This is a genomic window from Gracilimonas sp., from assembly GCF_017641085.1.
In the GTDB taxonomy this organism is placed as follows: Bacteria; Bacteroidota; Rhodothermia; order Balneolales; family Balneolaceae; genus Gracilimonas.
In genome coordinates this window covers 799,251-856,921 of sequence record NZ_JAEPPI010000003.1, presented here as the reverse complement: position 1 = coordinate 856,921, position 57,671 = coordinate 799,251, and the positions used below count along the sequence as shown (strand labels likewise).

General features: G+C 44.2%; 51 protein-coding genes (2 of these 51 cut by a window edge). 24 read left to right on the top strand and 27 right to left on the bottom strand.

Going from position 1 to position 57,671, the window contains the following annotated elements; all coding sequences use genetic code 11:
* The 3 genes in view from JJ941_RS14750 to JJ941_RS14740 are tightly spaced (each overlapping or abutting the next) and all read left to right on the top strand, a layout consistent with a single transcriptional unit that may run on beyond the window.
* Positions 1-214, top strand: the 3' portion of a protein-coding gene (locus JJ941_RS14750; RefSeq protein ID WP_290966862.1) for a serine hydrolase. The gene continues 956 nt to the left of window position 1, outside the view; the window shows 214 of its 1,170 coding nt (coding positions 957-1,170); its start codon lies beyond the left edge, outside the window; the stop codon is at positions 212-214.
* Positions 204-689: a hypothetical protein gene (locus JJ941_RS14745; RefSeq protein ID WP_290966860.1), complete on the top strand. Its 486-nt coding sequence runs from the start codon at positions 204-206 to the stop codon at positions 687-689. Before JJ941_RS14750 ends, JJ941_RS14745 begins: the two co-directional genes overlap by 11 nt.
* A complete protein-coding gene (locus tag JJ941_RS14740; protein ID WP_290966857.1) occupies positions 689-1,405 on the top strand; it encodes an SAM-dependent methyltransferase in 717 nt (238 codons plus the stop codon). The genes JJ941_RS14745 and JJ941_RS14740 overlap by 1 nt, the downstream gene beginning before the upstream one ends.
* A gap of 64 nt (positions 1,406-1,469) precedes the next feature.
* Here JJ941_RS14740 and JJ941_RS14735 read toward each other — a convergent pair whose 3' ends face one another.
* The 8 genes from JJ941_RS14735 to JJ941_RS14700 form a co-directional block, all read right to left on the bottom strand.
* Positions 1,470-1,916, bottom strand: coding sequence for an ankyrin repeat domain-containing protein (locus JJ941_RS14735; protein WP_290966854.1), 447 nt, complete (start codon positions 1,914-1,916; stop codon positions 1,470-1,472).
* Positions 1,917-2,151: 235 nt separating this feature from the next.
* The gene (locus JJ941_RS14730) at positions 2,152-3,210 is read right to left on the bottom strand and encodes a PA0069 family radical SAM protein (protein ID WP_290966851.1); all 1,059 of its coding nucleotides are present in this window, start codon (positions 3,208-3,210) and stop codon (positions 2,152-2,154) included.
* A 132-nt stretch (positions 3,211-3,342) separates the two neighbouring features.
* Complete coding sequence (locus JJ941_RS14725) at positions 3,343-4,134, bottom strand: hypothetical protein (protein WP_290966849.1); 792 nt, start codon at positions 4,132-4,134, stop codon at positions 3,343-3,345.
* A gap of 65 nt (positions 4,135-4,199) precedes the next feature.
* A complete protein-coding gene (locus JJ941_RS14720) occupies positions 4,200-5,855 on the bottom strand; it encodes an amidohydrolase (RefSeq protein WP_290966847.1) in 1,656 nt (551 codons plus the stop codon).
* 120 nt (positions 5,856-5,975) lie between these two features.
* Positions 5,976-6,413, bottom strand: a complete 438-nt coding sequence (locus tag JJ941_RS14715; RefSeq protein WP_290966844.1) for an NUDIX hydrolase — start codon at positions 6,411-6,413, stop codon at positions 5,976-5,978.
* Positions 6,413-8,071 carry a CTP synthase gene (locus JJ941_RS14710; protein ID WP_290966841.1) on the bottom strand — a complete coding sequence of 553 codons (1,659 nt, stop codon included), beginning with the start codon at positions 8,069-8,071 and terminating at the stop codon, positions 6,413-6,415. Before JJ941_RS14710 ends, JJ941_RS14715 begins: the two co-directional genes overlap by 1 nt.
* Positions 8,072-8,149: 78 nt before the next feature.
* Entirely contained in the window at positions 8,150-8,929 is a 780-nt protein-coding gene (locus JJ941_RS14705; protein WP_290966838.1) for a glycerophosphodiester phosphodiesterase, read from the bottom strand.
* Positions 8,930-9,099: 170 nt separating this feature from the next.
* Positions 9,100-9,450 (bottom strand): hypothetical protein, encoded by a 351-nt coding sequence (locus JJ941_RS14700; protein WP_255134956.1) that lies wholly within the window; start codon positions 9,448-9,450, stop codon positions 9,100-9,102.
* Positions 9,451-9,526: 76 nt separating this feature from the next.
* Between JJ941_RS14700 and rlmB the strand changes: the two genes are divergently transcribed.
* Positions 9,527-10,282, top strand: a complete 756-nt coding sequence (gene rlmB / locus JJ941_RS14695; protein ID WP_290966834.1) for a 23S rRNA (guanosine(2251)-2'-O)-methyltransferase RlmB — start codon at positions 9,527-9,529, stop codon at positions 10,280-10,282.
* A 2-nt stretch (positions 10,283-10,284) separates the two neighbouring features.
* Here rlmB and JJ941_RS14690 read toward each other — a convergent pair whose 3' ends face one another.
* Both JJ941_RS14690 and ndk read right to left on the bottom strand, forming a co-directional pair.
* The gene (locus tag JJ941_RS14690; RefSeq protein ID WP_290966831.1) at positions 10,285-11,424 is read right to left on the bottom strand and encodes a DUF1343 domain-containing protein; all 1,140 of its coding nucleotides are present in this window, start codon (positions 11,422-11,424) and stop codon (positions 10,285-10,287) included.
* 159 nt (positions 11,425-11,583) lie between these two features.
* Entirely contained in the window at positions 11,584-12,015 is a 432-nt protein-coding gene (gene ndk / locus JJ941_RS14685; protein ID WP_290966828.1) for a nucleoside-diphosphate kinase, read from the bottom strand.
* A gap of 125 nt (positions 12,016-12,140) precedes the next feature.
* On the opposite strand from ndk, the gene JJ941_RS14680 reads away from it, so the two are divergent.
* The 9 genes from JJ941_RS14680 to JJ941_RS14640 all read left to right on the top strand — a co-directional run bounded on the left by JJ941_RS14680 (position 12,141) and on the right by JJ941_RS14640 (position 22,850).
* Positions 12,141-13,988, top strand: a complete 1,848-nt coding sequence (locus tag JJ941_RS14680) for an adenylate/guanylate cyclase domain-containing protein (RefSeq protein WP_290966825.1) — start codon at positions 12,141-12,143, stop codon at positions 13,986-13,988.
* Positions 13,989-14,179: 191 nt separating this feature from the next.
* On the top strand, positions 14,180-14,470 hold the full coding sequence (locus JJ941_RS14675) for a type II toxin-antitoxin system RelE/ParE family toxin (protein WP_290966822.1): 291 nt from the start codon (positions 14,180-14,182) through the stop codon (positions 14,468-14,470).
* A gap of 15 nt (positions 14,471-14,485) precedes the next feature.
* Entirely contained in the window at positions 14,486-14,776 is a 291-nt protein-coding gene (locus JJ941_RS14670; RefSeq protein ID WP_255134965.1) for a HigA family addiction module antitoxin, read from the top strand.
* A 344-nt stretch (positions 14,777-15,120) separates the two neighbouring features.
* Positions 15,121-15,564 carry a methylglyoxal synthase gene (locus JJ941_RS14665; protein ID WP_290966817.1) on the top strand — a complete coding sequence of 148 codons (444 nt, stop codon included), beginning with the start codon at positions 15,121-15,123 and terminating at the stop codon, positions 15,562-15,564.
* Positions 15,554-17,584, top strand: coding sequence for a thioredoxin domain-containing protein (locus tag JJ941_RS14660; protein WP_290966814.1), 2,031 nt, complete (start codon positions 15,554-15,556; stop codon positions 17,582-17,584). Before JJ941_RS14665 ends, JJ941_RS14660 begins: the two co-directional genes overlap by 11 nt.
* A 160-nt stretch (positions 17,585-17,744) precedes the next feature.
* The gene (locus JJ941_RS14655) at positions 17,745-18,293 is read left to right on the top strand and encodes a sigma-70 family RNA polymerase sigma factor (protein WP_290966811.1); all 549 of its coding nucleotides are present in this window, start codon (positions 17,745-17,747) and stop codon (positions 18,291-18,293) included.
* A complete protein-coding gene (locus JJ941_RS14650; protein WP_290966809.1) occupies positions 18,290-19,096 on the top strand; it encodes an anti-sigma factor in 807 nt (268 codons plus the stop codon). The genes JJ941_RS14655 and JJ941_RS14650 overlap by 4 nt, the downstream gene beginning before the upstream one ends.
* 172 nt (positions 19,097-19,268) lie before the next feature.
* Positions 19,269-21,554 (top strand): CHRD domain-containing protein, encoded by a 2,286-nt coding sequence (locus JJ941_RS14645; RefSeq protein ID WP_290966806.1) that lies wholly within the window; start codon positions 19,269-19,271, stop codon positions 21,552-21,554.
* Between the two features lie 210 nt (positions 21,555-21,764).
* A complete protein-coding gene (locus tag JJ941_RS14640) occupies positions 21,765-22,850 on the top strand; it encodes a hypothetical protein (protein WP_290966803.1) in 1,086 nt (361 codons plus the stop codon).
* A 131-nt stretch (positions 22,851-22,981) separates the two neighbouring features.
* Here the strand turns inward: JJ941_RS14640 and JJ941_RS14635 are convergent, their stop codons facing one another.
* From JJ941_RS14635 to JJ941_RS14620, 4 genes are all read right to left on the bottom strand, one after another.
* Positions 22,982-23,740, bottom strand: a complete 759-nt coding sequence (locus JJ941_RS14635; protein WP_290966800.1) for a DUF4412 domain-containing protein — start codon at positions 23,738-23,740, stop codon at positions 22,982-22,984.
* Positions 23,741-23,810: 70 nt separating this feature from the next.
* Positions 23,811-24,941, bottom strand: a complete 1,131-nt coding sequence (gene mnmA, locus JJ941_RS14630; RefSeq protein ID WP_290966797.1) for a tRNA 2-thiouridine(34) synthase MnmA — start codon at positions 24,939-24,941, stop codon at positions 23,811-23,813.
* A 160-nt stretch (positions 24,942-25,101) separates the two neighbouring features.
* Entirely contained in the window at positions 25,102-25,533 is a 432-nt protein-coding gene (locus JJ941_RS14625; RefSeq protein ID WP_255134975.1) for an HNH endonuclease, read from the bottom strand.
* Positions 25,534-25,735: 202 nt separating this feature from the next.
* On the bottom strand, positions 25,736-26,863 hold the full coding sequence (locus tag JJ941_RS14620) for a hypothetical protein (RefSeq protein WP_290966792.1): 1,128 nt from the start codon (positions 26,861-26,863) through the stop codon (positions 25,736-25,738).
* Between the two features lie 352 nt (positions 26,864-27,215).
* On the opposite strand from JJ941_RS14620, the gene JJ941_RS14615 reads away from it, so the two are divergent.
* Both JJ941_RS14615 and JJ941_RS14610 read left to right on the top strand, forming a co-directional pair.
* A complete protein-coding gene (locus JJ941_RS14615) occupies positions 27,216-28,520 on the top strand; it encodes a Glu/Leu/Phe/Val dehydrogenase (RefSeq protein WP_290966789.1) in 1,305 nt (434 codons plus the stop codon).
* A 3-nt stretch (positions 28,521-28,523) separates the two neighbouring features.
* Positions 28,524-28,931, top strand: coding sequence for an ATP-binding protein (locus JJ941_RS14610; RefSeq protein ID WP_290966787.1), 408 nt, complete (start codon positions 28,524-28,526; stop codon positions 28,929-28,931).
* A gap of 166 nt (positions 28,932-29,097) precedes the next feature.
* On the opposite strand, the gene JJ941_RS14605 is transcribed toward JJ941_RS14610, so the two are convergent.
* From JJ941_RS14605 to JJ941_RS14580, 6 genes are all read right to left on the bottom strand, one after another.
* A complete protein-coding gene (locus JJ941_RS14605) occupies positions 29,098-30,426 on the bottom strand; it encodes a TolC family protein (RefSeq protein WP_290966785.1) in 1,329 nt (442 codons plus the stop codon).
* A gap of 1 nt (position 30,427) precedes the next feature.
* A complete protein-coding gene (locus JJ941_RS14600) occupies positions 30,428-33,535 on the bottom strand; it encodes an efflux RND transporter permease subunit (RefSeq protein WP_290966782.1) in 3,108 nt (1,035 codons plus the stop codon).
* A 1-nt stretch (position 33,536) separates the two neighbouring features.
* Positions 33,537-34,601 carry an efflux RND transporter periplasmic adaptor subunit gene (locus tag JJ941_RS14595; protein ID WP_290966779.1) on the bottom strand — a complete coding sequence of 355 codons (1,065 nt, stop codon included), beginning with the start codon at positions 34,599-34,601 and terminating at the stop codon, positions 33,537-33,539.
* A gap of 186 nt (positions 34,602-34,787) precedes the next feature.
* Positions 34,788-35,114: a thioredoxin gene (gene trxA / locus JJ941_RS14590; RefSeq protein WP_255134982.1), complete on the bottom strand. Its 327-nt coding sequence runs from the start codon at positions 35,112-35,114 to the stop codon at positions 34,788-34,790.
* Positions 35,115-35,302: 188 nt separating this feature from the next.
* Positions 35,303-39,517 (bottom strand): DNA polymerase III subunit alpha, encoded by a 4,215-nt coding sequence (gene dnaE, locus JJ941_RS14585; protein WP_290966775.1) that lies wholly within the window; start codon positions 39,515-39,517, stop codon positions 35,303-35,305.
* 94 nt (positions 39,518-39,611) lie between these two features.
* Entirely contained in the window at positions 39,612-39,881 is a 270-nt protein-coding gene (locus JJ941_RS14580) for an acylphosphatase (RefSeq protein WP_290966772.1), read from the bottom strand.
* 94 nt (positions 39,882-39,975) lie between these two features.
* Here JJ941_RS14580 and JJ941_RS14575 point away from each other — a divergent pair, with 94 nt between their 5' ends.
* Positions 39,976-40,908, top strand: coding sequence for a hydrogen peroxide-inducible genes activator (locus tag JJ941_RS14575; protein WP_290966770.1), 933 nt, complete (start codon positions 39,976-39,978; stop codon positions 40,906-40,908).
* The gene (locus tag JJ941_RS14570; protein ID WP_290966767.1) at positions 40,908-41,852 is read left to right on the top strand and encodes a TerC family protein; all 945 of its coding nucleotides are present in this window, start codon (positions 40,908-40,910) and stop codon (positions 41,850-41,852) included. Before JJ941_RS14575 ends, JJ941_RS14570 begins: the two co-directional genes overlap by 1 nt.
* A 106-nt stretch (positions 41,853-41,958) precedes the next feature.
* On the opposite strand, the gene JJ941_RS14565 is transcribed toward JJ941_RS14570, so the two are convergent.
* The 5 genes from JJ941_RS14565 to JJ941_RS14545 form a co-directional block, all read right to left on the bottom strand.
* Entirely contained in the window at positions 41,959-42,921 is a 963-nt protein-coding gene (locus JJ941_RS14565) for an FAD/NAD(P)-binding oxidoreductase (protein ID WP_290966765.1), read from the bottom strand.
* A complete protein-coding gene (locus JJ941_RS14560) occupies positions 42,869-43,159 on the bottom strand; it encodes an FAD-dependent oxidoreductase (RefSeq protein WP_290966762.1) in 291 nt (96 codons plus the stop codon). Before JJ941_RS14560 ends, JJ941_RS14565 begins: the two co-directional genes overlap by 53 nt.
* Positions 43,160-43,256: 97 nt before the next feature.
* The gene (locus tag JJ941_RS14555) at positions 43,257-43,799 is read right to left on the bottom strand and encodes a hypothetical protein (RefSeq protein WP_290966759.1); all 543 of its coding nucleotides are present in this window, start codon (positions 43,797-43,799) and stop codon (positions 43,257-43,259) included.
* 172 nt (positions 43,800-43,971) lie between these two features.
* Positions 43,972-44,502, bottom strand: a complete 531-nt coding sequence (locus JJ941_RS14550; RefSeq protein WP_290966755.1) for an N-acetyltransferase — start codon at positions 44,500-44,502, stop codon at positions 43,972-43,974.
* A 234-nt stretch (positions 44,503-44,736) separates the two neighbouring features.
* Positions 44,737-44,934: a DUF3185 family protein gene (locus JJ941_RS14545; RefSeq protein WP_290966752.1), complete on the bottom strand. Its 198-nt coding sequence runs from the start codon at positions 44,932-44,934 to the stop codon at positions 44,737-44,739.
* 349 nt (positions 44,935-45,283) lie between these two features.
* Between JJ941_RS14545 and JJ941_RS14540 the strand changes: the two genes are divergently transcribed.
* Together JJ941_RS14540 and JJ941_RS14535 are read left to right on the top strand one after the other, a co-directional pair.
* Positions 45,284-46,276, top strand: coding sequence for a hypothetical protein (locus JJ941_RS14540; RefSeq protein WP_290966749.1), 993 nt, complete (start codon positions 45,284-45,286; stop codon positions 46,274-46,276).
* A gap of 152 nt (positions 46,277-46,428) precedes the next feature.
* Complete coding sequence (locus JJ941_RS14535; protein ID WP_290966746.1) at positions 46,429-48,153, top strand: ATP-dependent DNA ligase; 1,725 nt, start codon at positions 46,429-46,431, stop codon at positions 48,151-48,153.
* Here the strand turns inward: JJ941_RS14535 and JJ941_RS14530 are convergent.
* Positions 48,150-48,839, bottom strand: coding sequence for a hypothetical protein (locus JJ941_RS14530; protein ID WP_290966743.1), 690 nt, complete (start codon positions 48,837-48,839; stop codon positions 48,150-48,152). The genes JJ941_RS14535 and JJ941_RS14530 overlap by 4 nt on opposite strands.
* Before the next feature lie 81 nt (positions 48,840-48,920).
* The gene (locus JJ941_RS14525) at positions 48,921-49,481 is read right to left on the bottom strand and encodes an LPP20 family lipoprotein (RefSeq protein ID WP_290966740.1); all 561 of its coding nucleotides are present in this window, start codon (positions 49,479-49,481) and stop codon (positions 48,921-48,923) included.
* A 151-nt stretch (positions 49,482-49,632) separates the two neighbouring features.
* Here JJ941_RS14525 and JJ941_RS14520 point away from each other — a divergent pair, with 151 nt between their 5' ends.
* From JJ941_RS14520 to JJ941_RS14500, 5 genes are all read left to right on the top strand, one after another.
* A complete protein-coding gene (locus JJ941_RS14520) occupies positions 49,633-51,177 on the top strand; it encodes a hypothetical protein (protein WP_290966738.1) in 1,545 nt (514 codons plus the stop codon).
* Positions 51,178-51,182: 5 nt separating this feature from the next.
* Positions 51,183-53,102 (top strand): hypothetical protein, encoded by a 1,920-nt coding sequence (locus tag JJ941_RS14515; protein WP_290966735.1) that lies wholly within the window; start codon positions 51,183-51,185, stop codon positions 53,100-53,102.
* A gap of 240 nt (positions 53,103-53,342) precedes the next feature.
* Entirely contained in the window at positions 53,343-55,298 is a 1,956-nt protein-coding gene (locus tag JJ941_RS14510) for a PEGA domain-containing protein (RefSeq protein ID WP_290967004.1), read from the top strand.
* Between the two features lie 4 nt (positions 55,299-55,302).
* Positions 55,303-56,262 (top strand): hypothetical protein, encoded by a 960-nt coding sequence (locus JJ941_RS14505; RefSeq protein WP_290966732.1) that lies wholly within the window; start codon positions 55,303-55,305, stop codon positions 56,260-56,262.
* A gap of 73 nt (positions 56,263-56,335) precedes the next feature.
* Positions 56,336-57,671, top strand: partial view of an FG-GAP-like repeat-containing protein gene (locus JJ941_RS14500; protein WP_290966729.1) — the 5' portion only. Its footprint extends 9,305 nt past the window's final position; only the first 1,336 of its 10,641 coding nucleotides appear in the window; the start codon lies at positions 56,336-56,338; the stop codon falls past the right edge of the window.

Genomic DNA, 57,671 nt, shown 5'->3' with positions numbered 1-57,671 from the left:
CAACCGGATGGGCCTGCTGGGAGGTATCGATTTTGGAACTTCCATTTATGACGGACATACCTCGGTACAAGCGGTATTTTTTGATCAGCTACCTGTTGGATTCTGGGTACATATGTCGGCAAATCACATGCAGGAAGATTACCAGCAACGGCTGATTTGGGACCCTGCGCTCTACGAAACTACTCAAAATGAAATAGCTGCAAATGATGAATAATTACCGACTGCTGTACTTTTACTGGGCTATTCCGGCTTATCTTTTATTTCTGGTTATTCAGCAAGGGCTGGTTTACCAAAGCTCCATAGATACCTACGAAAATGGAACCACCTACCTTGCCGAAGTCACTGATTTTGACATCAAACAAATTGCGGCTCAAAGTAATGGTTATATTGATATCCGCTTCGAAACGGAGGATGAGTTGATTGAGCGCCGGCTTTCTCTGTCTGTGCAAATGGCGCAGGAACTCATGAAGTCCAATAACATCCCTATCCGTTATCAAAAAGGAGCCTTTCAGGAAATTGTACTTTACCCCACCTTCAATATTCAAAAAAGCACTTCCCTTTTTAATATGAGTGTTGCTTTCATCGGTTTGGTAGTGACGGTTATTTCCGGTTTTTTTGTAAACCGATATGTGCGCAGAAAAGTCGCAGACGAAAATGATGAGAAATTTGAAATCGAACGGGTAGATTAATGAATACCGGCACGCTTTATCTGATCCCTTCCACCTTAGGCAAAACTCCGGGAAACAATACCATCCCAGAGTACACGCTGGAGGTCTTAAGAAAACTCGATGTATTGATGGTGGAAAACCTGAAAACCGCCACTTCTTTCCTTCAATGGGTTGGAGATACCGTTCCGGAGTACGAAATAGATTTCTACCCGCTTAATAAGAATACCCCGGAGCAAGAAATTCACTCATTTCTTAAACCCTTGCTTAATGGTCGGGATGCAGGCATTCTTTCGGAAGCCGGAGCACCCGGAGTTGCTGATCCCGGAGCGCGATTGGTGAAGCTGGCACATCAATATCAGATAAATGTGGTTCCTCTTGTTGGGCCTTCTTCTATCCTGCTTGCCCTTATGGCTTCGGGATTCAACGGCCAGCAATTCTCCTTTCACGGTTACCTGCCAATGGACCAGAAGAAAAGGAAGTCGATGATTAACCAGCTGGAAGGTGAATCCAGGCGGCACGACCGCACCCAGATTTTTATGGAAGCTCCTTACCGAAATAACGAGCTGCTTAAAGATGCTATTTCCGTTTGTTCACCGGCCACCCGGCTTTGCACTGCCACTGATATCACACTGCCCTCGGAGGAAATTATTTCGAAGCATATTTCTGAGTGGGAATCTATGAAGGTACCGGATCTGGATAAGCGGCCAACTATCTTTTTGCTTTACGCTAAAGAATAAAATAAAAGCTCCAACGAATTTCGATGGAGCTTTTATAAATGATTATTCCTGATCGTTTTTCCGGTTAATGAGCTCCGGCTTCATTTAATAAATTTACAACGCCATCATGGTGATGCGTTATGGCTTGGTCTTTAGCTGACCATCCGCGGTCGTCGTGAACATCCACATCCCCGCTGTTCTCAATTAATAATTGTACAATATCATAATGTCCGTTCGTCGAAGCCCAATACAAAGCCGACGTTCCCCTGTTGTCACGGTGATCGATTTCAGCACCGTTCTTAATTAAAAGCTCAACTACATTCATATGCCCGTGCTTGGCGGCTTTCAACAGGGCGGTTCGTTCATGGTTGTCTTTAGTGTTCACGTTTATACCATCTTGAAGAAGTGATCGGATGGTTTTAATATCGCCGCTTTCTGCGGCATCGAGAAATGCTGTCTCTTCATTCATAACGTATCCTCCTCTTATGAGAGTTTTAGATTGGCTCCTGAATTGTAATTTCCAGGTAGTCAAATGTCAAATTAGAAATACGGTACAAATTTAAAGATTGGATGAATTGCCGCTTTATCAGGAAAGAAAAAAACCCGATATCTGTTTTGAGGGCTAATATGTTGAAAAAGCTACTTTTCTAAAGGTTTCGCTCTCGTTATTAAGATAATCGGGCTTATAAAAAGCTACTTAACACAGTATTAAGACGAAGAAAATTCCTAATAGTTTCTTTTTTTCTGTTAAATAATTGTAATGCCACTCAAAACAACTTCAATTGTGTGCCTGTGCTTTTTTTAAAATGATCTGTGGTGAGATATCGTTTCTTCTCATTGAGCCCCAACCTTTTAGTCTGCACTTTAAACAGATCGGAAATTTGTTTTGAGAAATTCCCTTTCCCTTTCATCCGTTCTTTCCACTCATAACTGTTTAGTTTTCCGTCCCGAATATCCAGAATCTTGCGCAGCACCTTCTTCTTTCTCTCCGGGTAGTGCTGTCCCAACCATTCCTGGAACATGTCCTTCACTTTGTAAGGCAACCGTAGAATGATATAATTTGCAAATGATGCCCCGGCTGCAGATGCTTTTTCCAGAATCTCCGCACATTCATGATCGGTTAATCCCGGGATGATCGGAGCCACGTTTACGCCAACAGGTATCCCCGCATCCGCCAGCTGACGGATTGCATCCAACCGGCGGTTCGGTCGTGAAGTCCTTGGCTCCATTACCCCGGTCAAATCTTTATCCAGCGTAGTAACCGATATCGTCACGCTCACGCAGTTGTAGTCATTCAACTCACATAGAATATCGATGTCGCGGGTTATCAAATGATTTTTGGTGATTAGTCCTACCGGATTTCGAAACTCAGCCATTACTTCCAGACATCCTCTTGTCAATTCCAGCTTTCGTTCCAAAGGTTGATATACATCCGTTACACCGCTCATAGCAATTACCTGAGGATTCCATTTTGGGGAACTCAATTCTTTTCTGAGTAACTCGGGAGCGTCGTATTTCACCACAATCTTGGATTCAAAATCCAACCCGGATGAATACCCCAAGTATTCGTGAAAAGGCCGCGCATAACAATAGATACACCCATGCTCACACCCGCGATAGGGATTGATGCTGGCATTGAAACTGATGTCTTCACTCTTGTTGTAGGTGATTATAGTTTTAGTGTCATCCCTGATGAGCTGTGTTTTTGGGGATGGCTTTTCGCCCGTTTCTTCATCCACATCATAATCAATATAATTTCCTTCAAAACGATTGACGGGATTGTCGGATGCTCCTCTCCCTCTTAACGGATTTTGTTTGCCTTCCATAAATGCCTCCTGAATAATTATTACATATATTGTACATATAATATATGATTTCAGAAGTTCTTATAAAACAAAAAGCCTCGTCCAATTAAAGACGAGGCTTAAACTATTTCTTTGAAGATCTATAAACGGCTGTTAACTGCTACAGGTTGTGTTGTTGAGATTCTCATCCCAGCATGATTTTGCACCTTCATTATAATTAGGTGAAATAATAAAACCGGTCATAGTTTCAGTGTTATAACTGATGGTTGTGGTTTCATCTTCTGAAACGTCCACAAACACAACGGTCTTTACGGTTCCGTCAAAGTCATAACTAATGGAATCGCCAAGGTTATCATTACGGTCGCTTTTAACTTCCAGTTCAACCGAGGTTTCACTTTCTGTGCGCTCCCAGGATACTACCGATACTTCACGACCCGATTCCAAATCGAAATAAGTCCAGCTGCCTGAAGTGGCATCAAAATCTGAAGTTCCGGTAAAGAACAACTGATTGTCGTATCCCAGTTCAGAATTGGTAACATAGAAATTCCACGTTACTTCTTCGGTAGATTCCACACTGGCTGTTAACCGAACTCCGTAATTCTCACCGTTGGCAGCCGTGGTGTAGCTCCACTCCCACTCATTGCCATTTACAGCTTCAGCTGATTTGTTTTGAGCGGCTGTCATCAATGCTCTCGGAACGGCCAGGTTCGCTTCTAAAATAACTTTAGCTACCCCGGCGGCAAACAGTGCTGTATTGAAATTAGATTCAGCAGCTTTTGAAACTACTTTGTTAGAAGCCGATTCCATCTCTGACATATCAACTTTCATTGACTCAGACGGTGGCATTTCCGGCGGGTTTTTGTCGCTGTTGGTGGTGTTACACGAAAACAGAAACAGGGAAACAGAAAGCAACAAACAAGTAAATGTGGTTATTCTATACTTCATAAATATTGATTTTTTAGATGTTCATTACCTTAAACCGGCTTCTAAAACTGATGTTCCCGATTTAATCAATCTGCCTTGGAATATACCTTTTCGCCGGCAACCCAGGTCTCCAGAATATCTACCTTATAAATATCCCTCGCCGGTACCTCAAAGTAATCCTGATCGATAATTACAAAATCGGCCCACTTTCCTTCTTCAATGGAGCCAAGTACTTCTTCCTGGTGAGCCGCATAGGCTGCATCAATAGTAAAAGCTTTGAGGGCTTGCGCTCTGCTCAGAGATTCATCCGGATACCAGCCGCCCGGAGGGTTGCCTTCATGATCCATTCTCGTTACAGATGAATATAGGCCCCAAAATGGGTTCGATGGCTCAACGGGAAAGTCAGAGCCGGCAGCTACAATAGTGCCTTGATCAAGGAATGTTTGCCAGGCATATCCTCCTTCAATACGATCTTCCCCCACACGGTCAACGGCCATGTTCTTATCGCTGGTGGCATGGCGTGGCTGCATGGAAGCTATAATATCCAGCTCTGCAAATCGTGGAATGTCTTCAAGCGCAACAATTTGTGCGTGTTCAATTCTGTGACGAAGTCCCTGGTTGCCAAGCTCATCGCGCACATGTTCAAGAGCATTCAAAATCACACGATTTGCCCGGTCCCCAATGGCATGTACGTTGGTTTGAAATCCGGCTGAAGCCGTGGTCATCATGGTTTCGTTAAATTCTTGTTGATCAGCAAAGAGCAAGCCCCGATTTCCGGGATCATCGGAATAAGGCTCAATCATGGCAGCTCCACGGCTTCCGAGTGCACCGTCCGAATAGAGTTTCACGCTTCTAAGGGCTAACCGGTCATTTGCATACGAATCGACCGGCCCGTTTTGAGAAAGCTCTTCAAAAGCAGTCATCCCACCGATCATGGCATAAATACGGGTTGTCATTTTTCCCTGATCGGCAAACTCTTTATAAATCTCCCAGTTCGTAGCGCTTACTCCGGCATCATGAACAGAGGTTAATCCCATACTGGCCATTTGCTCTAAGGCTTCTTCCAGAGCGCGCTTTCTTTCAACTTCAGTGGGTTCGGGAATAATTTCCATGATGTAGTTTTCGGCCGCATCCACAAAAACACCGGTTGCTTCCCCGTTTCCATCCCGAATGATTTTTCCGCCCTGTGGGTCCGGAGTGTCTTTACTTATTTGAGCCAATTCCAGGGCTTTGCTGTTCACCCAACCTGCATGACCATCCACTCTGGAAAGGTACACCGGTCGGTCCGGAACTACACGATCCAGGTCTTCAGCGGTTGGAAATTCATTCTCCTCCCACAGAGTTTGATTCCAGCCACGTCCCTGAATCCATTCCAGCTCCGGGTTTGCCTCTGCATATGCTTTGATGGTATCCAGTGTGGCTTCCAGTGACTCAATCCCGGCTACATTCACATTCAGCTCCTGAAATCCAAGCCCCATTACGTGTCCATGGGCGTCAATCAAACCGGGCAGCACCGTCTTTCCGGCTAAATCAATAATCTCTCCGCTGGCACCATCTGACAATTCTTGTCCGCCCACCTTTTTAATTTTCCCGTCTTCGATAATCATGGTTGTGAAGGTGACCAGAGAATCACCGGAGAATGTGTAACCGTTGGCATTTACAAAAGTTTTAACATCCCCGGTATTTGTACAGGCACTGATTGAAATTCCGAGAGCAAAAAGTAGAATGAATAGCTTCTTCATGTTTTTATGTTGGTTAGAATTTCTTGAATATAAGGAAAGAAGCGGGCTTTGATAAGCCTTTTGCAAGCTTTGATGTTCTCCCATGCACTCTTTGGAAAAAGTGCAGCAGTATCTAAATAGTTAAGGACCTAATTGATCCCAAAGAGATGGGTTGATAATATCCGGAGCCGTGGTCATCTCTTCAATTTCCTGCCGGTTAAAAAACCCGATATTCCTTATTATCTGCTTATCAGGATCCAGTTCAGGGTCTTTACCAAGTACCAGCTCACCGCCCTTCTGATTCACTCTATGATAGAACTCAATGGCGTGAATAGATCCGTGGATTACTTCATTGATATGAACCTGCTCGCCAACGGATATTTGGAGTCCGGTCTCTTCCTCAAATTCACGGATAAGAGCATCTTCAAGCGACTCTCCAAATTCAACTCCACCTCCCGGTGGAATCCATGTCCATTGGTTTGTGACCGGAGACATCAGTTCTACGAGCAACAGTTTTTCGTCTTTCAGCAATAACCCACAAGATCGTACTCGGACCCGATTCGTGTAGGAAGCAGACATTATGAATTTTCAGCTACGGCTTTTTGCGCCTTGCGGGGCTTATACAACTTCGAAGATTTTGCATATTTCAGGCTGGCCTTCACAAAATCCACGAAAAGCGGTTGCGGGTTATTCACCGTACTTCTTAATTCGGGGTGAAATTGAACGCCTACAAACCATGGGTGATCCGGAATCTCAACAATTTCCACCAAATCGCGCTCGGGGTTCATACCCGCCAGAACCATTCCATTTTCCGTTAGTTTGTACCGGAGGTTATTATTCACCTCGTACCGGTGACGGTGGCGCTCTTCAACCACTTCCTCTCCGTACGCTTCGTAAGACTTGGTCCCCTTCTTAAGCTTGCAGGTATATTTACCCAGTCGCATGGTTCCGCCCATATTCTCGATATTCTTTTGATCGTGCATGATATCGATAATGGGGTATTCGGTGTCTTCATCAAACTCGGTACTGTTGGAATCTTCCCAACCGCACACGTCCCGGGCATATTCGATAACCGCACACTGCATTCCCAGGCATATCCCAAAAAACGGAATATCGTTTGTTCGGGCGTACTCAACAGCAGCTAACTTTCCGGAGATACCGCGTCCTCCAAAACCGGGTGCCACCAAAACACCGGATATATCCTTAAACTCCTTTTCAACATTTTCGCGGGTCAGGTTGTCTGACTGTATCCACCTAATATTCACTTTACAGTCGTTTACCGCGCCGGCATGAATGAACGCCTCCACAATAGATTTGTAAGAATCATGGTGCTCAACATATTTTCCAACCAATGCAATATTTATGTCGCCTGAAGGATTACAAACCGCTTCCACAAAACCAATCCAGTTATCCAGATTTGGCTCTTCTGTTTTTAGTTTCAGCTTTTCGATCACCCTTTTATCAAGGCCTTCTTCCTGCATCAACAGAGGCACTTCATAAATACTTCGGGCATCGCGCGACTCAATTACATCTTCCAGATCCACATTACAGAACTGAGCTACTTTGCGGCGAATGGTTTCGTCGAGGTGGTGCTCGGTTCGGCAGACCAGGATATCAGGCTGAAGTCCGCTTTCAGACAACGTTTTAACCGAATGCTGGGTTGGCTTGGTTTTCAACTCTCCGGCTGCAGCCAGGTATGGAACCAGTGTCAGATGAATGGAAAGGGTGTTTTGGCGCCCGACATTATATCGTAACTGGCGAACAGCTTCAATATAGGGCAAGCTCTCAATGTCACCGACGGTTCCGCCAATTTCTATAATCACAACGTCATAATTCCCCGACTGCCCAAGTTTGAGCACATGAGACTGAATCTCATCGGTGATATGAGGAATCACCTGAACCGTTTTACCGAGATAAGCTCCCTGTCGTTCTTTTGTAATCACATCATAATAAATACGACCGGTGGTCACATTATTACTTTGTGAAGTTTTGATATCCAGAAATCGCTCGTAGTGTCCAAGGTCCAGATCGGTTTCAGCACCGTCATCGGTTACGTACACCTCTCCGTGTTCGTAGGGATTCATAGTTCCCGGATCCACATTAATATAGGGATCCAGTTTTTGGACGGTTACTTTGAGGCCTTGCGCAACCAACAGACGACCGAGAGATGCACAAATGATTCCTTTTCCGAGCGAAGATGTAACTCCTCCGGTTACAAAAATATATTTGGTGGACATGCGGGAAATGAGTGTAGTTGATGGATGTAAAATATAGGAGGTTCCCTACCCCCATTCAATGCAGAATGCCAAGAAAAGCTACTTTGTTTTCCACATGTTATCCACAACTTGCTTCAAAAGGTCCGGCTTATCGGAGAAAATACCGCTTACTCCCCGTTTAATCATTTTTTCCATCTGCCTTTCTTTATTTACGGTATACACAAAAACAGGAATATTATGCCTTTGGGTATCTTCTGCCCATCTTTTTGTGAACTGACGTCTGCTGCAATTAAAGGCATCGGCCGTATAATCCTCAACCAATTCGGAAGGAAGCCGTCGGGTCGATTGCTTCTTTTCGTAGAGCAATGCTGCTGAGATGTCCACATCCAGCTGTTTAAGGTGAGTTATAGCCCGGTAATCAAAACTGGAGAACAAAACATAGTCCTCCATTTCATATTTCTTAACCAGATTCAGCGCCTTCTCTTCAATGCCCTCAAGGTACTCATCCGTCACGGCTTCGGTTTTAATTTCGATGTTGAGCGCTATTTTACCTTTTGCAAATTGAAGCACTTCTTCAAGGGTGGGAATGTGCTCGCCGGCATGTTCTCTACCAAACCAAAGTCCGGCGTCAAGTTTTCGTAGCTCGGTCAATGTATAGTCGGCTACAAGTCCGGTACCGTTTGTAGTACGGTCTAAGGTTTCATCATGAATAACAACCGGAACACCATCTTTGCTCAGCAAAATATCGAGCTCTATCATTTCGGCTCCCAGCTCATACGCAGCACGAAAAGCAACCATGGTGTTCTCCGGGTTATAAGCGCTGGCTCCCCGATGGCCGATGATCACAAAATTGTCTTCAGAACCGGAGTATAATTTCACAGGTAGGTTCACGGATGAGGGCTGAGAATTGATGGTTGTATGTACCAGCAATAATAAGGGGATTAAAGAAAAAAGAAATCTCAAATTAGCAGAGGGTTTTTGAAATGCACAGATTACCCTATGATAACAAGGTGAGTTGTTACTGTCGTTAAAAAATTATTAACAATGAATTAATTTTGCGAGCTTATTACACGCTTTATAGCTTTATGCAAAAGCGAATCGAATGCACCTGAGTGAGTAATAATACTATACATGAAATATAAACCTACCATGGTGGTAATACTTCCAAACACCGTCATAATGGTAGCTAACCAAAATGGCTGAATACTGTTGATTAATGAAAGCGCTACCACAGACGTCCCTAAAAAAATCTGAGTTATGGCCGACACAAAATGCAGTCCGTTTATGGAATGCACACGATCCATGAAATCAGAGATGCCTGTAGCTTTACGGTTGGTTATATTTAACTGCTCTAAACCATCGCTAACTAATGGGTTTTTATGTTTCTCTTCTTCAAACATGTCCTTTATTTTTTAGCTAACCTGTCTTCTGACACTCATTTATTATAATGAAACTAAAACGACTTTAAAATTTTTTATGGCGAAATCAGAAAACTTTTTCATCTATGGGCGTAATCCAGTAGAGGAAGCACTCCAAAATCAACCAGCAGAAATTGACAAAATTTACGTCAAGAATAATATCAAGCCTTCTTCCTACCAAAATATATCTGAGCTTGCAAGTACCAACGATGTCCCTTTGGTGAAGGTTCCCGGCCCGAAAATTTTCAGCCTTGTAGGCAAGGTAAACGATCAGGGCTTTGTTGCTCAAATGAGTACCGTAGCATACACTCCTTTCTTCGACTGGGTGGAAACACTGATCATGTCGAACAACCCGGCTGTTTTACTTTTACACGGAATTGAAGACCCGCACAACTTTGGCGCCATATTACGCTCAGCTGCTGCTGCCGGGATGGATGCCGTCATCATTCCGATGCAAAATCAGGCGCCGGTTAATGCTACCGTATTTAAAACTTCAGCTGGTACCGCAGGTAGAATCCCCGTCATCCGAATTCACGACATCAACCAGGGCATTAAAGATCTTACCGCAACCGGCTTTTCTATAGTTGGATTGGATGGGTCAGGCAAGAAATCATTGTGGGAAGCCGACTTACAGAAACCCGTGGCTTTTTTGGTTGGAAGTGAGGGCGAAGGAATTCACCCCGAAAACCTGAAGCGATGCGATGAGGTGATACACATCCCCATGCAAAATAATGTCGAATCGCTTAATGCCTCGGTGAGTGCTGCTCTTGTCAGTTACGAATGGATGCGCCAAAACCCTGCAACTGATTCATAACATCAGTACAACAGGTATGGGGTTCGTTGCTCTTTGAATGCTTCGACCTCGGCTTGCCAGGAAGGGATCTCTTCCTTGTTTTCAATGATTGATTTCAGATCAATGCCATAGAGTTTATTAGCAAAGGCCTTCATCTCAAAGTTGGGGGTGTGAGCCTGAGCAAACTTCAGCAAGTCCAGCCCTAATCGTACCGGATCTGTTTTATCGTAATTCCCCTGGAATGAAATCCGAATTCCGGTGCACTCCTGCCCTTCATGCTTGGGGTGTATAGCTTTTCCGGGAATGGATTGAGGTGTGAAGGTTACCGGGTCTAACCCTACAGAATGTTTTACCTCCAGCTGCTCGAGTTCTTTCGGGTTGAAATCAAAACCGGGGGCTCCGATGGTGAGAAACGGGTCTGCTGTTCCCCGCCCTTCCGAAAGGTTTGTTCCTTCAAAAATTACCGTGCCGGGGTAAACAAATGCGTGCTCAAAAGCAGGCAGGTTTGGAGAAGGGGCAATCCATGGCAATCCGGTATCGGGCCAGCGCATATCACGCTCCCAGCCGGATGTTTTTATTACTTTGTAGTTTGGCTCGGCAGGTAAATCCAGCCACTGCTCTCCCACTGCCATTCGAGCTATTTCCCCCATCGTCATCCCATAAGCAATCGGCATTGGATATGAGCCCACGAAAGATTTATACTCTTCCCGAAGAATCCATCCGGCCACATAATTTCCTCCTAAAGGATTGGGACGGTCCAGAATCCACAGCTCTTTATTATGCTCGGCCACGGCCTCCATTACCAAGCCCATCGTAGAGTTGTAGGTGTAGAACCGAACGCCCATGTCGGGCAAATCAAATAACAAAAGATCAACACCTTGCAGCATTTCAGGGGTTGGTTTTTTGGTAGAACCGTACAGCGAAAACACCGGCAACCCGGTCTCCTGATCTACTCCGTCCTTTATTTGTTCACCCGCACCGGCTTCTCCGCGGAAACCATGTTCGGCGGCAAATAAAGCGGTGACATTCACCCCAAGGCTCAACAGGGTATCCACCATATGAATGCCATCAACCCGGGAAGTCGGGTTCATCACCAACCCGATTCTCTCCCCCCCTAACTCAGTCAGGTGTTCATCCAGTAACACTTCGGCACCGGTTTTCACGGCACTGACCGTTTGCGGGTGTTGGGAAGAACAACCTAGCAAAATCAGGCTTAGTAAAATCAAAAAGCAGCTATTTCTCATTGGTAGAATGTATTTATAAATAAAAAAGCCTCACAGAAAACCTGAGAGGCTTGAATGTAGTATGAATGCAGGAATTAATTAAGCCTGATTTGCTACCACTTCAGATTCAGCGAAGAAGTAAGCGGCTTCAATTTTTCCGTTCTCTACAGAGTCGGATCCGTGAATGATGTTTTCTCCAACGCTGTCAGCGAAGTCGGCACGGATGGTACCTTCATCAGCTTCAGCAGGATTGGTAGCACCAATCAATTCGCGGAAGTCAGCAATTGCGTTTTCTTTTTCGAGGATCATTGGCACACAAGCGCCGCTGCTCATGAATTCGCAAAGCTCATCATAAAAAGGTCGCTCTTTATGAACCGCGTAGAAACCGCCGGCTGTATCTTTGGTAAGCCGTGTCATTTTCATTGCCAGGATAGAAAATCCGGCCTCTTGAATTCGTTTTGTCACTTCTCCGATCAGTCCTTTTCGTACGCAATCGGGTTTGAGAATAGTCAGTGTTCGTTCTTTTGCCATTATTATTGTCTATTAAAATTTTGTAACATTTAACTTAACAGAAACTCTATTTAGTAACGATAAAGATACGGGTTCATTCATCAAGTTTCGAACCTTTATATTAATAGAGTTATTCGGTTAGTTAAATGAAAGAAGGACAACAGCAATTTTATCACTGGCAATTTAGCCTGTCGGCGTCACCGGCAAAGCTGTGGCCTTACGTTTCAGATACCAACCGGATATTCCGAATTTTAGGTGCTACCCCCGTCAGCGAAACCTCTCTTTCCCGAAGCACCCCCAAAGGTTCATTAGAACTCAGTCATAACAAGCTCAAATCGTATGTAAGCTGGCGTCAAACTCCTTATATCTGGGAGTACCCTTACCGTTTTGGGGTGAGCCGTCATTATAAACTTGGAATCCTGAAGGAACTCCGGTTTTCAACTGAATTTATTTCTCTGGATGATGAAACACGGGTCAGTATCAAGATTTGGGTTCAGCCTACCAATCCCCTGTTTTCCTTTATCATAAAAGCATACGTCGAATATATAATTAAGCGTCGTTTAGCCAAGTATCTGCAACAGGTTGATGAAAGTATCTCCAAGAGCCTGAGACCCTACGAAATTTCAAAACCCAAAAAACTAGTCCGTGGTGCTGAGCGTAAAATCAAAACGATTAAAGCCCAGCTAATTGAAAACAGCAAGCGTAAGCGGATTGTAAACCGCTTGTTTGATCTCATCCAGCTTGCCGATGATGAAGAGCTGGAACGCATTCACCCCTACTCCCTTGCCGAGTATTGGGGAGAGAAAAAATATTCCGTACTGAATGTTTTCCTCCATGCTGCTAAACTGGATTTACTGGATTTCAGCTGGGATGTATGTTGCCCAAAATGTAAATCGCCCAAGCATACCTTTCGCAAGATGCGGGAAGCCCGGGTTCATCTGTATTGCAACGACTGTGAATCCGATTACATGATGGACTTTAACCGGAATACCCACCTGGTGTTTACTCCCCATCCGCTGATCCGTAAAATCACCGATAAAAAGTATTCTCTGGGTGGACCTCAATCCAAACCGCACCGTGTAACCCAGCAAAGTATTGATATAGGGAGCGAAAGGTATCCCCAAATACAACTGGAAGAAGGCACCTACCTGTTCCGGACCCATAACCATGAAGGCCACCTGATTTTGCACGTGCGGGAAGAAGGAACCGACAATATCACCATATTTATTACGGATGAGGAACTGGACGGACAGGAAATCACCATTTCCACAAACCCCAACCTCATTATCAGTAACCGTTCCTCCGAAAAGGCCGTCTGTTTTATTGATAAGATGAATTGGAAAGAAGAAGCCATTTATGCCAGCGAAGTCAGTTCCTCTCACGATTTCAGAGAATTATTCTCCCGCGAAACCCTGAAAGAAACGAGCAAGGTGAAGGCTTCGGAAGTAACCATGTTGTTTACGGATTTAATGAATTCTACCGAACTCTATGTACAGGAAGGCGATGAATCAGCGATTGGTCGAGTGATGGGGCATTTTAAGATTATACAACAGATTGTAGCCGAGGAACGCGGCGGTATTGTAAAGACCATCGGGGATTCGGTGATGGCTGTTTTTTGGGAGCCGGTTTCAGCTCTTAAAGCCGTACAGCGCATCCAGCAGATATTTACGACCTCCACCTCTATGGGCGATGCCTTCAAAATCAAGGCCGGTGTCCACTTTGGGGATTGCACGGCCGTAAACCTGAACGGACGCATCGACTATTTTGGAACTACGGTCAACATAGCCTCCCGCCTGGTGGATATTGCCTCTGAAAAAGAGATTATGGTTTCGGAAGCGGTCTTCAATCACCCCGACGTGCAACTGTATCTTGACAAACACTCCGATACCTTCTTCGTGAAAGAAAGCATGAAAGAGCTCAAAGGCTTTGACGACGAAGAATTCAAGGTGAAGCAGATCCGCCTGGAGCGCCCTCCGATGCGACTGGTTATTTAGTTTTGAGACGGAGAGCTTCGGTGTTGATTAATCTTTTTATATCGACACTAAATCGGGAAAAGAACAACTACTTGAACAATAGCTGCCCCTCTTTTAAAGACGAATAAGGTAGCTTCATTGCTATAATAATTTGGTATGCCTTCACAAATCAATTTCGTTGCATGGATACCGTTAATCCATTAATTTAAAGAATGATCAAATCATTTGGAGATAAAGCAACATCAGATCTGTTTCATGGAAATTCGAGCAGTAAAGTTCGAAAGTTGCCTGCTCAAATCCTTGATTCATCCATTTACAAACTGGATATACTGAATGCGGCTACCTCTTTAGATGATTTACGATCACCTCCGGGTAACAGATTAGAAGCATTACGCGGAGAGTATAAAGGATATTACAGTATTCGAATTAATGCCCAATGGAGAATCGTTTTTCGTTGGGAAGATTCCAGTGCTTTTGATGTAGCCATTGTCGATTATCATTAGAAAAAGGTGAAGCCCATGATTCCACAAAACAGAACAACCACACATCCCGGTACAATTTTACTGAGAGAGTACTTGGAACCGATGGAATTAACGCAGAAGGAATTAGCTGACCATCTGGGTGTTCCCATCCAACGAATTAATGAAATTGTTCGGGGAAAAAGAGGCATATCTTCGGATACAGCTTGGCTACTATCGAAAGCGTTAAATACCTCCCCTGAATTTTGGTTAAATTTACAGGCTATGCATGATTTATCCTCACATCGTCCAAGCAAAGAAATTACTCCAATTAAGGCTGCTCAGGCATAAAAAGGTGTTTTGAATTGGGCGCAGACGAGATGTAATGGAAACTTGTTTAACCTCGCAAAAAAGGTCTACCTTCGTGATGCCCTCCCGGAAGCTCTTGCTTCCTTTTCTGATTCTGCCGCATTTTTTACTTGGTGAAGCTGGAGCATCCGGTAATGCTTAGCTAAACCGAGGCTTAGCAACAAGATTCAAAAAATTAAAATCGTTTCCACCCTCCTTCCCCACCTAAACCGTTTTTATAATTGCCTGTCACTTCGCATCTTTGAGTAATTGTTACTCACTCAACTCAACATCTTCTTATGTCTGCAAAGCAATTACATCCATCCATTGCGGATAGCGTTCAACCCATGAAACCCAAAAAAAATATTGCGCTGATTGCTCACGATCACCGCAAAGCAGATTTACTGGACTGGGCCGAATACAACCGTGATCACCTTTCCGAACATAACCTGTTTGGTACCGGAACTACCGGTTCGCTGGTCTCTGATAAATTAGACCTGCCGGTTTTTACTTTTAAAAGTGGCCCTCTCGGGGGCGACCTTCAGATTGGTACTGCCATCGTTCAGAATGAAATTGATGTCATGATCTTTTTCTGGGACCCGCTGCAGGCCCAACCGCACGATGTGGATGTAAAGGCCCTCCAGCGCATCAGTATTGTATATAACATCCCGATGGCCTGTAACCGATCTTCAGCTGACTTCCTTATCACTTCACCCCTAATGAAAACGAAATACGATCGATTTATCGTTGACTACAGTCAGCGATTCAAAAAAGATTACCATGCCGAATAAACTCAAAGACGAGAAAAGCCCGTACCTGAAACAACACGCCGAAAATCCTGTGGATTGGTATCCCTGGGGTGAGGAAGCCTTCCAAAAAGCCAACGAAGAGAATAAGCCGATCTTCCTCTCCATCGGGTATGCCACCTGCCACTGGTGCCACGTAATGGCTCACGAGAGTTTTGAAGACCCGGACATAGCCGAGCTCATGAACGAGGCGTTCATTAATGTGAAAGTGGACCGGGAAGAACGGCCGGATATTGACAGCACCTATATGACGGTGTGCCAGATGCTTACCGGTCAAGGCGGCTGGCCTTTGACAATCATTATGACGCCTGATAAAGAACCCTTTTTCGCCGGCACCTATATCCCAAAAGAAGCACGATACGACAGAATTGGCCTCCGTCAGCTTATTCCGGGAGTGAAGGGTATGTGGAAGAATGAGCCCAAAAGAGTGGAGAAAGCCACGGCTAAAATCCGGGAAGGATTTACCCGATCGCAGGAGTTTGAAAGTGGAAAATTCCCCGGAACCGAAGCCACCGACTTTGCGGCCGAGCAGTTAGCTCAACGATATGATGGCGAACATGGCGGCTTTGGATCGGCACCGAAATTTCCCAGTCCCCACAACCTGATGTTTATGCTTCGGCAGTGGAAGCTGACCGGAGAAGACCGGTTCCTGCATATGGTGACGGATACCCTTGAGAAAATGCGCCTGGGCGGGATCTGGGATCACATCGGTTTTGGATTTCATCGGTACTCCACCGATCAGGAATGGCTGCTCCCTCACTTTGAGAAAATGCTGTACGATCAGGCCCTGCTTATGATGGCTTATACGGAAGGATGGCAAGCCACTCAAAACCCGCTTTTCAAACAAACAGTTTATGAGATTGCCGAATACGTGGAACGCGACTTGCTCCATCCCGAAGGTGGGTTTTACTCCGCTGAAGATGCCGACAGTGAAGGTGAAGAAGGAAAATTCTATGTGTGGGAGAAAAGTGAAATCGAATCCCTGCTTTCTGATGATGCCTCTCAGTTTATGGACCTTTTCAATATCACCGAAGAAGGAAACTTTGAGGATGAAGCCACCAAACAGCGAACCGGAAAGAATATCCCTCACCTGAATGCAGTATTAAATACTGAGCAGCAATCTCGATTTGAAGAAATAAGAACCTCGCTTTTTGAGCAACGGGAAGACCGGGTACATCCCCTGCTCGATGATAAAATCCTTACCGACTGGAATGGGCTTATGATAGCCGCTTTGGCAAAGGCCGGTTTCGCTTTTGGTGAAGAACGATTTACCCGCCTCGCCGAAAATGCCTTTCAGTTCATCAAAGAAAATCTCAAAGAAAGTGACAAACTGCTGCATCGTTACAATGACGGCGACGCCGCTATTGATGCTATGGGCGATGATTACGCCTTCCTGACCTGGGGGCTGATTGAGCTGTATGAATCTACCGGAAGGCCGGAATACCTCAAAAAAGCCGTGCAGCTGAATGATCAATTCATTGAGCAGTTCTGGGATGAGGATAAAGGCGGATTCTATTTCAGCATTGCGGATGAGGACCAGGTTTATGGGCGACAGAAACAAATTTTCGATGGTGCTATGCCTTCCTCTAACTCAGTAGCCATGACGAACCTGATCCGTTTAAGCAGGCTTACCGGAAACACTACGCTGGAAGATTATGCAGATAAGATCGGCCGGGCTTTCTCCGCTGATTTAATCCGATCGGGGGCAAGTATTTGTCACAGCATGCAGGCCATTCAGTTCTTACATGCAGAAGCAAAAGAGATAACACTGCGTGGCGAGTTTTCTGAACTCCAGGAAGTATTTGAGCTGCTCAGAAACCGGTTCACCCCTTTCAAAGTACTGCATTGGGTTACTGATGAGCATCAGGAATCGGTGGCTGAAATTGTGGACTATGTGGCTTCCCAAAAAAGACTGGATGATGAGCCTACGTTATATATATGCAGGAATTTCGCCTGCGATCAACCCATCAACAATCCGAAAAAAATGAAGAAAGCTTTGGGTTAATGATCAGTTTTTCCTTTTATTTACCTCATAATTTTATCAGGATGTCAATCCAATGTTGAACGGCCTGCGTATATAATCACATCAGACATTTATGCTATTTTTTATTTTATCTACGATTGGTAAAGTCCTTACAAAGGACGAGGAAAGGGACCGGGACATTATGGCTCGCATTAAGGCGCGGGACGCTTCTGCCCTCTCCGAATTGTATGATCAATATAACAGACTGTTGTTTGGCCTGATTCTATCCATCCTCAAAAAAAGAGAGGAAGCGGAAGATACGCTTCAGGAAGTGTTTACACAGATCTGGGAAAAAGCTGAACAGTTTGATTTGGAACGAGGAACTGTGTACACCTGGATTGTTTCCTTAACCCGAAATAAATCGATAGACCGGTTACGGTCCAAGGTTTATAAGGAACAGAAGAAACAATCAACCAGCCTGGATAATGAGGACGTTTTTTATCCGCTGTATTCAGATGAAACAGATCCGTTGGAAAACACCATATTAACCGATCGCGCAAAAAAATTGCGGGATGCGTTGGACCAAATATCTGACAAACAAAGGAAGGTATTACAAGTGGCTTATTTTAACGGGATGAGCCAAAGTGAAATCGCAGACGAATACGACATCCCTCTCGGTACTGTTAAAACACGAATGAGAGACGGCATGATAAAATTAAGAGAGCTTTTAGCGAAGGAAATAGAATTATGAGCAACGACAATAACAGATTTACAGAGCTTTGTACCGGGCATGTGCTCAATGCGTTGAGCGATAGTGAGGAAAAGGAATTTCAGCGCTTGTTGGCTGAAGCCGATGAATCCCAACTTACACTTTATGATGAATTAAAAGCAGTAGCTGCAGAAATGGCTACTCTTGCCCCGGCTGAGCAGCCTTCCCTCTCCGTAAAAGAGAGCATTATGCAAATGGCAACCGGAGTGGCTGACAATCAATCGTCAAAGAGAACACAAGCCCCTGTCCATATTATGAGATGGTACCGGGCAGCTGTAGCAGCTTCTTTCATCTTTATCTTTACGTCTATTGGATTGTTGTTTTACTCGCAATCTCTGGAAGAAGATATGCGGGGCCAGTCTCAAACTATAGCTCAGCAAGAAACTACTATAGAGTTACTTGAAAGCGAAGTGCAGCGGAAAGAAGAGCTGCTTACCATCCTTGAAGCCCGCGAAGTGGACCTCGTAATGATGGCCGGCATGGAAAACACCAACCCAAATGGTTATGGAAAAGTAGTTTGGGATAAACAAGGCGGCCGTGCCCTGCTTCAGGTAGCCAACATGCCGGTGGTTCCCAGCGATAAGGATTATCAATTGTGGTTTATAGTGAACGGCCAGCCCATCAGTGCTGGAGTGTTTGCAGTTGATGACCCACAACGGGATAACTTCTTCAAGATCGAGCAGCTGCAAAGCGATGCCCGAGAAGGTGCCTTTGCCATTACCATGGAGCCTAAAGGTGGGGTACCACAGCCTACCGGTGATATGTACCTGCTTGGCAATATGTAATCCACCACAGCAAATTAGAATAATTTTATCCGCGGATAAATCCGAAACATTATCCGCTTATACTTCTTTGATTTAGTACTAAACAATCTATGCGGCGATTTACCTCGTATAGATTAGTCAAGAGACCGAATATCCTAATGGATATTTATAATTCTAATAAAAACTAAATCAAATGAAGACGCTAAAACAGTTACCATCTTTTTTAACTGCTTTGTGTTTGCTGATGTTTGGATTGACCTCCTTCTCAAACGCACAAACAGTATTTGAAGCACAACTAAGCGGAAGTAACGAAGCCACCCCTATTACTTCCATGGCCAGCGGTTCTGTAACCGCAACGCTGAACGGGAATGAACTGGTTGTAGAAGGCTCGTTCGATAACCTGAGCAGTGCCATTGCAACCGAAATTGCCGGTGGAGCTCATATCCATACCGGAATGGCGGGAGAAAGCGGCGCAGTACTTTTTCCACTAACTATAAACGCGGACGGAGATAGCCAAGGCGGAGCTTTTGTAGGTTCTGAAAACACCTTCACGCTTAGTTCCGGGCAGGTTGATACCCTGATGATGCGTGGATTGTACATCAACATTCACTCCGAAAACTATGCCGGTGGTGAACTACGCGGACAACTTGTACCCGAAGCCGATGCATACTATAGGTCCAACCTATCAGGTGCTTTTGAAGTACCGGCAGCCAAAACTATGGCCAGCGGTTCCTTAGTATTTGAACTGGTTGGAGATTCTTTATTCGTATCAGGTTCGTTTTCCGATCTTGAAGGAGAATTTGATGCTAATGTTGCCGGAGGTTCTCACCTTCATATTGCACCCGCAGGGTCTAATGGCAGCATTGCTCTTACACTGGATGCAGAATTAGCTGCGGACAATCGTTCCGGGGTTTATCTGGCTTCCGACAACCGATTTGAACTTACCGCCGAGCAAAAAACAGCGCTGATGAACCGTAATTTCTACACCAATATCCATACCACAGCGTATGCAGGTGGAGAATTACGCGGACAAGTAGTTCCAGCTGCTTCAACTACCTTTTTTGCCCAGCTTTCAGGAAGTGCAGAGATTCCATCAGTTGCTACTGATGCTGCCGGATCTGCCGTACTTGAAGTACACAATGATACTTTGATTGTAACCGGTTCTTTTGCCGGATTGGAATCCTCCTTTAATGCACAAGTGGGATCTCATCTTCATGTTGGCCATGCCGGAGAAAATGGTGGCGTAGCCATCACCCTGGATGCCGACCTGAATGCCGAGCTTTCGGCAGCTACCTATTCTTCAACGAACAACGAATACACTTTGACTACTGAGCAGAAAACGGCTTTATTTGCCCGCAACATGTATGTAAATGTGCATAGCGTAGAAAATCCTGCCGGCGAAATCCGCGGACAAGTGATGGGAGATGCAGCTGCATACTTTCATACCAATCTGTCCGGCGTACATGAAGTTCAGCCTATTATGAGTGATGCTTTCGGCGCTGCTGCTGTAGAGTACATGAGTAATGGCAACATCATGGTTAGCGGTGGATTTGAAGGATTAAGCAGTTCAGCTATTGAAATTGCAGGAACCAGTGGTCACTTACACTCAGGCAGTGTTGAAGCCAACGGTGGAGTAGCTTTTGGGCTGGATATCACCCTGAGTGAAAATGACACCGCAGGAACCGTGATTGCTTCTGACAACATGTTTACGTTGTCTGCCGAGCAACAAACCACACTTTTTGACGAAGGCATGTATGTAAATGTGCATTCCGAGAATTTCAATGGTGGAGAGTTAAGAGGACAAGTTCTGTTTTCCTCCAACTTCACTCCAACGGCTCCGATGCTAACCGGACCGGCAGATGATGTAACGCTTTCTCTTGAAGGTGAATCATCCACCGCTTTTGAAGCGACCTGGGAAGCTGCTACCGATAGTAACGGAAATGAGCTGGCTTACATCTGGCAGCTATCTACGGATGCGGCGTTCAGTGATGTTGTTGTAAATGCCAATGTTGGTGCTTCTACAACTTTTGAAACCACATTCGGCGCTCTGGATACGCTTCTTGCCGATCTTGGAATTGATGTAGGTGCTTCAACAACCGTGTACCACCGCGTGATTGCCACCGATGGCAGCGATGAAGCGACCAGTGAACCACGTTCAGCAAATCTTGAACGAGGAACGGTAACGTCCAATGAAGATACATTCTCCGGAACCCCCGAGCAGTTTGAACTGGGACAAAACTACCCGAATCCGTTCAACCCAACTACAAGCATTAACTTCTCCCTTGCTGAAGCAGGCCAGGCTTCCCTGACTGTGTATAACATGCTGGGACAAGAAGTAGCCGTAGTTGCCAATGAACGCTTCACTGCCGGTGAGCATTCTGTAAACTTTGATGCCAGCGCATTAGCGTCCGGTATTTACATTTACCGCTTACAGGCAAACGGACAGACACTGACCAAGCAAATGACACTTATTAAATAAGCCCAACAGCTTATACCTCAACAAAAAAGGCGCTGTTCTTAACTGAACAGCGCCTTTCTTTTTTCTCTTTTGTATTGTTAAGGAAGTCCCGATACCTTTGTCAATGCGCAAAAAAGTTCGTAAGTAATTGTTATAATTGAAGTAATTTTGTAATAATTGGTGATTTAGATACTCTTTAACATACCTGCCAGCAAAAACCAGAGAGATTTCATGCTAAAATTAACAGCCCAACAAGGACTTATTTTACTCATTGCTTTTCTTTTGAGTGGGTGTGGGTTGTTTGAGAATGAACAAGGTTTGGGCATTTCTTGGCAGAAAGAAGATTTAAATGACTATGTAGTCTACACTTACAATCGGGGGTTCGAGAATCTCGGGCAGGTGGACCCGGTCACTGGAGAAGTCCTGCATGTATTTACTGAAATTGATAGCATCATTACGGTGGTTCCCTCACCAAGCGGAAACAAGCTATTTGTAAGCACTTCATCCGATCGCCTTTGGACCAATCCCGGAGCGGTGTATGAAGTGGACACCCGAAGCTGGGAGTACCGGAAGGTATACGATCAGGCGGCTTACCTGAAGCGGACCCATGATGATGAGTTGTATTTTATAACCTCCCCGGACGAGACGGGGTTAAACCGGGCGTTTGGAAAGATAGAGCCGACCACCGGGGAGTTTGAGGTGCTGGATTCTCTGGATGTGTCCTTCCGACGTTACGATCACCGTTCGATAGCTATAGACCGGACACGCAGCCTTGTGTATTACTTAGATGAAAATGACAAGCTGAACAAGCGAGACTGGGTTAACGGAGACCATGAGATCATGTACCCAGACACGACCTTTTGGTGGCAGGCCGAACTTCATGTGAGCTACAGTGGCAACTACCTGTTTATGCCGGCCGGCCCGGTTATTGACCTTCGCACCCGAGAAATTATAGGTAGCCTGCCCACCAATAACTTTGGAATCATTGCCTCCCGCAAGGATGAAAAGGAAGTGTATATCACCGATCCGGGCAGACTATTTCATCCTTTGGATGATGTTACCGGTATTATTACGGTATATACCCCCAAAAAAAATCGAGTAGTAAATTCATTTAAGCTTACTCAAAAAGAGACTAAACTACCGTACAGAACCTTCACTATCGATTTAACAGAAAAAGAACGATACGCGGTCATTGGAAGCAGAGGAGCTGGATTTCTTGTTGTCGACTTAAAAACAAGATTACTCATTAATGTGATCAAGCCATTCAATGATATTTCTAATATCCCCCGCTATACCGTATTGGCCAAACGTCCGTAAGAGATTTCCAACTATTAAAGAAAAGGAGAAGCCATGAAACATAAGATTACTTCTATTTGAGTAGACAAAAAAAAGCCCGACACAAAATCTTTGTCAGGCTTTTCAATTTCTGTTTCAATCTTGAAAGATTATTACTCCATCATCATGCTGAAAATATATTCCTGCAGGCTGATCAGCTGAACGCCGGAGGGAACTTCCACCATAGCTTTGGCAATGCTCGATCGGTTTACATTTTTCACGTCCATTACAACTTCCCGCTTATCTCCTTCCACCACTTCAATCATCAGGGGGAAGTTCTTGCCTTTAAAGATCACATCCTGAGACATGCCGTTTAGTTCTTTGTCAATGTCTTTAGGCATTCCTTTCCAGGGCTCAGCAAGCATTCCCCAGTTGATATCGATTCCGGGAGTCAGCCACACGGAAAGGTAGTTTTCTGGGTCATCTGTACTTCTGATAATCAGTTCTGTTGTTTCGTATCCCAGGATAGTTTTGGTTCGGTCGGTGTACTCATATTCAGCTTCAGGGGTATCCGATGAAGAGCTTTCCGATTCTCCGGCCCAGCTGAACAGCATTTCAACAAGAGATTCTATTCCGGTTTTAGTTGCCTGCAGGGCTTTATCTTTCTCCGTCATGATGATAAAGTCTTTCATGTCATTTCGGATCAGCAATCCGCCGGCATGTACTTTGCCCATCACCTCCAGACTTTCCTCTCCTTTAATCATGATGCGATCAGCAGTAGCGTAAAGATTCAGTTCACTCACCTCTTTCTGTCCGTTGTTCTCCCCATAAAGGTTCATGGTAATATGCCCTTCAAACTGAGCATAAGCAGCTGAGGAGAAAAGAATGGCAAATAAAAATAATGCAGTACCGAATAGTCGTCTTGTTTTCATAGTGATATTTTTTGGTTTGATAGACGGATTGTTAAACGCCTCAGGATAAGAGTTGTTTCGTGAGAATATATCAGGCGGGAATTAAATCATCCATGCCTACACTCACTTTTTTGATCCAGCCGCCGGCTACCACATCATCCCCTTCGTAGCACACAATGGCTTGACCGGGAGTGATTGCTTCCCTTCCAGCCGGAAAGTGAACTTTCATTTCATTGTCGCTGATTTGGGTAAGCTGACCAATCGCACCGTCATCGTTATAGCGAATGGCGCCCGTAATCTCCATATCGTCTTCAGGGATTTTGTCATACTTGATCAGATTCATTTCCCCGGCAATCAGTGTGGAGCTTACCAGGTCTTCCTTTTCACCGATGGTAATGGTATTGGTGGCCGGATCGATGTGTGTTACATACACCGGTTTGCCCATGGCTAAATCCAGCCCGCGCCGCTGACCGATGGTATAAAACGGATAGCCTTCATGCTCGCCAACAATGTTTCCATCCTTATCTACAAACTTACCGCCGGAAACCCGCTCTTCGAGTCCATCCACACGGTCTCTGAGGAAACGACGGTAATCATCATCCGGTACAAAGCAGATTTCATAGGAATCCGGTTTGTTGGCTACATTCAACAGTCCGTGGTCTTCAGCAATCTGCCGGATTTCAGTTTTGGGATAGTTTCCGAGTGGAAAAATAGTTCGTGCCAAATGTTTTTGAGCCACTCCCCATAAGGCGTACGACTGATCTTTCTTGGGATCATGTCCGCGTGAAATTACATAACGGCCATTTTCTTCGCGAACTTTAGCATAGTGCCCGGTTGCGATAAAATCACAGCCCAGGTTATCCGCTCTTTTAAGCAAAGCCGCCCATTTAATGTGCGTATTACAAAGCACGCATGGGTTTGGCGTTCTCCCTCCCAGGTAATCATCTACAAAACGATCGATAACCCAGTCGCCAAACTCCTCGCGGATATCAACGATAAAATGTTTGAAGCCATGATTTACGGCAATGTGTCGCGCATCATTCATAGACTCCACCGTACAACAGCCGGTCTCCTTGTCAGAATTTCCGCCGCTCCGGTGATAATCCCAGGTTTTCATGGTAATACCGATCACTTCGTAGCCTTGCTCCTGCAACATCACTGCTGCTACGGATGAATCGACACCGCCACTCATGGCTACTAATACTCTGCCTTTTTTACTCATAGAAAGGAAGTTTAAAAATACTTCTTGACGTTAAATGAACTCCAAAGATAAGGCTTTTTCAGGACGGTTGACAGAGGCCCATGAACATTGAACAAGGAATATCGAACACTCAACTTTGAACTTATACGTTCGGTGTTGGGTGTTCTTTGTTCGATGTTTGTTATGTCATGTACAAATAGGGTTTCCAGGGCTCTTGAACGCCGCCGTTGGAGTCGCGGAAGAAAGTGATTGGGATTGGGCGGTATGGTTTCTTCTTCAGCGGCATGCGGGCTTCTTTCGGCGTGCGGTTTCCTTTATGTACGTTACATTTATCACAGGCGGTGGTCAGGTTTTCCCAGGTATCTTTACCACCCCGGCTTTTCGGGATGATATGATCGATGGTGAGATCTGACTTTTTCCCGCAGTACTGACAGGTGAAATCATCCCTGCGCATTACATTTCTGCGGGAAAGCACAATTTTAGTGTAAGGGACCCGAATATAGTTTCGTAACCTGATTACAGAAGGGAATTGAAAGGACTCGCGGGGAGTACGCACCTCTTTCTCCGGATCGTCATGAAGCAGTTCCGCTTTTTCAAGAAAGATCAGTTTCATGGACCGCTGTACAGAACAAATACTAAGCGGTTGGTAGTCTTGATTTAAAACTAACACGTTGGCGTTCATAGTGCATCCGGTTTACGTTCTGTTGATGATATTTCAGTTGTTTACTTTCATGAAGAATGCAGAGTATGAAACAAAAAAAAGGCGTACTCACCAATGTGAGCACGCCTTAGTATGAGGTATTTGCCTTTAAATATCAATAGCCAATCATTCCTAACAACTGATCTCGCACTTCATCGTTAATAGAAATTGCAAGTACGATAGATACTGCCAGACCAATCAATGCGTAGGTCAGGTCTTTGAAGGCCATTCCAAACACTTTGCCCATAGGCCGCCCTTTCTCCTTTCCGTCCATAATGCTCATTCCGATTTCACGTCCGGCAAGCAGTCCAAGGAATACCCAGGTGGTACTCATCGGTACGGTACTGATTGTTAGTTTGTACACAAGCAAGATGGCGTACACAAAGTCGATGATGGTAGCAGAACGGACATCGGTAACCCGGGATTTCTCGGTTACAATTTCCTGAATCTTATCCCCTCTCAGGTAGAACAGCAGCCCAAGGCCGAAGAAGATGAAGAGTGCAAAGCCAAGGAACTGAGAAAACTCTAACGACCGTGGTAAGTACACCGCGATGTTGGCGGCATCCTGCATAACCCAGACAGCCCAAAGCGTACCGGAAATAATCCACTGCAGTGGAAGCCAGAATTTTTTAGGCTCTCCTTTAAATCTCTTCTCGATAGTATTTGTAACTAATAACCATACCACAAGTCCGGTTACAAGGGCAATTCCATATCCCTGTAAACTCTTGCCGAGCACCGAGGTAATACCCTCAGCAGAAGTGGCGAAACAGCTTAACAATAAGAAGGTGGTTGAAACCGGCATCCGCATACGGGTCAGTATCAACAAGAATACAGGCGCGGCCACCTGAAGAAATGAAAACTCAGTGGGTGCTTCCGAAAACCCTTTGGATGTCAGCCGCTGGTACGTTACATCCCCGTCAAATATATACCAGCTTACGGAAACGGTGACCAGGAAAATTCCCCCGATCCACAACCAAAGCATCCACCATTTTTTATCCATGTTGGAAGCCAGGAAGGTACCGATGGTTTGAATACTGTCGTTGGCAATAGCAGAGTATCCGGCAAAAATGAAACCGACCCACATGGCCAGTTCTGCATATGGGAACACCACACCGGAGATAAAAAAGAACAGACCAATCAGGCCTATAAAAATTCGTTCCTGTTTAATTACATCATAAAAACCCGTTGGGATTAACCGTTCTATCGGACTTTGATCACTTTCGTTAGATTGTGTATTAGACATTGATATGAGTTAGTGTGCTGAATTTTGCCCAAGGGTACTAAGCTCATGTTAAGACAGTGTTACGAGATGCCGATTTGCCCGATACTTAACAATTTTATAACAATGGCGATTTTCACCTAAAGTATTGGCTGGCTTTAAAGCACATCATGAGCCAAATGGTCGATTATTTATCTTGACAAAAACTGAATAGGCTTTCTGAAGACAGATTAACATTTCGATACTGATTCGTGCTGGTTTCTGCCAAAATTTCATCGTCTTTTTTCTATAAAGTTATACTTGTTTTCCATAATCCTTTTATATTTGGAACCGCTTTTTTGAGCGATTCAAGCTACAAAACCATCAAATACAGACGATGTCCACAAAAGACTCTATTGCCAGCGGCTATTACAAAGAACCGGTTCCTCATATTGCTCACGACTCTCCCTTTGCTTCCATGATGGAGCGCTTTCGGTTCGCAGCAGAAATTCTCGATTTAGATGAAGGTGTTTTTAAATATTTGTCCAGTCCCGAAAAGGTGGTCATGGTTTCCATCCCGGTAACCATGGACGATGGGCGCATCGAAGTGTTTGAAGGGTACCGCGTAATTCATAACAGTATTCTTGGCCCATCCAAAGGTGGAATCCGGTATTCTGAAGACGTCACCATTGATGAGGTAAAAGCTCTCGCAGCCTGGATGACCTGGAAATGTGCCGTCGTCAATGTTCCCTTTGGCGGAGCAAAAGGCGGCGTTCGGGTAAACCCAAAGAACTTATCCCAGGCTGAACTGGAGCGACTTACCCGACGGTACACCGCCAACATGCTGGATGTTTTTGGACCCGATCGTGACATCCCCGCCCCTGATATGAACACCAATGAGCAGGTGATGGCGTGGATCATGGACACCTACAGCATGAAACAAAAGAAAACAGAAAACGCTGTTGTTACCGGAAAGCCCATTATTCTTGGCGGATCAAAAGGACGAAAAGAAGCGACCGGACGCGGGGTGGTAACCTGTACGCTTGCGGCTTTAGGTAAACTTCGTATTTCCCCAAGCAACACAACCGTGGTAGTTCAGGGATTCGGAAATGTGGGCTCTGTTTCTGCACAGCTCATGTATGAACAAGGAGCTGAAGTAATTGCTATCAGCGATATCAGCGGCGGTTATTACAACAAGAATGGTATCGACATTGAAGAAGCTATTCGCTATTCCCAAACGCACGGAAATTCACTGGAAGGCTTTGACGGAGCGGAGCCCATCAGCAATCAGGATCTGCTTGAACTTGAATGTGATGTATTGATTCCTGCTGCTAAAGAAGATCAGATTAACAAAGAAAATGCTGCCAGGATTAAAGCCAAGATTATCGCTGAAGGTGCTAACGGTCCCGTTACCGCCAATGCCGATAAATTACTGGAAGAGAATGGGATTATGGTCATTCCTGACATCCTTGCAAATGCTGGCGGTGTAACGGTTTCCTATTTTGAGTGGGTGCAGGATCGGCACGGTTATTTCTGGACGGAAGAACGCGTAAACCGCCGCCTGAATCGCATGATGAGAGAATCGTTTGACAACTTGTTTATGGTGAGTGAAAAGTATAGTATTACGCTCCGTCAAGCGGCTTACGTGTATGCCATCGACCGGGTGGCCACGACGCTGAAACTGCGTGGTATATATGCTTAATACATGAAATTACTACAGACCCTTACCCTACAGTCAACGTACGAGGAAGTTGAAAGAGTGGAGCACATGCTTACCGCTCTTCAGGAAGAACTCGGCTTTAACGATGAATTTTATGCCCGCCTGATGCTTACCGTTTCGGAAGCAGCCACCAATGGTATTCTGCACGGTAACAAATTGGATGAATCCAAGATCGTGACCATTAAGGCCTACAAGGACGATAGTAAGCTTATCTTTGATTCAAAAGATCAGGGGGAAGGTTTTGATCCGGAATCTATTCCCGATCCCCTGGCTGAGGAAAATTTACTAAAAACCAGCGGCCGTGGTGTTTTCCTGATGGAAGAATATGCCGATGAAGTTTCTTATTCCGAGAATGGAACACGGTTGAAACTGGTCTTTACCTTACCGGAGTGATAGTAGGAAAGCGGTCATTTTGTACTGCTCTTCTACCCCCCTAAAGTCATTCAGAGCGATAGCGATGAATCTTAGTCATGATATGATTACCAAGCATCTTCTGGCTAAGATCCTTCGTGGATAACACCAGCCCCCAATTCAACTTAAATTAGCTCAGGATGACTTTTTATTCTGCAGCGGAAAGTAAGCGACCGCTTAATCTAAGTAGCTGAGTTTCCGCTGACTTCGCTTCAATCTGGGCGGCAATCAACCGGTTTTCAGCATCAAGTAAACTCTGCTGAGCTTCACGTAATTCAACCGAGTTGATGGTTCCCAACCGGAAACGCTCCAGGGCTATCTCCTGGCTTTGTTGAGCATATTGCAGATTCTCTTTCTCCAGCTCAATCAGGGAAAGGGCATCGCTGTACTGAGCATAAATCTGACGAATCTGAGATGTAACCTGAAAGCGTACATCCTGCAGACGCAGCCCCTGGTTTTTCTCAGCAATCTTAGCGTTTTGTCTGCGCCGGTTTTTATTCATTCCGTCAAAAAGGTTGATCCGGGCCGTTACACCATAGGTAAATCCACTGGTTTCAGTAAAATCCGCAAAGCCACTGCTGGTTTCCGTCCGCTGGTAACCATAGCCTCCGTTTAAACTAATCTGCGGGAAAAACTCGCCGGAAATCTCACGGATTTCAGCTTCGGCAGCATTTTGATTCAAACGTGCAATTTGTAATTCACTATTCTGTTGCAGCGCCTCCTCAATGAGTGGCTCAAGCCTCAACTTCTCCCCCAAAACGATATTGCTACTTACATCATAACCGGATAAGGAGGTATCTGCTAACACCTGCGTGAGTAAAATCTTGGCTTGCTTCAGGCCGGTTCCTGACCGGATAAGTGCGGCACGGTCGGCATTGAAATCAGCCCGGGATTGTATGAGGTCATATTCTGAACCTGACCCCAAATCGAGCCTTGTCTCGGCTATACGAATTCGTTCTCTGGATACCTCAACGGTATTCTCCAGCACATGATAGGCATTCTGCTGGCCTACAATCTGGTAGTAAGTGCTGATGATATCGGCCAGTACCTGTTCAAGTTGAAGCCGGGCTTCCGTTTCATCAATTTCCTCTTCCAGTGAGAGCCGGTCAGAGGTGGCAAACATGGTTAAACCGTCAAAAATGGTCCAGTTTGCATTCAGCCCATAACTGAATATGGTAGTCCGGGCATTCTGGTCGTTCCGGTCGGGAATGGCATTGGTTGAATATTCGGCCTTATTATCTTCAACGCTTTCATTGAACGTACCATCGGCAGAGATCACCGGCAGAAAACCGGCATTACCCGGTGAATTATTGTTGGCCGAAATCCGCGCTTCGTTTTCAGCAATCCGGATGGCAAAATTATTCTCGAGTCCGGTACGGATTACCTTTTCAATGCTCAATGTATCCTGGGCCATTAAGGGCTTTGGGAGGAAGCAAGCGGTACCAATAATCAGTATAAACAGGGACAGTCTTTTCATTTTAAACAGGAGCAGTATCTAATTCTTTTTCAGCTTTCTTGATCGTCTCTTCGTCAATTATATCATCATCGGATTTCACCGGCGAGAGGTAGGAGTACATGGCAGGAATCACATACAGAGTAAGTAAACTACCGATAATCAATCCCCCAATTACAGCTATACCCATTGAGGTTCGGCTTTCAGCGCCGGCACCAAGGGCCAGTGCAATAGGTAAAATCCCCAGTACTGTAGAGATACTGGTCATCAAAATCGGGCGAAAACGGGCTGCAGAAGCATCAAGAATAGCGTCCATAATGGATAGTCCTTGTCGCTGTCGCTGGTTTGCAAACTCCACGATCAGGATTCCATTTTTAGTCACCAGACCAATCAGCATAATCATCCCGATTTGACTAAAGATGTTCAGCGTCTCATTGAAATACCACATACTCAACAGAGCCCCGGCCAACGCCAGCGGTACGGTTAACATAATAGTGAACGGGTCGCGGAAGCTTTCAAACTGTGCCGAAAGTACCAGGTAAACCAAGGCCAGCGCGAGCAGAAAAATGAAGCCAAGGCTGGACGAACTGTCAACAAAATCACGGGAAGGACCCGCAAGGCTGGTTACAAAGGTATCATCCAGAACTCCTTCTGCTATTTCATCCATGGTTTCAATACCGTCGGCGATAGTGTATCCCGGTGCTAAACTTGCTGATATAGTGGCTGAAGCATACCGGTTAAAGCGATAGAGCTGCGGCGGACTGCTTTGCTCAGCAACCGTTACCAGGTTATCCAGCTGAATGAGGCGGCCTGAGTTATTTCGAACATACAGACTCTTTAAATCCACCGGTTCATTACGGTTTGCCCGGCTTACCTGACCGATGACCTGATATTGCTTTCCATTCATGATAAAAAAGTCGAATCGCTGACCACTCAAAGAAAGCTGCAAAGTCTCGGCAATATCCCGTACGGAAACTCCTAAATCCTGAGCGCGTTCACGGTCAATAGAAACCTGAAGTTCCGGCTTGTTGAATTTCAGGTCCACATCCTGATAGGTAAACATTGGGTTGTTCCGCACTTCTTCCAGAAATTCGGGTATCACTTCCTTCAGTTTTTCAAAATTCTGGTTTTGCAATACATACTGAACGGGTAACCCTCCCCTGCTGCTGCCAATCGTTTGTTCCTGTGATACAAAGGTTTGAGCTCCGCTGAGGCTCGTAACCAGCTGAGATAAATCATTGGCAACATCGTCCTGTGAACGCTCTCTGTTTTCGGGCTCTTTTAGGATGGCAAAGGCAAAACCGGAATTCACCGAACTGGAAGCCCCAAAACCCGGAGAGGTTACCGAAATAACCGATTTAGCCTCAGGAACACTGTCCTGAACCAAAGTAATAAGCCGGTCCATATAGTTATCCATGTACTCGTAGGAAGCCCCCTCGGGAGCCTGGGCAAACATCCGCACTCTGCTTCGATCTTCAAGCGGAGCGATTTCCTGTGGAAGGGTCATCATAAAGAGATAAATCAAGCCGCCGGAAGCTGCAATCACCAAAAATGAAACCCAGCGGTTGTTCATGAAGGTCTGCAACGAATTCTTGTACGCCTTATTCATGGCAATGAAAAACGGCTCGGTCATCTCATAAAACTTGTTATGCCGCTCTCTCTTCTTAAGCAGTTTAGTGGAAAGCATGGGGGTGAGCGTAAGAGCTACAAATGAGGAAATAATTACAGCCCCGGCTATCACAACTCCAAACTCTCTGAATAAACGCCCGGTAATTCCACCTAAAAACAGGATGGGCATAAACACCGAAACCAAGGCAGCCGATGTTGCAATAACCGCAAAGAAAATTTCTTTGGAACCTAATATTCCGGCAATGGTGGGTTCCAGTCCCTGCTCAATTTTAGCATAAATATTCTCCAGTACCACAATGGCATCATCTACCACCAAACCAATAGCTAACACGATAGCCAGTAGCGTCAATACGTTGATGGAAAAGCCGGCCATGTACATCACAAAGAACGCTCCGATTAGTGCAATCGGGATTACCACCACCGGGATTATAGTGGTTCGCCAATCTCTCAGAAACAGGAAGATGATAGCGATTACCAGTAGAAAAGCGATAAATATAGTCTGTTGTACTTCGTCTATGGAAGCCCGGACATATTCGGTGGTATCAAAGCCAATGGCCGTTTCGATGTCGGCGGGTAGATCTTCTTCGATGGCATCTGCCCTCTTGTAAAACTCGTCAGCTATCTCAATTTGATTGGCGCCGGGCTGAGGAATCAACACTACTCCTACCATCGGCACCCCATCCCGTTTCAGGATGGTTCGTTCGTTTTGCGGACCTAATTCGGCATACCCCAAATCACGAAGCTTGATGTTGCTTCCGTTACGCTGACTAATGATCAGGTCGTTGAATTCTTCTACGGTAGTCATTCTCCCCATCGTCCGAACCGTTAGTTCAGTCAGGTCTCCCTCAATACGGCCTGAGGGTAATTCCACATTCTCGCTGGACAGTGCATTTCGTACATCAAGGGGGGTTAAGTCGTAGGCTGCCAGTTTCATTGGGTCCAGCCAGAGTCGCATCGAGTAGGTTTTATCTCCCCAAATTTGCACGCTACTTACACCATCAATGGTTTGAACGCGCTCTTTAAAATAGTTAATGGCCACATCGGTAAGCTGAAGCAGGTTTCGTGAATCACTCTTTATGTTGAAAAAGAGAATTGGACGGGCGTCAGCATCCGCTTTTGAAACCACGGGGGGATCGGCATCAGGCGGTAAACTTCCCACAGCTCTTGATACTCTTGCCCGTACATCATTGGCCGCCGTTTCGAGATCCACATCCAGGTTAAATTCTACGGTTACCGTACTTCGTCCTTCCCGGCTAACCGATGTCAGGTTTTTGATACCGGCAATCCCGTTAATTTCTTCTTCCAGCGGTTCGGTGATCTGAGATTCAATGACCTCTGCATTCGCCCCGATATACGATGTACTCACCGTTACGATGGGCGGGTCAACAGCCGGATACTCCCTGACAGGAAGGTAGTTGAAGGATATAATCCCAAACAAAACAATTACGATAGAAAAAACGGTAGCTAATACCGGGCGACGAATACTCAGTGATGATAAACTCATGCTACTCCGTTTCTACATTACCAATATTAACCGGCATCCCGGGACGAACCTGTAATAATCCGCTTGTAAGCACCGAATCACCTTCTGCAATGCCCCCGGTAATTTGAACTTTAGCTTCATTCCTAAGTCCGGTTGAGACCGTTTGAGGCTGAACCACCCCGTTTTTCACCACAAATACTTTTTGTCCCTGAAGTTCAGGAACGATGGAGATAGATGGAACCATCAAGGCATTGTTAATAGTCGAAAGTGTAAGTTCCAGGTCTGCAAAAGCGCCGGGTAATAATGCTCCATCTTTATTCGGACTTTTAGCCCGAACTTGTAAAGAACGGGTTTCGGTATCAATTCTGGGTTCTTTGGCATATACACTCGCCGTGAGTGTTTTATCCAAACCGGAAACCGTGAATGCTACTTTGTTACCAACTTCTACCATAGCCGCATATCGCTCGGGAATGGAAAAATCAATTTTAATGGGATCAATATCCTGCAAAGTGGCAATTCTTGTGCTTGGGGTGATGTAGCTTCCGTCACTTACATACTTAAGGCCAACTTGTCCGGAAAACGGAGCACGGATTTCCGTCTTGGCAATTTGTGCTTCAATCAGGGCAACTTCTGCACGCATTACGTTTACCTCATTCAGCGTAGCATCGTACTCTTCCTGGCTGATCCCACCCTTGTCAAGCAGCTGGGTCTGGCGTTTTTCCCGGTCTTCGGCAAGGTTCAGCCTGAACTCAGCCCGGTTCAGTTGCGCCTGCAATTCACTATCATTGATTTTGATGAGCAACTCTCCTTTTTCTACATACTCACCTTCTTCCAGGTAAATCTCTTCAATCAGACCGGAGCTTTCACTGGCCAGTTCCACCTCTTCATTGGCAAGCAAAGTACCGGTGGTAAAAATATTGTTTTCAATGGTATCGGGCTTGGCAACATATACATCCACTGAAAGTGTATTATTGGATGAATTGTTGGCTGCCGTATTACTTGCTGACCCTGTTAATCCCTCTAATTTTGGAATGGCTAACAGGCCCAGAGCGATCAATACGCCTGTAACTATAAGTATGCGTTTCATTTATACTGTTTAAGAATTCGAAAGTGTTGCTAAAGGTAACCTTTGTGCAGGTTCCAGCATTCTTAAATCATGAAAAGCCTTGTAAAAGATTGTTTGTAATTCAGAGCATGAATAGCTGATTACTGTACCAAAAAAAGCGATGCAGGAATATCCCACATCGCTTTTATATTTATAAAAAGTGCTTAATTAAGCTACCTGAGCTTCAAGCTGTTTGCTAAGCTGTGATTTTGGAACAGCTCCAACAATTTGGTCTACTACTTCACCATTCTTGAAAATCAGGAGAGAAGGGATGCTACGGATACCATATTTTACGGATACTTCCGGATTGCTATCCACATCTACTTTTCCAATTTTTGCTTTTCCTTCGTATTCACCGGCCAATTCTTCAACAATCGGACCTATCATTCGGCAAGGTCCACACCATTCAGCCCAAAAATCAACTAATACAGGTTTGTCTGAATTCAGTACTTCATCATCAAAATTGGAGTCGGTTAACTCGATTGGTTTTGACATATCTTTTATTTCTTTATTGAGTGTTCATCAATTCTGAACAAATATCGGAATAATTCATTCAACATTACACATTCTTTTAAATTATTGGGGCAATAGCGGGGGTTTATGAGTTGGAGGGTGAGGATTTGAGTTACGAGTTGCTGAGTACATATTGGTCATTGGAATTTGGAGCTTGGTGCTTAACCACCTTAACTCCCATGCACCAGCTGCACCGCTTCTTCTCCCAACACATCGCGTAAACCCCGCAATAAGTCATCATTCGGTTCCACCACAAAATTCCGGACGTTCATTTTGATCGGCGCATTCGCCTCTTCACTGTAAACGGCCAGTTTAACCTGGGTGCTTCCCTTATTAATGGAAAACAGAGTTTCGATCTGCTTGAGATGGTCTTTCTGCAAGTCCGATGTTTTCAGGCTGATCCTCAGATTCAGCTGTTCCTGAAATTTCTCACGCAGATTTTCAACCCGTTCAAACGAATTCGCTATTACTTTGGGCTGACCGCTTCGCGTATCCACGGTTCCATCGATAAACAACACATTATCGGTTTGAAGAAGCCCCATGTACTTATCATAGGTTGAACTAAAAGCGATGACTTCGGTGGAATTGTTCAGGTCTTCAACCTGAAGGAAGGCAAACGGACGACCTTTTTTATCAGTCACCCTTTTTACACCGGTAATAATAGCGATGAACCGGATTTCCTGCCGGTCATTCATCTGACCAAAAACTTCATCACTGAGGTTCTGTTTTCCGAACAATCGAATTTCTTCTTTGAATCGGCTTAAGGGATGTCCACTCAGGTAAAACCCGATCAGATCACGCTCCTTATTGAGGCGTTCAATTTGAGTCCATGGGTGAACCTCCTGCAGTTTCGGCTCCTGTAAAGCTGCGCTTCCGCTTTCTCCGCCAAACAAGTTCCCCTGGTTCAGGCGAATTTCCTCTTGCTTGCGCACGGCATAAGCCAGAATGTCCTCCAGCGAGTGATGTAACTGTGCCCGGTTGGGATTCAGCGTATCGAAAGCACCGGCTATGATTAAACTTTCCAGCGTTTTCCGGTTGCAGACTTTGAGGTCAACCCGGGTAGCAAAATCAAAAATGGAGGTATAATCCCCGTTCTCTTCCCGCTCTTCCACAATATGCTGTATGGCTGAAGATCCCACTCCTTTGATAGCCGACATCCCGTATTGTACCCGTCCCTCTTTCGGACGAAATTTACCCCACGCCGTGTTGATGTTCGGAGGATCAACGGGGATGTTCATGCGCTGGCACTCTTCAATAAAAGCCGACACCTTATCGATGTTACTCATATTGTGTGTCATCACCGCAGCCATGTACTCAGCCGGATAATTGGCTTTGAAATACATGGTGTGATAAGCCACTACCGAGTAAGCCGCAGAGTGAGATTTGTTAAATCCGTAGCCCGCAAACATGGCCATCTTGTCGAAAACCTGTTTGGCGGTTTTCTCATCATATCCTTTCTCAACCGCCTGCTTAACAAACTTCTCTTCCTCAGGCGGAAGGAGTTCCGGCTTCTTCTTACCCATGATTCGGCGGAGTACATCCGCTTCACCAAGTGAGTAGCCGCCCATTCGCTGTGCTACCTTCATGATCTGCTCCTGGTAGATCATAATCCCATAGGTTGGTTCCAGCAGCTCGATTAAATCCTCGTGATCGTATTCTACTTTCTCCCGTCCGTGCTTACGCTCAATGTAATCCGGAATGAACTGCATAGGACCCGGTCGGTACAAGGCGTTCATGGCAATCAAGTCGTTGATGCTGGTCGGCTTCAGGTTTTTGAGGTGCTTGCGCATCCCGTCACTCTCAAACTGGAAAATCCCGGCCGTTCCGCCCTGCTGAAAGACTTTGTAGGTGGCTTCATCATCCAGCGGAATGTCATCCAGGTTGTATTCCTTGCCGAAATTCTCTTTCACATAACCGATGGCTGTTTTCAGAATAGACAGGGTTTTCAGCCCTAAAAAGTCCATCTTTAGCATACCGGCATTTTCGATTACACTGCCGTCAAACTGCGTTACATAGAGATCTGCATCTTTGGCCGTACTGACCGGAATGTATTCGGTGAGTTTATCGGGGGCAATGATAACACCGGCAGCATGAATCCCCGTATTCCGTACCGACCCCTCCAAAACGTAAGCCATTCTCAAGGTTTCCGCTTCCAGTCCTTCTCCATCTCTAATGTCGCGTAGTTCTTTTACCTCAGCAAAAGCATCATCAAGTGAAGTTCCGGGTCGTTCCGGCACCAGTTTAGCGATACGGTCAGCATCGGCCAGCGGAAGGTCGAGCACCCGGGCAACATCCCGAACTGAAGAACGTGCTGCCATCGACCCAAAGGTGATGATATGCGCCACCTGATCTTTGCCGTATTTATTTACCACATATTCGATGACCCGTTGTCGCCCGTCATCATCAAAGTCAATATCGATATCGGGCATAGACACACGTTCCGGGTTCAGGAAACGCTCAAAAAGCAGATCATACTCCAGTGGATCGATATTGGTAATCCCGGTGCAATAGGCTACTACCGAACCCGCGGCAGAACCCCTTCCCGGACCTACGTAAACGCCCATATCGCGAGCAGCAGCAATAAAATCCTGTACAATCAGGAAGTACCCGGCGAAGCCCATTGCCTGAATAATGCCGAGCTCCAGTTCAATACGTTCCTCCACCTCATCGGTCATTTCCTCGTAGCGTGGCTTGGCTCCTTCATACGTCAGGTGGCGCAGGTAGGCATCTTCGGTATCAAAACCTTCGGGAAGCTCAAAGTTGGGCAGAATCACATCCCGCTCCAGCTTAATAGGCTCAATTTTATCAACAATATCCTGAGTGCTCTCGATGGCGGAAGGCATGTCCACAAAGAGCTCCTTCATCTGATCCTGCGTCTTGAAGTAGAACTCATCATTCGGGAATCCATAACGGTAACCACGGCCTCTCCCTTTGGGTGTGCTCATCAGTTCGCCATCATCAATACAAATCAGGGCATCGTGGGCTTTGGCGTCTTCTTCTTCCAGGTAAAACACGTTGTTCGTGGCAACCAGCTTTACCCCATACTTTTCAGAATAAGATTTAAAGACCTCATTCACCCGTTTTTCTTCTTCCAGACCGTGATTCAAAACTTCCAGGTAAAAATCATCCCCGAAGGTATCCATCCACCACTGCAATTCTTCCTCGGCAAACTCTTCCCCTTTGTTAAGAATCAGGTCGGCCAGCCAGCCCCGCACTCCTCCACTCAGGCAGATGATATCTTCCGCATACTTGGCAATTGCCTCTTTATCAATCCGGGGATACTTATAGTAATACCCTTCCGTAAAACCAATGGAGCTTAATTTGGAAAGATTTTTATACCCGTTCATGTTCTTGGCAAACATCGGGATTTGATAGCGCCGGTCTTTATTATCGCGGGTGAATTTCTTCTGAAGCCGGTCCTCAACCACATAAAACTCACAACCAATAATTGGTTTGATATCCGCAGCATGGGCCGCTGCCGCAAAGGCAAAAGCACCGTACATATTTCCAAGGTCGGCCAGTCCAACTGCCGACATCCCCTCATCCTTAGCTTTGGCTACTAATTCTTTAATTCCGGCTGTTGCCTGAAGTACCGAAAACTTGGAGTGATTGTGAAGATGGGTAAAAGTCGCCTTCTCAATTAGCTCAGCATCAACTCCGTCTTGATCTCCACTTTTTTTTTGAGCCGCTTTTTCTTCGTTGGTTTGCTTGGTCTTGAAGCGGGACGGGGAAACGAGATCAATATACTCTTCCCGTTTTATATAACTCTGGGACGACTCATACAGCTTCGCATCCATCGGGAAATTGACCTTGGTCGCACCAATTCTGACCATCTCCAGGAAACAACGGGCGGTAGCCTCTACATCAGCGGCGGCATCGTGGGCGTCTTCAAAGCCTTTATCAAATAAAGCATGATGCAATTCCCCCAACGACGGCCATTTGTAATTACCCCCGCGTCCACCCTCGATTTTAGCTACATCCGTACCGTCATCTTTGGTATCAATCTTGGGCTTGTCGATAATGGCAGATGGAATTTTCTTCCGAAGGTATTCCGCCCCCATAATCTTCTCATCAAAACTGACATTATGCCCGATCAGAAAATGCGCTTTGTTGATATCCTTCGAAAACTCTTTCAGCACAAACTCAAGATCCACCCCTTCTTCATTTGCCCGCTCGGTGGAGATGCCGTGAATTTTTTCTGAGTTGAAAGGAATGGTAAACCCTTCCGGCTTCACGATATAGTTACCACTGTTGATAAGCTTTCCGGTATGATCGTGAAGTTGCCAAGCAAGCTGAACCAACCGGGGCCAGTTATCCAAATCGGTGATGGGAGCAGAAAAGTCGTTCGGTAAACCGGTGGTCTCGGTATCAAATATCAGATACATATACGTGCATTAGCTTCGGGTAAAACTTCAGGATGAATATACAATTCTTGCCCGAGCAAAACCGACCAAGTTGCCAACGGGTTTTCCACAATTTTTAAAACTTCACGTCAAAAGATGTATATGATTCATCACTTTTCTCCTCTTCCACATCAATGCTTTGCACATACGCTGAGCGCGGGCCTTTTTTGCACTTCTCGATGAGCTGATCTACAAGCTTCTCATCTCCTTCGAACACGGCTTCGACGCGACCGTCCGGAAGGTTCCTGACCCAGCCTTTTACCCCAATCGAACGGGCTTTGGTTTTTGTGAAATGCCGAAAGCCTACCCCCTGAACACGCCCGGATAAGAAAATATGTTTCTTCACAAATCTACCTTTTTGTATTTAATGTTCTATTTTAGGTCTGCTAATATTATAAAAAGGTTTCTTTACCTTAGAGTTCAATTATTATACAAAGAATATGACCTTAACCCAGCTCTCATACATCGTTGCTGTTGACAAACACCGGCACTTTGCCACTGCAGCTCAAAAAATCTATATCACCCAGCCTACTCTCAGCATGCAAATTCAAAAGCTGGAGGATGAATTGGGCGTACTTATTTTTGACCGCTCAAAAACACCGGTAGTTCCTACCGCAATGGGGGAAGAAATTATTGAGCAGGCCAAGCTGATCTTAAGCGGTGCCAAACATATTGAAGATATGGTTGCCGTTCAGGGCGATAACCTGAAAGGCACATTTCGGGTAGGTATTATCCCAACCATAGCTCCCTATCTGGTTCCCCTTTTCCTGAAGTCTTTTGTGGATACCTATCCTGAAGTTGAACTTATCTTTGAAGAAGCGTTGACCGCCGAAGTCCTGAAAGGCCTCAATGAAGACTATTTTGATGTAGGCATCATAGCCACGCCTACCGATAAGCATATGTATGAGAAAGACTTGTTTCTGGAGCCTTTTCTGGGTTATGTAAGTGTGGATCATGAACTGGCCAAAAAAGACAAGCTATGCATTGATGACCTGTACAAAGAAGATCTTTGGTTACTAAACGAAGGACATTGCTTCCGGGATCAGACCATCAAAATTTGCAAGCAGAACAACGAGAAGCTGAATAAAGCACCCATCATTTTTGAAAGCGGCAACCTTGAAACACTCAAGCGACTGGTAGAACAAAACTTTGGAATTACCCTGATGCCCTACCTCGCCATGAATGATTACGACACAAAGTGTGCGAACGGGGTGGTTAAGCAATTTGAAGACCCAATCCCTTCCCGAAAAATAAGATTGGTGTACAGCCGCGAGTTTTTAAAGAAGAACCTGATCGAAGCTTTTGCTGACCTTATCAAGCAATCCATCCCCGAAGAACTGGAATCTCAGGAAGAAGCGATGGTTATTGAATAATGGAACACAGCTTAACGCTCTGGATCATTTTCAATATTTTTATTGTAGCTATGCTGATTGTGGACCTGATGGTCTTCAATCGCAATGAACACGAGATCACCATTAAGGAATCACTGATCTGGACGGGAGTCTGGATTTTCCTGGCTTGTGTTTTCGGAGTTGGGATTTACTTCTATATGGATCCGGCCAGCTCCCTCGACTACTTCACCGGCTACCTGATTGAAAAATCCCTCAGCGTGGATAATATCTTCGTATTTATCCTTGTTTTCTCCTATTTCGGTGTACCGGCTAAATACCAGCATAAAGTACTTTTTTGGGGAATTTTCGGGGCACTCGTGCTTCGCTTTCTGTTCATCTTTTTAGGTGTAGCTCTTATCGAACGCTTTGAGTGGATCGTATATATTTTCGGTGCCTTTCTGGTGTACACCGGAATCAAAATGGCATTTGAGATGGAGAAAGAAGTGCACCCCGAGCGCAATCCGTTGTTAAAACTAACCCGCAAATTTATTCCCGTTACCAATAAATTTGATGGCCCTCATTTCCTCACCCGCGTTGATGGCAAACTGATGGCTACCCCGCTTTTCGTTGTGCTTATTGTGATTGAAACCACCGATGTGGTTTTCGCCATCGACTCCATCCCGGCCATCCTCGCCATAACCACCGACGAGTTTTTAGTGTACAGCTCCAACGCCTTCGCTATTTTAGGCTTGCGTGCACTTTACTTTGCCTTAAACGGAGTAATGAAGCTTTTCCATTACCTGCACTACGGGTTGGCAGCCATCCTATCTTTTGTAGGAATAAAAATGCTGATCGCCGAATTCTACCACGTTCCCACTCCCTGGGCATTAGGTTTTGTTGGCTCAGCTCTGATCGCTTCGATCGCCGCCTCCATATTCTTCCCCAAAGAAGACAAGGAAATGCCCAAGGCTCCGGAAGAAGAGTAGTTCTCTATCACTTCAAAAATCGATCATCCGGTTAACCGGTCAATCGCAATTAATTAGATTTATGAATGATCGATAGACCGATTAGCGATCGGCGAAGTCGACAACATCATGGCAAGTATGAATACCCGTGCCGCAGTTTCCAGAGGAAATATTTTTCCAGGAATACTTTGGTGAAATCGAAGAGGACATTCGGGATCATGATGGCAATTTTGCGTGGTTTGAACAGCGTGTTACTGAAAATCAGCACTTCTTTCTCACCTGCATCCATTACGCATAAGCCGGCAATTTTGCCCCATGGCTTTTCTTCCTGTTCATCGATACCACGGATCACATTCACCACATTGTTAGCTACTATTTTACCGGTCACATCACTCGGATATCCTGTTTTAGGTACACTAAATGGAATTTTACCGGGCTGGAAAGGCGCAGTAACATTTACAGCTAATCCGGCTGCCCATACATTCTCAATGGTTTCGTGCCTGTAAGTAGGTAAAGTCGGGATGAATCCATTTTCGCCGGCATTCAGGCTTTGGGATTTTTCAATCAGGTCAACTCTGGTAAACGGAGGCATGAGCATGGTAAAGCGAGACTCAATTCTGGTTCCATCCGACAGTTCAACAGCATCTTCAAATACTTCTTTGACGCCCACCTCAGTATGATAGGTTATGTGAAACATGTCCATAAATTTGCGAAGCATAGTTTCACCACCCGGCATTCCTTCAATACCAAAATGTCCAAGAAATGGCTCCGGAGTTATCCAGTGAAGATCTACTTTCTTCCTGATTTTCTTATCCCGCAACCATTTTTCAAGGTTGAATAGAAATTCATAGGCGGCTCCCATACAACCGGCTCCCTGTGTTGCCCCAACTACAATCGGGCCAGGATTCTTCACGAACTCTTCGAGCTTTTCGCGGGTCTTCATGGCTCCCGTTGGAGTTCCGATGTACAAGCCATGTTCTTTAAGTCCGGGTACGGCATCGAAACGAACTTTTGGTCCGGTAGCTATAATCAGGTGATCATAGGGGGAACTCTCCGTGTTCTGTGTACACCACTTCTGCTTCTGTATCAATTCTTGTGGCGGTATCCAGGACAAATTTCACCCCTCTTTTTTCCAAAACTTCTTTTCTGGAAATTGAAATGTCTGAAATTTCTCTGCGACCGGTTGGTACCCAGATCAGGGATGGGATATACAGGAAATCGGGATTGCGATCAATCAGCGTGACCTCAACTTCATCTCCAAGTTTCCGTTTGATTTCAAGTGCAGCTGTTGAACCGGCAAAATTACCGCCTACGACTAAAACTTTCATGACGACCTCCTGTCTATATAAAAGATTGGTTACTATTAAAAATAATCCGGTATATGAATTTTAGATGAAGGCCGATATACCTAGGCAGGGCTAATTATTAATCCTTTGCTACTACCTGAACGAAGCGGGTTCTTGCTATCAGTAAATACAGAGCTATTAACGAACTGATTACCATTAATCCGCCGAATACAGCAAAAATTGAAAGGATAAGACCGAGCTGTGATTCAAACGAGAGATAGAGCGGGATACTAAAAATAATGAGATAAGAAAGTGACATTACAAAAATACATGTATAAAATACCCTGCTGTGAATCTTTCTCAGATAACTTCCGCAGTGGATACATGTCATAAATCCCTGCATACGTTTTTTGAAATCGACTCCCGGGCCTGACCATTTCCAGATTTTATAGGGTTCTTCACCGCATTCCGGACAGCGCATTAGCTTAAAATCACCTTTAACTCTTGGTTGTGTAAACAGTTTAAACAATGCATAAATACAGATAACAAGCATGAAAGCTGAAATGATCAGCTCCGGGATCGTATAGTTAATTTCCGGTGGCATGTCACTGTATATTTGAGCCTCTTTTAATACTCCTGTCAAAAGCAGTATGCCCATATTATTCAATACCATAATACTCATTATACCTCCGAATTTGTTTCTCCTAAAAAAATAAGAAAAGCTTTGAGAGTCAATTTGCAAGATTTTATGAGTTGGGTTAAGTCCCTTTACTAAAATTATCAGCCACTATTTTGGGAAGCAGCTATGTACTATGCGGTTTAACCCCTGATACGAATAAAGTAATTTAAAAGGCTCAGTTATAGAATTCAGAAGGATACTCCACAACCCCATGAACATCCTTAAGGGCACCCGGTTCAAGCTCAATAGCCATGCAGTTTTCGGGTGGTATATCGAAAGGAAGGCTGATATCAAAGTCCATACAGGGACGATAACCGAAGCGGGGATAATATCCGGCATGACCTACTAAAATAACGGAAGTAAAACCCGCATCCCGTGCAGCCTTATGCCCGGCTTTGATCAGCTGACCGCCAATCCCTTTTCCCTGATAGTTCGGCAGAACGGTAACCGGGGCCAGAGCCAACGACTCCCACTCCTCTTTTTCACTTTTGATTAGAATTCGTGTAAACAAGATATGACCAACAATTTCATTTTCCCATTCAGCCACCAGGGACAACTCCGGGATGAATGCCTCAGAGCCCCGAAGCCGCTCCACCAACAGGTGTTCGGTTTGATCGCTGTACTCCTCTCCTTCGAAAGCCTTTTTGATAAGCTCAAATACATCAGAATAGTCAGCTTTGGTTTCTCTTCGGATGGTAATATTCATATAATTTTTTTGATGAAGATAATAGAAAAGTTAAGTCTCCTTCCGAAAATAGACTTCAACATCATAACTAAGTCATGCGTCCTCTTTCCCTGGCGCATACCTTCCGTTTCAGCAAGGACACTGATTGAAATCTAAGGCATAGACCAGCCAACATCTTATTCACAAAGTGCGTTAGGGAAAGAGACAGAGATAGGGTCAGGCGGTTGCAGAAAGGCCCCATGAAGTTCTTTTCAGCTACTTCTTCTTTACCAGCCTCGCCCCACCCAGGATAACGGCAACAACTCCAACCACCAGCATAATAATGGCATTGGTAGAACCAGACCCGCCAAAGGCCTGATCAAGTTCTGAACCGAACGAGTTGTATTCCTGATATCCAAAATAAAGAAGAAGTCCGCCGGCAATAAGAAGTGCAGTAGCAACAATACGATTCATAAAAGAAGTATTTATTAAAGTTGTACCCTATCTAAGAATTCCGGGAAACAAGCGCAATAAGGATTTAGCTGAAGTGATTGGTTTTTTACCTGTCTCAATATTCATACATCACAATTCCTGACAAGAAAAACAGAAAGCACCCTGCCACGAACTGTCACCCGCTCTTCTTAGTTTAGTGTATGGAGGAACTGGAACTCCAGTGGGTTAAGAGGAGATTCAGGATTAACCGGGACGACTTTTTTAAGAAAAAAGCATTTGACAGGTCATCCTGAGGATACCTCCGAAGGATCTTAACTTGAACAACTTGTGAAGATTCTTCGCTTTCGCTCAGAATGACTAAACAAAACACATGCTCAAAATCATCAAAGCCGGAAATCATGGAATACTGCTGCCCCAGCTGGGTATCGGGCTGGATTATAGCGGCAAACAGGCAGAGCATGTATTTGTATCTCACGGCCACGCTGATCACATTCCATGGAGCTCCAATGCCGAAGCGGTGTATGCGACTGCACCTACTAAAAAGTTCATGAAACTTCGGGGAGCCAAGTACGGGGTGCAGGAACTACCATTTAAGCTATCTATAGAAACTGAGAACACCAGGGTTACCTTCTACCCGGCCGGACATATACTCGGCTCCGCCATGACCTTTGTGGAAAGCGATTTTGGCAACCTGCTCTACACCGGCGATTACCGAACTCCACCCTCTCCCGCCACCGAAGGCTTCGAACTCCCCGATGCTCAAATCGACAGCTTTATAACCGAGGCAACCTTCAGTCTGCCCGTGTACCGCTGGGCTGATTATGAAGAGCTGAATGCTGAAATCACCGGCTTTGCTCAATCTGCTTTGGATGAAGGTTATACTCCGGTCTTTCTGGCATATAATCTCGGCAAGGCGCAGGAAATCATGCATTTGGTGAAGGATTTGAATCATCCCATGCAAATACATGGCGCCGGGTTTAAACTCTGTGATGTGTATGAAGAGGCAGGCATCGATCTGGGTAATTATGAAACCTATGACCGGGAGACTTGTGAGGGAAAAATCCTGATTTGTCCGAGTTCGGCCATCAATAATGGTTTTGCATCCAACGTCCGCAGGAAGCGAATTGCCTACTGCAGTGGATGGGCTGCGATGGAGTCGAGACGCAGTCAGCTTACGGTAGATAAATTAATCCCTATTTCCGATCATCTCGACTTCTTTGAACTTATTTCTCTTTGTGAACAGCTTCAGCCCAAAATGACCTATATCACTCACACGCCCAATCCGGATGTGGTAAAGCATTATCTGGACCAGCGAAATATTCCGTCACAGTTTTTAGATATGGAGGGAGAACAGGATGATTAGGGGAATTCAAAAATTAAAATTTAAAATAAAAAATGGGGCAACAGTGGCTAATCCAGTAAAGATACTTGAATCTACTTCAGCTGCTTTAACTGCACCGACAACAATTTTAAATTTTTCATTATTAATTTTGAATTTTACAAGATCATAAACTCGTGGCAAACTCAAACATCCATACCTTCCACACTTTGGCTGACATCGCCCAGCAGATCAATCAGACGCGGGGGAGTAATGCCAAGATTAAAATCTGTGCGGAATATTTTAAGTCGCTGGATGAGGAAGACCTGAGACGGGCTGCCCGGTTTTTAGGGGAAGGGGCTTTTTCAGATGTATCAGGGAAACGGGCTTCGGTGGGAAGTCGCACCTACTCTACCCTGGCTGCTGAAATTTGTGAAATTGATTACGAGAAGGTGTTCAAGCCTTCCAAAACGGCAACCGGTAGTTCTTCTGAAACCATCGAGAAGTTATTGCACAACATCCCGGAAGCTCGGGCAAAATGGACGGCCGAAAACCTGTCGCTGGAACAAGTGGAAGATCTATTCAACCGTCTCTGTGAAGTCTCTTCCCGGGCCGATAAGCAGGAAATCCTGAAGGAAGTCTGGCTCCAAATGACTCCGCTTGAGGTGAAATACTTTCTGCGGATTATGGGTCGTGGTTCGTTGCGCATTGGGTTTGAATCCAAAAGCATTGTTTCGGCTATTGCCAAAGCTTTCGGCCACAAAGTGGATGAAGTCCGTTATGTGCATATGATTACCGGAAGCATCGGTAAAACGGCCGTACTTGCTAAAAATAACCGCCTTGATGAGGCAAAGTTCACGCTTTTCCAGCCCATTGCCTTTATGCTGGCCTCCCCGATTGAAAGCAGGGCTGTAGAGGATTACAGCACCTATATCGCTGAAGAAAAATTTGACGGCATGCGTTGCCAGCTGCATGTATCAGGTGATAAGATTCAGATTTACTCCCGTGACCTGAATGAAATCACCCATTCCTTCCCGGAAATTGTGGAATTCTTTGCAGAAAGAGAATTACCGGAGCTGGTGCTGGATGGAGAAATCTGCGTATTCAAAGATGACACCATCCTTCCCTTCCAGCTGCTACAAAAACGCATGGGATTGAAAAAGCCTTCAAAGAAAATACTGGAACAGTATCCCTGCCTGCTTATTTCTTATGATGTGTTATTCTACGACGGGGAGCCCATCTTCGACCTTAGCCTCACAGAGCGACGAACATTGCTGCAGAGGCTCTCCGAAAAACATAATCTTCCCATCACCACGCAACAGGAAATAGAATCCAAGGCACACATTGAAGAACTATTTGAGCTGGCCCTCGCCCATGGCAATGAAGGGTTGATGCTGAAGCAAAAGGATTCCAGCTATGAGTACGGGCAGCGAAGGAAGTCGTGGCTGAAGGTAAAAAAGCCCGGGGGTTCCATTGATACCATCATGATGTATGCCCATGCCGGAAGCGGTAAACGTGGCGGTACTTACTCTGATTTCACCCTTGGAGTTTCGGTTCGGGACGATGAGCGGTACGAAGAAGAGTTCATCCCTATTGGCAAAGCCTACGGTGGATACAGCGATGATGAACTAAAGAGGATGAACGATCGCATCAAAAAAATCACCGCAGAGAAATACGGGCCGACTCTGGGTTTGTATCCGGATATTGTGGTGGAACTGGAATTTGATGACATTCAGGAAAACAAGAGAACAAAGGCCAATTACACGCTTCGGTTTCCCAGGTTCAAGGCCATAAGGTGGGACTTATCTCCCGGTGATGTGGATACCCTGAAAGATGTGGAGCGGCTGTATCAGAAAAAGATAAATCAGCAGCGGCTGAAACAGGATAAAAATCCTTCCTTCACAATTAAACGCGAAGACTAATACTCAATTACATCACTTTCTTTGACAGCAATAACTGTCAAAAAAGATTTATGAGTGGTGTATCTCCTTACATTATAGATACCGTTATAAATCAGGTTGGATTTGAAATAGGTAATTCCCCCCGACTGAGTATAGTCACCTTCTTCCAGCTGTCGTTCAATGGATTGAACGGAAATGCGAATAGCCTTGGTCAGATCCTGAAGAGCGTTATTCTTAGCTTTCATCCATGCCAGACTTGGGTTGTAGGAAGTAGCCCGGGTTTTACCAACAGCGAACCATGTATTCCCTATTTTCTGAGGGGCTACAAATAATTCTGATAGCGATGGAATTTTTACATTTATCGGGTCTGCATAATTTGTAGTTCCTACAACACAAACTGCTTGTTCATCAATGATGACCGAATCTTTTTTAACGATTCCATCACCAAAAGTTAGTACTGTGTCTCTGATACTTAGTTCAGGAAAGTTATACGTTGAATAATCGTTGGTTTGAAACTCTTCGATATACACCGACATAAACAAGTTGCTATTCAACTCATCAAGTGCCTTTTGGCAGGCATCTTCAAACTCTTCTTCTGCTGAATAGGAATAAACCGGTTCAATTCCGAATCCATGTACGGTATCAGATTGATAGATCAGAACGGGCTGTTCGTCTTCATCTAAAAAAAAAGTACTCTGCGAAAACAAGTTTCCACAGAGTACTAAATTTATAAGAACAGTCTGAATTAAAAGTATGTGACTAAATCTCACGAAAACTCTATTTCGAATTTAGTCTTCTAATTCATGAAGTTTGTTTTGCAGTTCTTCAAACGCTTTGGAAGCTTTAAACTTGGTGTAAAGCTCTTCGTCTTTAGAAAGTGCATTTTCAAGTACGGAACGAGCCTGACCTACCGGCATACGAACCAGTACATAACAACGCTGGTTTACGTTACCACCGGTTACTTCAGGATTTAGTTGCTCACACTCGGCACGGTCGCGGGTAACACCATTCATCGTGTTGTTCACGAGCTGCTCGCTGGCACTTGAGAAAGTAGCCGCGTAGTTGGCATTGGGTCCGCTTTGCACTTCTTCTTCAAAAGATTTTTGAAGGGCAGAAACTTTTACTTCCAGTTTCTGAGCCATAGCTGTGGTAGCGTTGCTTTGAGCCATTCTAAGTGCAGTTCCCTGACGGCTGCTTTCAGCTTGCCCGGGTGCATAGAAGTATTCTTCAGTATCGTTAGGTGGCACCATGATCCAGTTAGGCATTGAGCTCTGGCTGGTTACGGCTTTTTCGCCCCCGCAAGAAACCATGAATGTAAATGCGAATAATGTTAAAAGAATAGATTTCATTTTCATATCAATTACCCCTTTGTGGTATTATTTGGTTTCGGGAATAATAAAATGAAATATCAACCAACACAAATCTTTTTAATTTGACTATCACACTATTTTGTTCAATTTTTGTCGTATATACTACTAAAAGTAACGTTGAGGTTTAAAGATGGGGTTTTTCGATTGCAATAATACAGGGAAAAAATATTTTCCCGCTTTTCTGATTTTATTCTTATCCCTTTCACTGATTCCGGCCATGGTTTCTGCTCAGGATACCGAGTACGAAAAATGGAAGAAACAGCAAGAAGCTGAATTCAAAGAGTATCAGGATAAATTCGATAAAGAGTTTATTGAGATGTTGGAAAAAACCTGGGAAGAAGTAGGTATCAACCAGGGGTCTGATTTCTACAAAGAAAGAAAGCCTATCACCATCCCAAAGGCTCCGCCTAAACCGACCGTTGAGAATACCGCTCCCAAGGACGATACCCCGGTTCGCGAACGTATTAATATTGATATACCTGACGCTCCCGAGCCTGAGCCTATTAAAATAGAAATACCACCCAAAGAGTCGATGTTTGGGGATATTGAGACACGTTCCACCAACATCAATTACTTCTCCTCTACCATTCCTTTTGAATACCCGACTCAACTCAGAGCTCTGTATTCTCCCCGCGAATTTTCCATGAGAAAAACCGATAACAAACGTATTGCTGAGTTTTGGGATAAAGTGAGCCGGATAAACCACGATCCGATTATATCCTACTCCAATAAAGTACGTGAGGAATTAAAGCTGAACGATTGGGGCTACGTGCTGCTGATCAACGACTTTGCCAATACGGTTTATGAAGGCTACGACAAGAAGCTGGTCAACCTTTACAATTGGTTTTTGCTAACCCGGGCAGGATATAAAGTGCGCATCGGGTACGACCAAAATGATGTTTACATCCTATTTGCTGTAGAATACAATGTATTTAACACCAAGTACTACACGCTGGATGGCGAACAGTACTATGTAATTGACCTGAATGAAGACAAGCAGACTCCAAGCTCTATCTTCACTTACACCGGTTCACACCAAAGCCAGAGCAAAAAACTGGACCTTACCATTAAAGAATTTCCGAATTTGGGCGATACAAAGAATGTTGAGTCCCGAACTCTCGAATTTTCCTTTAATGAAAAAGACTACAGTATCCCGGTTTCCATCGACAAGAATTTGATTACCTATTTCGAATATTTTCCGCTAACCGAGCTCCCTGTATTCTTTACGGCTTCCCTTTCTGAATCGTCCAAGAAATCGATTTATGAAAAACTTGCCCCTGCCATCGCAGATATGAGCGAAGAAGAGGCGGTGAACTTCCTCCTCCGTTTTGTGCAAACTGCCTTTGACTACAAAACGGACCAGGACCAGTTTGATCGTGAGAAATACATGATTCCCGAAGAAACCCTTTTCTATCCTTATTCTGATTGTGATGACCGCTCTATCCTTTTTGCCAACCTGGTTCAGGAATTGGTGGGATTAGAAGTAGTTGGACTGAGATACAGTAAGCATCTTGCTACCGCCGTTTCCTTCACCGGCAATAATGTGGAAGGCGACAGCCATTATCATTCAGGGAAAAAGTATATCGTTGCAGATCCGACCTATATAAACGCATCTGTTGGAATGACCATGACTCAATACAAAAACGAAAAACCAGAAATTGTAAGCTTACAATAACCACAATGTACTATTCAAAGAAAAATTCCATCAGTCAACTGATTCTACCGCTGCTTTTCGCTGTTTTTATTTCATCGAACGCATTTGCCCAAACTCCGGACATCGAAGCCATTAAAGCCGGTGATGACCATTACTGGGGTGAATTCTGTTCACAAAATCAGAGTGAAAGCGAGTCTGCTGCTATCGATCAGCTGCTGTCCAAAATTGCCGTAAATATTGAGTCATCTTTCACTAATAAAGTATCCGAAAGCATCACCGACAATCAGGGTGAGTATAAGCAGGAAGTTGAAGGAATCGTTAAAACCTATTCATCGGCTCAGCTAAAAAACCTTAAAACCTTTAAGGAACCCCGTGATTGTGGAATTTACGTGTTCAGGTACATTCAAAAATCATCGGTAAATGAGATTTTTGAAAACCGGAAACAGCTGGTAAAGGATATTTTTGATAAAGCCGAGGAATTTGAAGAAGAAGGCAACTTTGCCAATGCCCTTAAATACTATTACTTCAGCATCATACTGTTGAATTCCATCCCGGAATCTACCCTGATGCATAATGGTGATAACTTGTATGTAGAACCCGGGTTCAGGATTCCTTCAATAATGCAATCTGCATCATTTGAAGTTCTTTCTGATGAAATGCTTACTGATAAGAATCGAGAGATTACTTTAGCTGTTCTCGTTGATGGTGAAAAAGCAAAAACTCTGGATTTTAGTTTTTGGGATGGTAATAATTCAGTATCTGCTAAATCGATTGATGGAACTGCAACTATTAACCTGTATGGCTCTAGTACGATGCTTAGAGAGATACAAATAAATGTAAAGTATGACTATTACGAAAACAGAGGGGAAATAAAAGAAGTAAGTGACCTTTGGAATTTAGTACAACGCCCCCCTTTCAAATACACAAAAAGAGTCAGATTAGACCAACCAATTTCAGAAAGCAAAAAAGAAGAGCTTAAAGAAAAGGTGTCTTTTGCAGCAATGAATGAGACCTTTACACTTAACACTTTTATGGGGGAATCTGGCGATTCATCTGATCTTGATGAGAAGGAAATTGCAGTGAGTGAAGAACAACTCAAAGAGTTAGTACCATCTCACCTTACATCGTTACAGGAATACTTCAATTCTGGGGTTGAAAACCCAGAATGGCAAGAAGATGAATTCTTGAACAAAAAGCTGACAGATATTGAAGATTTCAATAATCTTAGTGTATCTAATAATACTTCGAAGTCTGAGATTAATAAAACTCGTAATGGATGGGAGTTTCGTCAATTAACAACCACTGCTCGTTATCCCTCAATCAATCTCCAAACAAAAGAGTATTTAGTTCCTGATTTAGATTCCACAGGTTCAGTAAAAGATGTAAATTTTGGTGTAATGGATGGAATGTATGATGAATTTCGCCGCCAATCTGGATATGGAAATGACTGGGATAAACGACAGGTAATGATCAAGTTTGTAGAAAAATACAGGACTGCCTATTTAACAAGAAATGTAGAACAACTTGGGACTATGTTTGCAGAACAAGCTGTAATTATAACTGGAAGAGTCCTTAAAGTTGATAATAGTAGCTCTGGCGATAAGTTTGCTTATGAACAGAATCAGGAACGCCAACCGGATGTGGAGTATCTTCGGGAGACAAAGAAAGAGTTCTTGGAACGACAGACCCTTCTCTTTGCATCAAAGCCTGACATTCACTTAGGTTTTTCGACGTTCAATATCCTTAGAAAAAATAATCAGGAAGGCATTTATGGTATTAGCATGAGGCAAAGCTATCAATCGACCAATTACTCTGATGAAGGATATTTATTTCTCTTAATAGACTTCAATAGTGATAAACCAAAAATTTATGTAAGAGCTTGGCAACCCAAAGAGTGGTCTGACGAGGCTTTGGTTGAATTGGGGAATTTTAAAGTAAATTCATGATAAACTATTATCTCTCTTGTATGATTTAGAGATGACTGATAGATTATCATTAAAGTTGGGGTAAATAGTGGGTGAAAATTTGGGGATTTTCACACTACTTTTTTCACTTTCTTAGATTTTTATGGGAAAGGTATATAATAGTTTACTGCATATTTATGTAGTCATTAAATCTTAATTTTTTTTTATTCTGATCAAATCCATTAATGGCTTTGTAGGGTTAATCATAAATAATTGAATAAAGTGTATAAAATTAATATTCGTTCTACTTTGTACATATTAGGTATATTTGTATTTGGTTTTTCTTCTATTACAAATCTTAAAGCTCAAGATCAAAACGATGGGCCTTCAGAGATGAGAGTAGTTGAGGGATCAGTATCCATTTCTTCCGGTGAATTGATTCAAGACAGGGATGATAATAGAGACATAAACGGAAACTTAGCAGCCGGTATTAGAGTGAAATCCGATTTAACGGGCTTGGTTTTTGAGGCTAGAAATGGAATTATAAAAACCGTCCAGGATCCGGGGTCTACTCTACTATATCTATCTGCCAATGAAAGAATGGTTACAGTTTATAAAAATGGCTACATCCAGTTAGATATCGTTCTAAATGATGTAGGAATTGATCTGGATGAGGGTAAGGTTTGGGAATTAATCATTACGGGTGACAAAGACGCCAGTATTGCTCCCGTACAATTCAGGGTGAATCCAGAAAATAGCACGTTAATAATAGATGGTACTCCTAGACTTTTAAATACCACTGTTTTTGATACTTCCTTAACTACGGGTGTTCACTATATACAGGTACGAAAACCTCAGTACGCGTTTGTAAATGATACTATCACTGTTTCAGCAGAAACTACAAACAACCCATCATATAATCTGCAACGAATTAACCCAATTCCTGTCACTATTACCTCTGAACCCGCTGGAGCATCTGTTACACTTAATGACGAGCCTGGGAGTAGAGGAACTACACCTCTAACTATTAGAGAATACCCTGGAGAATATAAAATAGAATTAACTCTTGACGGTTATTCAAGAGTTGTTGATGAAATTGATTTTACTGGTGAAAACACTGAGTTTAATTATAACCTACAGGAATTTGTCGGTTATTTGTCTGTAAGCTTATCACCAGAAAATGCCGTTCTACTTATTGATAATGAAATAATAAGTGACTATGACCAAATTAAGCTTAGACCAGGGGTTTACTCATTAGAAGCAAGAGCACCGGGATACGACAGACAGCAAGAAAATATAACAATCGAGCTTGGTGATTCTCTTAGCAGAGAAATTAATTTAACTCAAATTACCGGCAATCTTTTCTTTTCAATTGATCAGGAAAATGCGAATGTATCATTATTAAAAAACGGGCAAGAAATTGAATCTTGGCAAGGTAATTTTTCAAAAGAAGGTTTGCCAGTGGGGATGTATGAGATAAGGGCCAGTTTAAATAATTTTGAGACAAAGACTCGCCAAATTGAAATTATCCGTGATTATGACCAAATCATCAGTATGGATCTTGCTCAGATTGATGGTAAAGGCGCTCTTACAGTAGATGGAATATTTGAAGAAGCTGAAATTACATTAAAAGGACCCGGATTCAGCAGGGAATATAGTACAATGCCTTTTACTCTACCATCATTGACCTATGGAACGTATGAAGTTACCATCGAAAAAGATGGCTTTGACGATGTAACAAAAGAGGTTCAGGTTAACTCATTAAGCCAGGAGATCACTTTTGTAGATGAGTTCCAGCCCCGAAGTAAAGGCAAGGCCGTGCTTAGATCGGTAATACCAGGTGCTGTTTTCCCCGGGGTCGGGCATGGCTACTTGGGCAAAGGCGGAAGAGGATGGCTGTATTTTCTGGCAGGAGGTGGTGCCTTGGCCTATAGTATTAAGTCGTATGTGGATTACAATAATTCGTACAATAAGTACCAAACAGCGTTAGACCTCTACAAAAAAGAATCAGCAGGATCGAATAGATTCGAAGAGCTCAGGTCAAATTACCGAGGACATTATCAGGATGCCGATGATGCTTTAAAGCAGGCTTCTATTGGTTTATCAGTTTATTTAGCGATTAAGGGAGTTGAGATCGTTGATTTAATGCTACAAAAATCCAATAAAAAGAAACTCGAGAACGCGAAGATTGAATTTAATGCCCGGAATAACGGCCTCAGCATGAGAGTAAATTTTTAAGATTATGAAAAACCGAACAATGAATATTTTCAATAAGCTGTCTTCACTCCTACTTTTACTTCTGATAACGGGAGCAATGATTTCCTGCGATAACATCTTAGATCAATTTAGCGAACTACCTAATGACGAAGACGATGGAGCAGTAAACAAAAATGATCCTTGTAACGAAAATTTTGTTCTGCCAAACTTACGTTTTACAAATTCGAGCTATTCTTTTGACTCACCCTTTGAAGTAAATCAGCGGGAACTTACCCTTGAATGGGACGTGGTAAGCTCAGAGGGTACTACCTTAAATTTTGATTACAATTACGAATTCAGGTATGCCGCTCCAGGTGAAAGCATTGCCAATGCAAACTGGCAGTCTATAAATGAGTCTGAGTCAGTTACAATACCGAACTTGAACGAAACTTTTAACGGGGAAAATTATGCATTTGAAATATTTGCAGAATATATACCCAATGGAAACTGTGGTGTTAAAAACGAAACCTTCACCGGGCAATTCTCAGTAAACGCTATTCAAAGCCGCGGCTTCCTGTTTAATCCTTATCAAATCAGCAGTAACAATGACGGGACCTACACCGCGGAAATTTATTTGGATGAAATTCAGGAAAGTGATGACCTGACCGCTTTTTCATTGGTACTCAATTACGATGATGCACTCCTGACCGTTACCGATGTACAGGTTTTTGGGGAAACCGGAAGCTTTTTAAATCCGGATGGCAGTAATACGCTTGTGTATGTACAGCCGGAGATCAACTCGAATTTTATAACTATAGAAGCAGGCATAGCCGGAAACAGTGCTTCTATCTCCGGAGGCGGTGCCGTTTGTGAAATCACTTTCGCTCCAACCGGAAGTTTCCAGGGAAATACCAGTTTATCCATACATAACACTTCTGTGCTGAAGTCCTCCCAGGGCTTTGACATAGACATTCTGCAGTTTGATCAGGCAGAGGTAATTCAATAAGCTCAGGAGAAATATGGATTCAAAAAAATTATTTAACTCTACGTTTATCAACCGCGCAGTAACACGTTGTATTATGAAAAAAGGCCTTCTACTATTCGGGATCTTCACCATTGGTGCTTTCACCTCCCCTTCTGCTTTTGCACAGGATAAGAAAGCAGATAATCAAACGGTTTCAGCCACTACTTTATCCGGCAATACTGATATGATTTTAAACAGCCCGGTAGTACCGGAATCTCCTGACAGAGACGAGATAGCTGAAAGTGAATTATTCCCAACTGCTGACACCGTTTATACCTTTGCAGATGGGCTAATTCCAGTCAATTTTGACCCATATTTAAGTGGAACAAAATTTGGAAGGACAACATCGCCTAATGACTGGTTTATAGAACAATCCGCTAATACTCTTAATAGTGGAAACAGCATCAGAAGTGGTGTTATCAATCATTCCGAAAACAGTAATACAGGAATTTGGGTTCATATCGCTGAGGGTGGCGGGACACTACAGTTCCAATATAGACTTAGTACTGAGCAAAATTCTGATTTCTTTTATCTGGAAATTGCCGGAACTGTAGTTGATTCTGCTTCGGGAGACATTCCATGGACAAATAGTCCTGTTTATGACCTTCCAGCCGGAGAATATTATATCGACTTTTGGTTTTCCAAGAACGGAAGTCAAGACGATCCCAACGGTATTGATGCCGTATTTTTAGATGATATTTCAATCACAGGTTTAGACACTACGCCGGTAAAAATATCAAACATCCAACCAAATGCAGCCAGTCCATTTTCTACAGTGGCTATATACGGGAGTGGTTTTTCGAATGCTCTTTTAAATGTGTCATTCGGAGGAGTACAAGCTAATTTAATCAGTTCATCAGAATCTAAACTTGTAGTTGAAGTACCTCAGACAAATATTGGATTTAATGACGTTACCGTTGGTAACTATTACGGTAGTGATACTACTTCTGGTTTTACTGTATTGAATGCAGTAGATGCGAGTTTTTCTTCAAATAACACCCTCCCTGGTACTCTTTTGAATCCCAGGGATGTAGATTTAGCAGACTTGAATGGCGATACCTATCCGGATTTAATTGTTGCTTCAACAGCTGATCACAGGATAGTTGGTTATTTTAATAATGGTGATGGCACTTTTGGTACTCAGGTTGATTTAGCAACCAACATATGGGATGTATTTGAAGTTACAACGGCTGATATTAATAATGATGGGTATGTAGATCTTGTTTCTGGAAATTATAATATCGACGGGCAAGTGTCATGGTTCCCAAATAATGGCTCGGGCAGTTTTCCCACTCAAAATGTATTATCAGCTGCAGATGGTGATGTAGGGGTTCGTTCTATTGCCACAGGGGATTTAGACGCTGATGGTTATACAGATATTATTGCCGGTT

Coding starts and splice junctions, on each gene's coding strand:
- JJ941_RS14745 (WP_290966860.1), top strand. CDS start 204: ATGATGAATAATTACCGACTGCTGTACTTTTACTGGGCTATTCCGGCT.
- JJ941_RS14740 (WP_290966857.1), top strand. CDS start 689: ATGAATACCGGCACGCTTTATCTGATCCCTTCCACCTTAGGCAAAACT.
- JJ941_RS14730 (WP_290966851.1), bottom strand. CDS start 3,210: ATGGAAGGCAAACAAAATCCGTTAAGAGGGAGAGGAGCATCCGACAAT.
- JJ941_RS14725 (WP_290966849.1), bottom strand. CDS start 4,134: ATGAAGTATAGAATAACCACATTTACTTGTTTGTTGCTTTCTGTTTCC.
- JJ941_RS14720 (WP_290966847.1), bottom strand. CDS start 5,855: ATGAAGAAGCTATTCATTCTACTTTTTGCTCTCGGAATTTCAATCAGT.
- JJ941_RS14715 (WP_290966844.1), bottom strand. CDS start 6,413: ATGTCTGCTTCCTACACGAATCGGGTCCGAGTACGATCTTGTGGGTTA.
- JJ941_RS14710 (WP_290966841.1), bottom strand. CDS start 8,071: ATGTCCACCAAATATATTTTTGTAACCGGAGGAGTTACATCTTCGCTC.
- JJ941_RS14700 (WP_255134956.1), bottom strand. CDS start 9,450: ATGTTTGAAGAAGAGAAACATAAAAACCCATTAGTTAGCGATGGTTTA.
- rlmB (WP_290966834.1), top strand. CDS start 9,527: ATGGCGAAATCAGAAAACTTTTTCATCTATGGGCGTAATCCAGTAGAG.
- ndk (WP_290966828.1), bottom strand. CDS start 12,015: ATGGCAAAAGAACGAACACTGACTATTCTCAAACCCGATTGCGTACGA.
- JJ941_RS14680 (WP_290966825.1), top strand. CDS start 12,141: ATGAAAGAAGGACAACAGCAATTTTATCACTGGCAATTTAGCCTGTCG.
- JJ941_RS14675 (WP_290966822.1), top strand. CDS start 14,180: ATGATCAAATCATTTGGAGATAAAGCAACATCAGATCTGTTTCATGGA.
- JJ941_RS14670 (WP_255134965.1), top strand. CDS start 14,486: ATGATTCCACAAAACAGAACAACCACACATCCCGGTACAATTTTACTG.
- JJ941_RS14665 (WP_290966817.1), top strand. CDS start 15,121: ATGAAACCCAAAAAAAATATTGCGCTGATTGCTCACGATCACCGCAAA.
- JJ941_RS14660 (WP_290966814.1), top strand. CDS start 15,554: ATGCCGAATAAACTCAAAGACGAGAAAAGCCCGTACCTGAAACAACAC.
- JJ941_RS14655 (WP_290966811.1), top strand. CDS start 17,745: ATGGCTCGCATTAAGGCGCGGGACGCTTCTGCCCTCTCCGAATTGTAT.
- JJ941_RS14650 (WP_290966809.1), top strand. CDS start 18,290: ATGAGCAACGACAATAACAGATTTACAGAGCTTTGTACCGGGCATGTG.
- JJ941_RS14645 (WP_290966806.1), top strand. CDS start 19,269: ATGAAGACGCTAAAACAGTTACCATCTTTTTTAACTGCTTTGTGTTTG.
- JJ941_RS14640 (WP_290966803.1), top strand. CDS start 21,765: ATGCTAAAATTAACAGCCCAACAAGGACTTATTTTACTCATTGCTTTT.
- JJ941_RS14635 (WP_290966800.1), bottom strand. CDS start 23,740: ATGAAAACAAGACGACTATTCGGTACTGCATTATTTTTATTTGCCATT.
- mnmA (WP_290966797.1), bottom strand. CDS start 24,941: ATGAGTAAAAAAGGCAGAGTATTAGTAGCCATGAGTGGCGGTGTCGAT.
- JJ941_RS14625 (WP_255134975.1), bottom strand. CDS start 25,533: ATGAAACTGATCTTTCTTGAAAAAGCGGAACTGCTTCATGACGATCCG.
- JJ941_RS14620 (WP_290966792.1), bottom strand. CDS start 26,863: ATGTCTAATACACAATCTAACGAAAGTGATCAAAGTCCGATAGAACGG.
- JJ941_RS14615 (WP_290966789.1), top strand. CDS start 27,216: ATGTCCACAAAAGACTCTATTGCCAGCGGCTATTACAAAGAACCGGTT.
- JJ941_RS14610 (WP_290966787.1), top strand. CDS start 28,524: ATGAAATTACTACAGACCCTTACCCTACAGTCAACGTACGAGGAAGTT.
- JJ941_RS14605 (WP_290966785.1), bottom strand. CDS start 30,426: ATGAAAAGACTGTCCCTGTTTATACTGATTATTGGTACCGCTTGCTTC.
- JJ941_RS14600 (WP_290966782.1), bottom strand. CDS start 33,535: ATGAGTTTATCATCACTGAGTATTCGTCGCCCGGTATTAGCTACCGTT.
- JJ941_RS14595 (WP_290966779.1), bottom strand. CDS start 34,601: ATGAAACGCATACTTATAGTTACAGGCGTATTGATCGCTCTGGGCCTG.
- trxA (WP_255134982.1), bottom strand. CDS start 35,114: ATGTCAAAACCAATCGAGTTAACCGACTCCAATTTTGATGATGAAGTA.
- dnaE (WP_290966775.1), bottom strand. CDS start 39,517: ATGTATCTGATATTTGATACCGAGACCACCGGTTTACCGAACGACTTT.
- JJ941_RS14575 (WP_290966770.1), top strand. CDS start 39,976: ATGACCTTAACCCAGCTCTCATACATCGTTGCTGTTGACAAACACCGG.
- JJ941_RS14570 (WP_290966767.1), top strand. CDS start 40,908: ATGGAACACAGCTTAACGCTCTGGATCATTTTCAATATTTTTATTGTA.
- JJ941_RS14560 (WP_290966762.1), bottom strand. CDS start 43,159: ATGAAAGTTTTAGTCGTAGGCGGTAATTTTGCCGGTTCAACAGCTGCA.
- JJ941_RS14555 (WP_290966759.1), bottom strand. CDS start 43,799: ATGAGTATTATGGTATTGAATAATATGGGCATACTGCTTTTGACAGGA.
- JJ941_RS14550 (WP_290966755.1), bottom strand. CDS start 44,502: ATGAATATTACCATCCGAAGAGAAACCAAAGCTGACTATTCTGATGTA.
- JJ941_RS14545 (WP_290966752.1), bottom strand. CDS start 44,934: ATGAATCGTATTGTTGCTACTGCACTTCTTATTGCCGGCGGACTTCTT.
- JJ941_RS14540 (WP_290966749.1), top strand. CDS start 45,284: ATGCTCAAAATCATCAAAGCCGGAAATCATGGAATACTGCTGCCCCAG.
- JJ941_RS14525 (WP_290966740.1), bottom strand. CDS start 49,481: ATGAAATCTATTCTTTTAACATTATTCGCATTTACATTCATGGTTTCT.
- JJ941_RS14520 (WP_290966738.1), top strand. CDS start 49,633: ATGGGGTTTTTCGATTGCAATAATACAGGGAAAAAATATTTTCCCGCT.
- JJ941_RS14515 (WP_290966735.1), top strand. CDS start 51,183: ATGTACTATTCAAAGAAAAATTCCATCAGTCAACTGATTCTACCGCTG.
- JJ941_RS14505 (WP_290966732.1), top strand. CDS start 55,303: ATGAAAAACCGAACAATGAATATTTTCAATAAGCTGTCTTCACTCCTA.